Genomic DNA, 57,671 nt, shown 5'->3' with positions numbered 1-57,671 from the left:
TTCCACCGCAACAACATAAACAAGATTTTATAACCTACGGTTTGAAAAGCCGAAGACTCTAGTCATCCCCCCTGCTGGCGGCGGGCATCAATCACATCCGGCAGTTGATTGAGCTTGGCTAACACCCGGCCCAGCACCTGCAAGTTGTAGATCTCCATTTCCATATCGATGGTGGCCAGTTGCTGTTTGGTGTCGCTGCGGCTGGAGACGCCCAGCACGTTGACTTTTTCATTCGCCAAAATGGTGGTGATATCCCGCAGTAACCCACTACGATCGTTAGCGATGACCCTCACCACCAGCGAATAGCCGCTGGAGTAGCTTTCTCCCCACACGGCCTCGACGATACGCTCCGGCGCATTACTGCGCAGATCGTCCAGTTGCTCGCAGTCAGCCCGGTGAATGGATATTCCGCGGCCGCGGGTAATAAATCCGGTGATTTCATCCCCCGGGATCGGTTGGCAGCAACGGGCGATGTGATGCATCAGGTTGCCGACGCCTTCAACCACAACCCGGCCGTTATCTTTGCTACGCGTAGCCGGCGGCTGGGATTTCTGCGTCAGTTGACGCAACGCTTCGCGATCCTGCTCTTCGGCGCTGGGCTGCTTAAGCTGCGATTGCAGGAAATTCACCATCTGATTGAGGCGAATATCCCCGCCGCCGATCGCCGCCAGCAACTCATCCAGCGAATTCACGTTATAACGCGGCAGCAACAGTTTCTCGGCGGCTTTCAGGCCGATCCCCAAATGCTCCAGCTCATCGTCCAGAATCTGACGGCCGGCCAGAATGTTCTTGTCGCGATCCTGCTTACGGAACCAGTTGTGAATTTTTGAACGCCCGCGGCTGGTGGTGATGTAACCCAGGTTAGGGTTCAGCCAGTCACGGCTCGGGTTGGGCTGCTTCTGGGTGATCACTTCGATCTGATCGCCCATCTGCAACTGATAGGTGAACGGGACAATCCGCCCGCCGATTTTCGCGCCGATGCAACGGTGACCGATATCGCTGTGAATGTGGTAGGCGAAATCCAGCGGCGTCGAGCCAGCGGGCAGATCGATCACATCCCCTTTCGGCGTAAACACGTACACGCGATCGTCAAATACCTGGCTGCGAACTTCATCCAGCACATCGTCCGAATCCGCCATTTCTTCCTGCCAGGCGATCAGCTTACGCAGCCAGGCAATCCGCCCCTCATAGCCGGTACGGCCGCCGGCGACCGTGCCTTCTTTATATTTCCAGTGCGCCGCCACGCCCAGTTCGGCATCTTCATGCATCTGCCGGGTACGGATCTGAATTTCAAGCGTTTTGCCTCTTGGCCCCAGCACTACCGTATGAATGGACTGGTAGCCGTTCGGTTTCGGATTGGCGACATAGTCATCGAACTCGTCCGGCAGATGACGATAATGGGTATGCACGATACCCAGCGCGCCGTAGCAATCCTGCAAACGCTCCACCACAATCCGCACCGCGCGCACGTCAAACAGTTCATCGAACGACAGCGATTTTTTCTGCATCTTGCGCCAGATACTGTAGATATGCTTAGGACGGCCGTAAATTTCCGCCTGCACACCCTCTTCTTTCATTGCGACGCGCAGCGTTTTGACAAAGTCATCGATATACTGTTCGCGATCGATACGGCGCTCATGCAGCAGCGTTGCAATACGCTTGTACTCTTCAGGGTGCAGGTAGCGGAAGCAAAAGTCTTCCAGTTCCCATTTGAGCTGCCCGATACCCAGCCGATTGGCTAACGGCGCATAAATATTGGTACATTCTTTCGCCGCCAGCACCCGCTCTTCTTCCGGGGCGTCTTTCACTTCCCGCAGATGAGCGATGCGCTCCGCCAGCTTGATAACCACGCAGCGGAAATCTTCCACCATGGCCAGCAGCATACGACGGATGTTATCGACCTGCTCAGAGGCGACGGAATCATTCTGCGTGGCCTTTAGCTGACGAATCGCATCCATGTCGCGCACGCCGTGCACCAGTTCAGCGATGCTTTTGCCGAAGGTTTCCGCCAATGTGGTTTCATCCACCACATCGGCATTGGCTAATGGAAACAGCAGCGCCGCGCGCATGCTGTCGTTGTCCATGCTCAGCGTGGACAGGATTTCCACCATTTCGATACCGCGCCACAACAGCAACATGGCGTCAGGATGATCTTGGGTCTGCCGTTCACAGTAACGCCAGGTTTCGGCTAAACGTTCACATGACTGCTGACTGGTTATGCCAAGCGAAGCAATCCACGCATCGGGTACAAACTCGCCAGCCGTATTCAAATGCGCACTTCTTACCGCAACCATAATTTCTCCCTACCTTACCGCCCCATCGGAATCGCGCAAAAACAGCGCCATCGACTCCAGATGGCCGGTATGTGGAAACATATCCAGCATAGTAACATTCGCCAGCCGATAACCGGCGGCGAGCAGGATTTTACTGTCGCGCGCCAGCGTGGCGGGGTTACAGGAAACATAAACCACCCGCTGCGGGGCCAGTTTGACAATCTGCGTCATCACCCCTGCGGCGCCAGCGCGTGCCGGATCCAACAATATCTTATCAAAACCTTGGGCGGCCCACGGCTGCGCGGCGACATCATCTTCAAGATTTTGGTGAAAAAATGTGACATTGGCGAGTGAATTGCGCCGGGCGTTCTCTCGCCCTTTTTCCACCAACGCCATCACACCTTCGACGCCAACCACGCTCGCCGCGCGCTGTGCCAGCGGGAGGGTAAAATTGCCCATCCCGCAGAACAGATCCAGGATTCGGTCCTGTGGCTGAACATCCAGCCAGATCAGCGCCTGGCTGACCATTTGCTGATTAACCGCATCATTGACCTGAATAAAATCCCGCGGACTGAATGCCAACGTTAGCCCGGCAACATGGTATACCGGCTCTTCGCCGGACAGGCAGGTCAGGGCTCCCGCCTCGGGCGCCAGATAAACCGACACTCCCTGTCGCTGCGCAAAATCACCTAACGCCTGACAGTCGCTCTGACTCAACGGATCCAGATGGCGCAGGACCAGCAGCGGGCCGTTATCCGCCTGCACCAGTTCCACATGCCCTAATCGTTTTACCGCCTGCAAGCGGCTCAGGCAGTCACGCAACGGCGTCAGCAGTTTTTCCAGTTCCGGCCGCAATATCGGACAGGCCCGGACATCGACCAGATCGTGCGAACCCGCCTGACGATACCCCATCAACAGGCGTTGCTGTTTCGCCTGATAGTATAACGCAAGCCGCGCCCGCCGCCGGTAGGCATAAGACGGCCCGGCAATCGGCGCGACAGGCGATGACGCCGCCCCGGTTTCCCGCGCCATCAGGCGTACCAGCGCCGATGCCTTACTCTGCTGTTGCAGCGCGCTATCGGCATGCTGTTGTTGGCACCCGCCGCACACATTGAAATGCGGACATCGTGGTTCAACCCGCTGCGGGCTGCGCGTCAGTAAACGTATAAGTTTAGCATGAGCAAACTGACGCTTTTCTTCCGTCAACTGAACGTCGGCTCGTTCCCCCGGCAGCACGCCGCCGACAAAAATCGTCTTGCCCTGATGACGCGCCACGCCCTGACCGAAAGGGTCAAGGCTGTCCGCCGTCACGGTTAGCATTCGCCGGGTCGCCACGCGCCGGTTTGGAGAGTAGAATTGCGCCATAATTTACGATCGTTTTATCAATACAATAATTTTTAAGCTTAATTCTCCCACATTGGACCCTTATGACCAAACACAGTCTGCGTGCGCGCATGTTGATACTGATTTTGGCGCCGACGTTGATGATCGGTCTGCTGATCAGTACCTTTTTTGTCATTCACCGCTATAACCAATTGCAGGCGCAATTGGTTGACGCAGGGACCAGTATTATTGAACCACTGGCGATCAATAGCGCTTACGCCATTGCCAAACACCAGCAGGACACGATTCAAACGCTGATCAATACGCTTCACCGCCAACATTCCAATATCGTCAGAACCATCAGCGTTTTTGATAATAAAAATCAGCTGACCGTGACGACCAATAATCGTCAGAACACGTTATTGCAACACCTGACCCGCGAGGCGACCGCTAACAACAGGTTGTCTTTGCACCATACCGAGAACTCGCTGATCCTGTATATGCCGATTTTGGCTGACAACGAGCTTATTGATGACGACTTAACGCCGCCGCTGCCGGGCGCTATGGCGTCGGTTGGCTATCTTGCCGTTGAGTTGGATACCAACGCCATCAAACTCCAGCAATATCAGGAAATTTTTATCGCCGGCTTACTGTTGCTGCTGTGTATGGGCGTTTCCATTCTGTTCGCCTATCGTCTGATGCGGGACGTCACCGCGCCGATTCGCAATATGGTCGAAACGGTCGATCGAATCCGGCGCGGACAACTGGATAGCCGGGTTGAAGGTTATATGCTGGGTGAGCTGAATATGCTGAAAAACGGCATTAACTCGATGGCGATGTCGTTGACCGCCTACCACGAGGAGATGCAGCAAAATATCGATCAGGCGACCTACGATCTGCGGGAAACGCTGGAACAAATGGAGATCCAGAACGTCGAACTGGATCTTGCCAAAAAACGGGCGCAGGAAGCCGCGCGGATCAAATCCGAGTTTTTGGCTAATATATCGCACGAGTTAAGAACGCCGCTGAACGGCGTCATAGGCTTTACCCGCCAGACCCTGAAAACCTCGCTGAATCCGACCCAGACCGATTATCTGCTGACCATAGAGCGCTCCGCCAATAACCTGCTGAACATCATTAATGATGTGCTGGACTTCTCTAAACTGGAGGCGGGCAAGCTGGTATTGGAAAACATTCCCTTCTCATTACATAACACGCTGGACGAAGTGGTGATGCTGCTGGCCCATACCGCGCATGAAAAAGGGCTGGAGCTCACGCTCGATATTCAGCATGACGTCCCGGAGCAATTTATCGGCGATCCGCTGCGTATTCAGCAAATCATCACCAATCTGTTGGGTAATGCCATTAAGTTTACCGAACAGGGCAATATTGATATACGGGTGGAAAAACGCCGCCGGGAAAACCATCAGGTTCAGTTGGAAATCCAGATTCGCGATACCGGCATCGGCATTGCCGAACGCCAGCAGTCGCAGCTGTTTCAGGCATTCCGTCAGGCCGACACCAGTATTTCGCGACGTCATGGCGGAACCGGACTGGGGTTGGTTATCACTCAGCGACTGGTCAAAGAAATGGGCGGCGATATCAGCTTCCATAGTCAGTTAAATAAGGGATCGACGTTCTGGCTGCATATCAACCTGTCGTTGAACCCCCATGCCGCGCCCGCCAATAACACAGACAGAATGCAGGACGGCAAGCATCTGGCGTATATCGAATCCAATCCGGCGGCGGCGCAGGCCACGCTGGATATCCTCAGTCAGACGCTATTTACCGTAAGCTACAGCCCGACGTTGGAACAGCTCCCTGAAGGATCTTTCGATATCCTGCTGTTAGGCATTCCCGTGCATTACCGCAACACCTTGTTCGACTATACGCCCAGATTACGCGACGTCTGTCGGCGCGCGCCCTGCGTGATCCTGGCGCTGCCCAGTCTTGCTCAAATGGATGCGGAACAGCTGAAAATGTTCGGCGTTCACGCCTGCCTGAGCAAGCCGATCTCCGCGCCCCGTCTGTTGCCGCTACTGCAAAACAGTTCGCTTTTCCCGTTGTCGTTTCTGCCGGAAAATATCATGGCGCTTCAGCCGCCGTCACCCGCCCCGGCACGCCTGCCGCTAAGGGTGATGGCCGTGGATGACAATCCGGCCAATCTGAAACTGATCGGCACCCTGCTGGAAGAACAGGTGGAAAACATCATTCTGTGCGAAAACGGCATGGACGCCATTGCTCAGGCCAGAGAGCACGATATCGATATCGTGCTCATGGATATTCAGATGCCGGAGATGGACGGCATTCGCGCCAGCGAATTAATCCGCCAACTCCCCCATCATGCCCAAACGCCGATTATTGCCGTTACCGCCCATAGCCTGAGCAATGAACGCGAGCAGCTATTACAGGCCGGTATGGATGATTATCTGGCAAAACCGATTGACGAGCAGATGCTGAAAAAAGTGCTGTTCCGGTATTCTCCCGCCAAAGGCGTCATTGCCCCGCCGGATAAACGCGACGATAGCCAACCGTCTCTGGACTGGACGCTGGCGCAGCGGCAGGCGGCCAATAAACCGGAGCTGGCCCGGGAACTGTTGCAGATGCTGTTGGACTTTCTGCCAGAGGTACGTCAACAGGTTGCAGACCTGCTGAAAGGCCAGCCCAACGACGACATCGTCGCGCTGATCCACAAGCTGCATGGCAGTTGCAGCTACAGCGGCGTACCGCGATTGAAACAAATCTGCTGTTATCTGGAACAACAGCTGCGCCAAGGGGTCGATGCCAAGGCGCTGGAACCGGAGTGGCTGGAACTGCTGGACGAAATCGACAACGTCAACGAGGCGGCGCGGTCGCAGCTAACAAGCGCCCCCTCAGGATGAACGCCGGAGCAGACGCATTCCGCCGCCATTGAACACGCATCGCGGCGCGGAATAAATCGTTACGATAAATCTTTCGACAGCTTAATCGTCGCCGCAATATTACGCGCCGTCATACGCACATTCTCTGCGGCATTATCCAGGGCTTCTTCCAATGAACAGATGTTGTAAAGGACGCTGAACACGGCATCCAGACCATGCTCATGCACAATCCCGACATCAGCGGTCAGGCTGCCGGCGATACCGATCACCGGTTTATGGTGGCGTTTGGCTACCCGGGCAACGCCAATCGGCACCTTGCCATGGATCGTCTGGCTATCAATACGGCCTTCGCCGGTAATCACCAGAGACGCATCCCGAACCAGTTCATCCAGCCCCAGCGCTTCGGTGACGATCTCAATCCCCTGCCGCAATTCAGCGCCGCAAAAAGCCTGTAGCGCGGCGCCCATTCCGCCGGCGGCGCCTGCGCCGGGAACATGCTCGACATCCATATCCAAATCGTTACGGATGACAGCGGCGTAATGCTTCAGCGCATTGTCCAACTGTTCGATCATCGCGTCTGTCGCCCCTTTTTGCGGGCCAAAAACCGCGGACGCGCCCTGTTTGCCGGTCAGTGGATTGGTGACGTCGCAGGCCACTTCAAAGCGACAGTCTTTAATACGCGGATCCAACTCGCCGATATCAATACTCGCCAGCTTGTCGAGCTGTCCGCCGCCATACCCGATCTGTTCGCCGGATGCGTCAAGCAGCTTCGCCCCCAGCGCCTGAACCATGCCCGCGCCGCCGTCATTGGTCGCGCTGCCGCCAATGCCGATGATGCAATGTTTCACGCCATGATCCAACGCGCAGCGAATCAACTCGCCCGTACCATAGCTGGTGGTCAGTAGCGGGTTACGCTGTTGCGCGGGAACCCGTTCTAATCCACTGGCGGCGGCCATCTCGATGAACGCCGTTTTTTCATCGCCAGACAGACCAAAAAATGCCTCGACACTATCGCCTAACGGATCGGTAACCTTAACCTTGACAATCTCTCCGTGCGTTGCCGCCACCATGGCTTCAACGGTGCCTTCGCCGCCATCCGCAACCGGCAATTTGACATAGCAGGCATCAGGAAAGATCTCACGAAACCCTGCTTCAATTTGCGCAGCAACTTCTTGTGCAGATAGGCTTTCTTTATAAGAATCCGGTGCGATAACTATTTTCATAAGCGATCCGATTTCATAAACGTTCCGATTTCATCAATAATCCGCGCAGTTGAATCGGCGTTTATCAGCATGATTACCCCGATATCCAGACCGGCATACAACCGCGTATGCCGATCCGACAACGCTCACATAGGCCTTATCGCGTAACTTCAATCTTAGCCAGTTTCTCGTAATAGCAGGCCAATGCGCTGTGATCGGCCGATCCCAGATCGTCCGCTTTCAGCGCCTGCATCATTTCCATCACCGCGGCGGTCAGCGGCAACTGCGCGCCCACGCCGTGCGACGTATCCAGTGCGTTCGCCAAATCTTTAATATGCAAATCAATGCGGAAACCCGGTTTAAAGTTGCGATCCAGAACCATCGGCGCTTTGGCTTCCAGCACGGTGCTTCCCGCCAGGCCGCCGCGAATCGCCTGAAACACTAAATCAGGATTAACGCCGGCTTTCGTCGCCAATACCAGTGCTTCCGACATCGCCGCGATGTTCAGCGCCACAATCACCTGGTTCGCCAGCTTAGTGACGTTACCGGCGCCGATATCACCGGTATGCACGACAGAACCGGCCATCGCCTTGAGGATCTCAAAACAGCGATCGAACAGCGATTTGTCGCCGCCGACCATAACCGACAGCGTGCCATCGATCGCTTTCGGCTCGCCGCCGCTGACCGGGGCATCCAGCATGGCGATCTCTTTTTCCGCCAACGCCGCCGCAATTTCGCGGCTGGCCAGCGGCGCGATCGAACTCATATCCACCACGATGCTGCCGGCGCGCGCGCCTTCAATAACGCCGTTTTCGCCCAGCACCACCTCTTTTACATGCGGAGAGTTGGGCAACATGGTAATAATGATGTCGCATTGCGCCGCCACTGATTTCGGCGTTTCCGCCGCCGTCGCGCCGGCAGCAACCACTTCGGCCACCGCTTCCAGATTTCTGTCCATCACGACTAATGAGTAACCCGCTTTCAGCAGATTTTTACTCATCGGTTTTCCCATGATGCCGAGTCCAATAAAACCAATTTTCATCGTTGTAACCTCATTGTCTGATGTAATTAACACTCGCGATTAACCGTGGGATCACGGTTTAAACTTGTCGCACAACGCCTGCGTGGCGCCGCGGAAAACACCCAAATCGCTGCCGACGGCAACGAAAGTCGCCCCCCACTCCATGTATCGCCGGGCATCGGCCTCAGCCGGCGCCAGGATACCGCTGGGTTTGCCGTGTGCGGCGGCACGGTCGAAGATATGACGAATGACGCGCTGAACCTCCGGGTGGTTGGGTTGCCCCAAATACCCCAGCGCGGCGGAGAGATCGCCTGGCCCGACGAAAATACCGTCCACCCCGTCAACCACCGCGATGGCATCCAGATTGTCGACCCCTTGCTGGCTCTCTATCTGCACCATGACGGTAATGTTGTCGTTAATGGTGGCGAAGTAATTAGGCTCTGTTCCATACCTATTACTGCGATGGGCAACAGAGACGCCGCGGATACCGGCGGGCGGATAACGCGTAGACGCGACGGCCCTGACCGCCTCTTCTTCCGTTTCCACAAACGGGATCAGGAAATTATTGAAACCGATATCCAGCAAACGTTTGATGATCACCGGCTCATTGCATGGCGGACGGACAACCGGCGCGCTGTTGCTGCCTTTCAATGCCATCAACTGCGGAATAAACGTGGTGATATCGTTGGGCGCGTGTTCGCCATCCAGAACCAGCCAGTCAAATCCGGCCAGCCCCAGCACTTCGGTTGAAATCGGGTTGCCCAGCGCGCACCAGCAACCAATCACGGTTTTCCCCTGACGTAAATCCTGACGAAAACGGTTAGGTAATAGCGTATTACTCATAATAACCTTCTGTTTAATTCGTATTGCGACAGCCAATAAATGACGGAAACAATCATCAGTTATCAGCTTTTCTTTAATTCCATACGTTTGATTTCACCCACAACCAGCAAATAGCACAGCATTGCCATTATTGCGGAGATACCGACAAAAAGCAGAGCACTGTTAAAAGAGTGTAATTCTTTGACTAAATAACCAATAACCAGTGGCGTAACAATAGATGCTACATTGCCAAACACATTAAATACGCCGCCGCACAGGCCGACAATTTCTTTAGGCGCGGTATCGGAAATCACCGGCCAGCCTAACGCGCCGAATCCTTTACCAAAGAAAGCCAGCGCCATCAATGACACAACCAGCACATTACTGTCGGTGTAATTACAAAGAATAATGCTGGATGCCAGCAACATACCTAATACGATGGGAATTTTACGCGCCGCGGTTAACGAAAAACCTCGTTTTAACAACGCATCGGATACCACGCCGCCCAATACCCCGCCGATAAAACCGCACAGCGCCGGAATGGCGGCGATCAGACCGACTTTCAAAATAGACATTCCCTTTTCCTGCACCAGATAAATAGGGAACCAGGTCAGGAAGAACCAGGTAATACTATTAATAAAGTATTGTCCGAGAAATACCCCCAGCATCATACGATTGGAGAGAAGCTGTTTTATATAGTCCCATTTAGGGCCATCGCTATTTTTACTGTCGCCTTTCTTGTGATCCATATCAACAACAGCGCCGCCTTTAGAAATATATTCAAATTCCTGCGGGCTGATGCCAGGGTGATCGGTTGGATTATGGATAAATTTCACCCATACAATGGTTAAAACGAATCCCAATCCCCCCATGACCAAAAAGACGTGTTCCCAACCCCATTGGTAAGTTAACCAACCCAGGATGGGAGAGAAAATCGCCAGAGAGAAATACTGCGCGGAATTGAAAATAGCTGATGCGGTGCCGCGTTCTTTGGTGGGAAACCAGGCGGCTGTGATGCGGGCATTCGCAGGGAAGGACGGCGCTTCAGAAAAACCTAACATGAAACGCAGCGCAAACAGCGTAATGGGGGCCCAGATTAAGGGAACCCAATCGACGAATCCTTGCAGGAAAGTGAACAATGACCAGAAAAAGATACTGTAGGCGTAAACTTTTTTTGAACCAAAGCGATCCAGCAACCAACCCCCGGGGATTTGCATCACCAGGTATGACCAGCCAAATGCGGAAAAAATATACCCCATATGCACCGCATCCAACTGTAATTCCGCCGCTACGGCCGAACCGGCTATCGATAATGTTGCACGATCCGCATAGTTTATGGCGGTAACGGTAAATATAATTAACAATATGATGTAACGGACATAGGTTTTCTTTTTATTTATAAGGACGGCATCGGAATTCATAAACACCCCTTCTCTATCGTTATTAGTATGTTAACTCAAACACGCTAAAGTGATATTTTTCATTGATAATTTGAGTTATTTTAATTTTCAGACGCAAATCATGTTAAATAAAAACATTCATTAGCAGATTTCGCCACGAGCATGACAATTCGCAATCAGTATAAAAATGACGCCACAGAATAGCATTGTTAAAATGCACAATAATTCATGAGAAATTAGCGTTATTTCTTGCGTTATGCACATGAAGTTGCGATTAATATCACACTATTCTTTTCCATCCATAGTGGCGGCATATAAAAAGTGAGTGAGATCACAGAGAGTAGGCAATTCGCCTGATTATTCCATATTATAACCGGCGAAGATTATTCAATTGCACAATGCGGCGCGATACAATAATCAGATATCATGTTGGTAAAACGTGGATTACCCATACTAAAAAGACGAGAATTTCCTGGTTTTCTGAATAAATATTAACTGGAGACATTATGTCACAGAACAAACAGAATTCCGTGCAGGCATTTTACATTAAAGTCCATGATGACGATAATGTTGCAATCATTGTTAATGACAATGGCTTACGCGCCGGCACCCAATTTGATACTGGATTAACATTAATTGAGCATATCCCTCAGGGGCACAAAGTCGCCCTGGTCAATATTGCCAAATCCGGCCCCATTATTCGCTATGGCGAAATCATCGGTTATGCCTTAAGGGATATCCCTCAGGGCAGTTGGATTGATGAATCGCTGGTGGAATTACCCCAAGCCCCGGCGCTGGAAACCTTGCCGTTGGCCACCAAAGTCCCGGCCGATCTCCCCCCGCTGGAGGGGTATACGTTTGAGGGTTATCGCAATGCGGACGGCAGCGTCGGCACGAAAAACCTGCTCGGCATTACCACCAGCGTACATTGCGTCGCCGGTGTGGTTGACTATGTGGTTAAAATCATCGAACGGGATTTACTGCCTCGCTATCCGAACGTCGACGGCGTCGTAGCGCTTAATCATCTCTATGGCTGCGGCGTCGCCATCAATGCCCCGGCGGCGGTAGTGCCGATACGCACCATCCATAATCTGGCGCGAAATCCCAACTTTGGCGGCGAAGTGCTGGTTGTCGGCCTGGGTTGTGAAAAATTACAGCCGGAACGCCTGTTGGAAGGCACGCCGGATGTACAAGCTATCTCGCTGGATGACAGCAGCATTGTACGTTTGCAGGATGAGCATCACGTCGGCTTTAAGTCAATGGTGGATGATATTCTGACCATGGCCGATCGGCATCTGCAACAGTTGAACAAACGTCGGCGTGAAACCTGTCCCGCCTCCGAGCTGGTGGTTGGTATGCAATGCGGCGGCAGCGACGCCTTTTCCGGCGTGACGGCGAACCCGGCGGTCGGCTATGCATCCGATCTGCTGGTACGTTGCGGCGCCACCGTGATGTTTTCAGAAGTGACCGAAGTGCGTGACGCCATTCATTTGCTGACGCCGCGGGCCATTAACCAAGAGGTCGGCAAACGGCTGCTGGAAGAGATGGCCTGGTACGACAGCTACCTTGATAACGGCCAGACTGACCGCAGCGCCAATCCCTCGCCCGGCAACAAAAAGGGCGGCCTGGCCAACGTGGTGGAAAAAGCGCTGGGCTCTATTGCAAAATCAGGCACCAGCGCCATTGTCGAAGTGCTGTCGCCGGGGCAGCGCCCCACCAGACGCGGCCTGATTTATGCGGCAACGCCGGCCAGCGACTTTGTTTGCGGTACGCAGCAACTGGCTTCCGGCATCACCGTACAGGTATTTACCACCGGTCGCGGCACACCCTATGGCTTACTGGCCGTTCCCGTCATCAAAATGGCGACCCGCACGGTGCTGGCAAATCGCTGGTACGATCTTATGGATATTGACGCCGGAACCATCGCGACAGGCGATGCGACGATTGAAGACGTTGGCTGGCAACTTTTCCACTTCATTCTGGACATCGCCAGCGGCAGGAAGAAAACCTGGTCCGACCAATGGGGGCTTCACAACCAATTGGCCGTCTTTAACCCGGCGCCGGTAACCTGATTGACGTCTTACTGTTGCTATGGCCAGAATCGATTCTGGCCATTCTATTTATTAAGTAAAAAACTGGTTTTTGACTGGAGATCAATTTAATAAATACCTCCCTTTAAAAACACGGGCCGAAAAGTAGAAAGAAACCACAATCAGCAACATTCCATACCAGAAACTTAAATAACCGCCCAATAAAATTTAACAAAACCAATGTATTTGACTATCCGGGTAAATATCATTATTTACCGTTTTGTTGAATAGGTTTATCATTTAAAACCACCGCCTTGAATAATCATCTCCCACCAATGATTTATTTATAATAAAATGAATCAATTGACAGCAGGAACCTCATCATCATAAATTCATACAAGCTGATAACCGGGTAATTGTATTCGGTAAATGATTCTCAAAAAGAAAAGCTTATCGTTTATTATTACTTATCCAATAAAAGCCAATAGCATATGGCCCCCAAAAAAAATCAGCGTATCTAATTGAATACATTAACAGCAATAAAAGTTACCGGGGTTTCTGATGAGATTAAATACACCTGTCACACAGCAGGAGTATCTGTTAGACATGGACACGACATTAATGTCCACAACAGATGTTCACAGCCATATCACTTATGCCAACTCCGCATTCATCAACGTCAGCGGTTTTTCCGAGGATGAATTAATTCATCAACCGCACAATATTGTACGCCACCCGGATATGCCCGTTGAAGCCTTTGCCGATATGTGGTTTACCTTACAACAAGGCGACAGTTGGACCGGACTGGTAAAAAACAGACGTAACAACGGCGATCATTACTGGGTGCGCGCCAACGTCACGCCGGTGTACCATCAAAATCAACTCACCGGTTATATTTCCGTGCGTAATACGCCAAGCGCCGATGAAATTAAAGCCGCGGAGCCGCTGTATGAAGCAGTGAGGAAAAAGCAGGCCGGGAGCCGGCGGTTTTACAAAGGATTGGTGATTCGAACCGGCCTATTTTCCCCGCTGTCGATATTACAGAAACTGCCCGTTCGCTGGCGCTTGCGCCTGGCAATCCTGATGGCGGGAATTGTTCCCCTATTACTTTCTCTCGGCGGCATCAGCCCGCTTTGGCTGCTTATCCTTACGCTCCCCTTAATCTTTCTGCTTGATCGCTTTCTACAACGGCAGATTGCCCAGCCGCTGAACATGATCCTGAAACAGGCGCAACATATCGTTTCCGGTCGGAAAGGAAAGTCGGTACACCTGAACCGGGTTGATGAAATCGGCCTGCTGCTGCGGGCCATCAACCAGTTCGGACTCAACCTGCATTCTCTGGTCGATGATGTCGGTACGCAAGTTCAGGGCATGACCGACGTCAGTCACAGGCTGGCCGAAAACAATCTCGCGCTGAATACCCGCACCGAGGAAACTTCCGCCAACCTACAGCAGACCGCCGCGGCCATTGAGCAAATTACCGCCGCGGTTCAGCAAAGCTCTGAAACCGCCGGCCAGGCAACGCAACTGGCGGAAACCGCCAGCCGCACCGCCGTAAAAGGCGGGGAGATCATGAAGGAAACCATCGACATGATGGATTCCATTTCCGAAGCCAGTAATAAAATTGTCGATATTATCGGCGTAATCGACAGCATTGCCTTCCAGACCAACATACTCGCCTTGAATGCCGCCGTTGAAGCGGCCCGCGCCGGCGTTCAGGGCAAAGGATTTGCCGTCGTGGCGGCCGAAGTCCGCAATCTGGCGCAGCATTCCGCTTCTGCCGCGAAAGAGATCAAAACGCTGATTGACGCCAACGTGGCAAGCGTCAAATCAGGCGGCCATATGGTGGAAAATGCAGGCAAACATATCAGCGATATTGTGCATGAAGTGCAGCACGTTTCCGCCATGATCAAAGAGATCAGCCATGCCACCCGCGAACAAACCTCCGCGCTGGGGTTAATCAACACCTCCATTGCGCAGATTGAAGAAATGACGCAACGAAATACGGATATGGTCGCACAGTCAACGGAAGCGGCGGAAAGGCTGAATCATCAGGCTATGCGCCTAAATAGCGCCATTAATGTTTATGGAAGTTAATCCGCATAAGACACATTTAGTTACATATGACATAACTAACTTAACAGTATAGTTGGCTTTTAATATCAAAATTCTTTCAAGGAAAAAGAATAACAGGACGATAATAAATGAGCACAACTTTGTTTGTGCACATTTATCAGGAGGAAAAATGTCAGGTATAAGCGCAATTTCATCGGTGAGTAGTTCATCGACCAGCAGTGAAAACTACACGCAAAAAATAAATAAATTAACTCAACAACTTGAAAAACTGACAGAGAAATTGACAAATGTATTAAACTCTTCCGGTAGCGCAGAAGAGATTGAAACAGAGAGTCAAATGCTACAGGCACAAATTGAAGCCATTCAGGCGCAGATAGCCCAGCTTGAGGCTGCTCAAGCCCAACAAGACGTACAAGCACAGCAAACCGTAGATGAAACAAATACCACAAGCACCAGTACTGGCATTAAAGCCGACGGCGTTAATCGCCCGACGGAAGAAAACCAGATTAATGTTTACATCTAAATTCGAACGATAAACAAGGCATGAGGTAACAATCATGCCTTATTATTTTTTTTCAACGGCTTAACCAGCCCTTGCAGACCTTCTATCTTGATCGCCAACGTCATTTGCATCAGTTCCCCCAGTCGCCCGTTGGGAAACTCCCCTTTACGGGCAAACCACAGCAGATACTCTTCCGGCAAATCGATCAGCGCACGCCCCTGATATTTACCAAACGGCATCGGCATATTGGCGATCTCAATCAGATCTTCTTTTTCCACCGGCTCACTCTCCCAGCAAACGTATCATTTCAGCTTCATCGATAACCGGAATGCCCAGTTCCCGCGCTTTTGCCAGCTTGGAGCCTGCCGCTTCGCCGACAATCACCATATCCGTTTTTTTCGATACGCTGCCGCTGACCTTCGCACCCAGCGCCGTCAGCCGATCTTTGGCTTCATCGCGGGAGAGAATGCTCAGTGACCCGGTCAGCACCAGCGTCTTGCCGGCAAACGGACTGTCGATCTCTTCCGCTTTCACCACCCGCGGTTCAGGCCAGTGAATATTGATGCCGTCAGGCGCGGTCAACTCGCGGATCACCTTCCGGTTATGCTCTTCCTCAAGAAAGTGACGCACATGGGCGGCGACCACCTTGCCCACGTCAGGCACCTCCAGCAGCGACGCTTCGTCCGCGGCGAATAGCGCCTCAAGCGAGCCGAAATGCGCGGCAAGGTTGGCGGCGGTCGCTTCCCCGACATCTCGGATCCCCAATGCATACAGGAATCGCGCCAGCGTGGTGCTTTTGGCCTTCTCCAGGGCGCCAACCAGATTCTGCGCCGATTTCGGCCCCATTCGATCGAGGCCGGTCAATATACCGGCGCTCAGCCGGAAAAGGTCGGCGGGGGTTTCGACGTACTCTTTTTCCACCAGCTGGTCGATGATTTTGTCGCCCATGCCATCCACATCCAGCGCCCGGCGGGAAACAAAGTGCTTTAGCGCCTCTTTGCGCTGCGCCCCGCAAATCAGACCGCCGGTGCAGCGCGTAACGACCTCGCCTTCAACGCGCTCCACATCAGCCCCGCACACCGGGCAGACCACAGGGAACACAATCGGCCGGGTGTTTTCCGGCCGCTCCGACGCCACCACGCCGACAATCTGCGGAATCACATCGCCGGCGCGGCGGACAATCACCCGATCGCCAATCTGTAAGCCAAGACGTTCAATTTCATCCGCGTTATGCAACGTCGCATTGCTGACCATCACCCCCGCCACCGGCACCGGTTCCAAACGCGCCACCGGCGTAATCGCGCCGGTACGACCAACCTGAAACTCAACGTCGCGAACCCAGGTTAGCTGCTCCTGCGCCGGAAATTTAAACGCCACCGCCCAGCGCGGCGCGCGGGCGACAAACCCCAGACGCTCCTGCAAAGCCAAATCATCCACCTTGATGACCACGCCATCAATATCAAAACCCAGCGAGCCGCGCTCCTGTTCGATACGGCGGTAAAAATCGAGCACTTCATGGCTGCCGGTGCAGAGTTTGATGCGATCGCTGACCGGTAATCCCCACTGTCTGAACCGCATCAGTCGCTGCCAGTGACTGTCTGGCAGCGAGCCGCCCTCCAGCAGGCCGACGCCATAGCAAAAAAAGGTCAGCGGGCGTTTAGCGGTGATACGGGGATCGAGCTGTCGCAGCGAACCTGCCGCCGCATTGCGCGGATTGGCGAAAACTTTACCGCCGGTGCGTCGCGCTTCGTCGTTCAGTTTTTCGAAACCGTCATGTTTCATAAACACTTCGCCACGGACTTCCAGACGGCGCGGAATGTTCTCTCCCTTAAGACTCAACGGGATCGCGCCGATGGTGCGGATATTGCTGGTAATGTTCTCGCCGGTGGCGCCGTCGCCGCGCGTCGCCGCGCGCACCAGCACGCCCTCTTCGTACAGCAGGCTGACGGCCAGGCCGTCTAGCTTCAGCTCACAGCAAAAAGTCAGATCTTGCGCATTTTTTAGCCGATCGCCGATGCGTTTATTAAACGCCAGATAGCTGTCTTCATCAAATACGTTATCCAGCGACAGCATCGGCACTTCATGACGCACCTGTTCGAACGCCGCCAGCGGCGCCGCCCCGACGCGTTGCGTCGGGGAATCCGCCGTCACCAGTTGGGGATAGGTCTCTTCCAGACTTTTCAGCTCACGCATCAGCCGATCGTATTCAACATCCGGAATTTCCGGCGCGTCCTCCACGTGATACTGGTATTCATGATGACGCAATAAGGTGCGCAGTTCCGCCACCCGTGAGGTTGCCTCACGTACTTCGGTTGGCTCTTGATTCAATGGATTCATACCTGTTTCAGTCGTTTATTCAGCCTGCCCGGCCTTAATCGTATTAATAATATTGGTTGTGGAGCAGCCGTCTTCAAAATTCAGCACTTTGACTTCGCCGCCGTTGGCCCACACTTCTTCGCTGCCGGCGATTTCATGCGGCTGATAATCGCCGCCTTTTACCAGAATATCCGGCAACACCTCGGCAATCAGGCGCTGCGGCGTATCTTCTTCAAACGGCACCACCCAGTCGACGGCTTCCAGCGCCCCCAGCACAATCATGCGCTGCGCTAACGGATTAACCGGCCGGGTCGGCCCTTTCAGGCGCTTGGTTGAAGCATCGCTGTTCACCGCCACAATCAGGCGATCGCCAAGCTTACGGGCATTCGAAAGATAGGAAACATGCCCGGCATGCAGAATATCGAAACAGCCGTTGGTCATAACGATTTTTTCGCCGCGCTGGCGCGCCAGCGCCACCGCTTCTTTCAACTGCGCTTCGCTCATCACGCCAAACCCGGTGTCAGAGCGGCCGCGAATGGCGTTTTCCAGTTCGATCGGCGTTACCGTCGATGTCCCCAGCTTTCCCACCACCACGCCAGCGGCGGCGTTGGCCAGAAAACAGGCTTCTTCCAGCGAATTGCCGGCGGCCAGCGCCGCCGCCAGTACGCCGATAACCGTATCGCCGGCCCCGGTCACGTCATACACTTCCTGCGCCTGCGTCGGTAAATTCAACGGCGCCTTACCCGGTTGCAACAGCGTCATTCCCTGCTCGGAGCGGGTAATCAACAGAGCGGATAGCGCATAATCGGCCACCAGTTGCATACCGCGGGACACCAGCTCATCTTCATTTTTGCAGCGCCCGGCGACGGCCTCGAACTCCGACAGGTTGGGCGTCAGCAGGGTCGCGCCGTGATAGCGGGAAAAATCCGTCCCTTTGGGATCGATCAATACCGGCACGCCCGCCGCTTTCGCCGTCTGGATCATGGTTTGTACGTGGGTAAGCGCCCCTTTCGCGTAATCGGACAGTACCAACGCGCCAATATTCGGCAACGCCTGCTGGATACGCTCGACCATCGGCTGTGGATCGACGCCTTCAAAGCCCTCTTCAAAATCCAGCCGGATCAGTTGCTGGTTGCGGGATAACACCCGCAACTTAGTAATCGTCGGGTGCGTCGGCACCGAAACGAAATCGCACTTCACATTGACTTCGTTAAGTTTGGCGCTCAGGGCGCGGGCGGCGTCATCGATCCCGGTCAGGCCGACCAGCCGCGAACCCGCCCCCAGAGAGGCGATATTCATCGCCACGTTCGCCGCACCGCCCGGGCGTTCCTCAATCGTGTCCACCTTGACCACCGGCACCGGCGCCTCCGGTGAAATACGGCTGGTTGGCCCATACCAGTAACGATCCAGCATGACATCCCCAACCACTAACACCCCCGCACGGCGGAAATCAGGCAGCGTAACTTTCATTCCATACTCCAGGCTTATTTCGCATAATGCGCGCAATAATATCACAGGCCGGATTATTGCTATTAAAAAGCGCATTCCAGTTGAACGGAATGCGAGGCTTCTCTCAACCCAACCACCGGTTCCAGCTCAGCAGAACCTGCTGACGTTCAGCGGTAAACTTGTCCTGACTCACCCGGCCGGATATCTCCTGCAACGCCAGATGATGCAGCTCATTGCGCAGCGTGACGTAAGCCAGCTTGAGAGCGTCGGCCTCGCTTTCCTCCATCACGCCGTACTGCGCCATCATCTCCAGTATCCGCACGTTATCCGACCAGCGAGTCAGGCGCGCTTCTTGTGAAGCATAGCGCAGCACCAGATACTGGACGATAAACTCAATATCGGTGATCCCGCCGGCGTCGGTTTTCAGATCGAACAGCGCTTTGTCTTTGTTCGCCAAATGCTGCCGCATTTTCTCACGCATTTCGCGCACCTCGGTTTTCAACTGCTCCGCATCGCGTTCGCGGCAGAGAATGGCGCGGCGAATGGCCTCAAACTGCCGCTGTACCCCGCTCTCGCCGTACACCATGCGCGCCCGCACCAGCGCCTGATGTTCCCAGGTCCAGGCTTCGTTACGCTGATAGTCGTCAAAGGCCTCCACGGTGCTGACCAGCATCCCAGCCGCCCCCGACGGGCGTAAGCGCGCATCCACCTCATACAAAATGCCCGATGAGGTGCGGGTGCTGAACAGATGCATCACCCGCTGGGCCAGCCGCAGGTAAAACTGGCGGCCGTCGATGCTGCGCTCGCCGTCCGTCATCACATCGGGCGGACAATCCAGCAGGAAAACCAGATCCAGATCGGAGCCGTAGCCCAACTCCCAACCGCCCAGCTTGCCGTAGGCGATGACCGCAAAACCACGGCCCTCGCGCTGCTGCAAATGCGCCGGCTGACCGTAACGGGCGACCATCAACCCCCAGGCCTGCTGCACCACCGCCGCAATAATCGCTTCGGCCAGATAGGTTAAGTGATCGCTCACTTTCATTACCGGCAAGACGCCGGCGATGTCCCCGGCGGCGATACGCAACAGTTGCGCCTGCTTGAACTGGCGCACCGCTTCCAGTTGCTGCTCCTCATCCTCTTCCGGCACCCGCATCAGGTACTGACGCAGTTCATCGGCATAGGCTTCCGGCGCGGTCGGCTGATACAAAGTGGAGGAGTCGAGCAGTTCGTCAAGCAGCAACGGATAACGCGCCAGCTGACCGGCCACCATCGGCGAAGCCGCACACAGCCGAACCAGTTGCGCCAGCGCCGGCCGCGATTCCAGCAGCAGTTCCAGGTAGGTGGTGCGGGTCACAATACCCAACAGCAGCGGCGTCAGGCGCGATAAAAGGGTATCGGCGTCCTGTCGGGCGCACACCTCCGCCAGTAGATTAGGCATCAATTGATCGAGCACGTCACGCCCCCGCGGACCGATAGTGCGTTTCGCCACATCCTGATGAAAGTCAACGACCGTACGCAGCAACTTCTCCCGCACGGCTTCCGTCAGATGCGGCGTCAACAACGCCAGATCGGCCTCATCCAGCCGGTCATGCCACAGACTACAGTAGCTGCCGTGTTCGGGAATATCGTCGCCGTCCGGCGCATCATCGCCGATCAAATCATCAAACACGCGGCGTACCGACAACGTGTGTTGCAATAGCGCCTGTTGCAATCTTGCCCAGTCGTCAAATCCCATGCCCCAGGCCAGCCGCTGCTGGTTCAGTTCATCGTCGGGCAAGGTTTGCGTTTGCTCATCGGCAATCGCCTGTAAAAGATTTTCCAGGCGGCGCAGAAAGCGGTATGCCTCAGCAAGTTCGATAACCTGGGGCGGCGCCAGTAATCCCAGCGCCCCGATATGATGCAGCGCGGGCAGCAGCGATCTCTCTTGTAGTCCCGGCTCGCGGCCGCCGCGTATAAGTTGGAAAACCTGGGTGATAAATTCGATTTCACGAATGCCGCCGGCGCCCAACTTGATATTGTTGCGTAAATCCCGCCGCCGGACTTCCCGGGCAATCATGCCCTTCATGTTGCGCAGCGACTGAATCACGCTGAAATCAATATAGCGGCGGAAAACAAAGGGCCGCAGAGTCCTGCGCAGTTCCTGGCTGTAGCTATCGTCCATCCCCCCCAGCAGGCGGGCTTTTACCATTGCATAGCGTTCCCAGTCCCTTCCCTGCTCCTGATAATAATCCTCCATGGCGGCGAAGCTCAGCACCAGCGGGCCGCTGTCGCCAAACGGGCGCAAACGCATATCGACGCGATACACAAAGCCATCGACCGTGGGCTGATCCAGCACTTTAATCAGCCGCTGGCCCAAACGGGTAAAAAACTGCGCATTATCCAGCTCGCGCCGCCCGCCCTGCGTCTGACCGCTCTCCGGGTAGACGAAAATCAGGTCAATATCAGAGGAAAAATTCAGTTCGCCGCCGCCCAGCTTCCCCATTCCCAGAATCAACAGCGGTTGGGCTGTTCCCTGCGCATTGACCGGCGTGCCCCACTCCCGGCAGCAAGCCTGATACAACCAGTCGCGCGCGGCGATAATCAACGTTTCCGCCAGTTCGCTCAGCTGTCGCAACGTCTGTTCCGTGGTGCTGGTCCGCAATGTCTGCGACCAGGCGATCCTCACCAATAGCCGACGGCGAAATTGCCGCAGCGCTTTCATTAGCGCCGTTTCGTCCTCAATCCCAATCAACGCCGTGTTCAGCCAGTCGGGATAATGTCGCCACTCTTCCGGCTGCGGCGGTTGCCGGTGAAGCTCCCGCCGCCAGTCGGGATAACGCGTCAGCGCATCACTGACAAAATCGCTTAACGCCAATACGGCAACATCGCTCTCGGCTACGGGATCGACGTCGGCGATGGTTTCCCGCATACGCAATAAAACCTGCTGAGACTGCTCCGCCAATAAGGGAGGTAAAGACGACAAAGGACGTATCGACATGGGGATCCTTGATCTGCCACCCGCCGTCAACGGCGGGTGAACGCGGTTAACGATTAATTCCCGGCGCTGTGCAACCAGAACGGCGGCTGGGCCAACGCCTGTTTACGGCAACTTTCCAGATAGGGGGACGGCGTGTGATCGACGGCCAATTGCTCAATAGCCTGAATTAGCGCCCGCCAGCGTCCGATATACGCGTCTACCTGTTCGGTCGGATAAGCGCCGGATAACAGCTGAAAGGCGCAAATATTGCGCTGTAAACGGGGCAGTTGCTGCGTGTATTGCACTTCGCTCAGGGTATTGTTGAATGTGCTTCTCAGATCGGCGGAACTGCGGCCCAGCATGATATCGGCAAAGCGTTTATAAGAACCTTGTAACTTGATGCGATCTTTATTATCCATATAGTCACGCCATCCCGCTTCAATCAACCAGGAAGTAAGCACCAGCTTACTTTGCAGATACTCCACGCGGTAGCAAAGGGTTTCCGCCTCCCCCGGCCCTTCAACCATGGCCTCCAGATTGGCGAGCGCGGCGCGGAAAATCGTGGTCACCTTACGCGACACCACGCCGCCGACCAAAACCAACATCTCGCGCATCAACGCGCCAGCCTGGGGCAGCGCGTTGCGGGCATCGGCATTGCCGCCCACCCAAAGCTCTTCATGGTATTGCCAATGACTCAGCGCGAACTCCAGCGCGGCGCCTATCGCCTGATCGATATTGGTTTTAGGCTCCAGCCTCAGGATGCCGACAGGCCGACATTCGCGCGGCGGGTTGCCTTTCGCCAGATGATATCCGCGGGCGGCTTTGCTGAGGCTACCCTGACGCAGGCCCCCAAATCCGGCAATCTCCCGCGCCAGCTCCAGCAGATCCGAAGGATGTCCCAGCTTAAGCTCCATCTCCAGCTCACACAGCGGCTCATTGAGATCGCCGGCGCGGATTTCACCACGATCGAGGGCAACTTCAATCACGCTTTGATGATAAGTGACCACCCACTTTTCACGGGTAAAATCCGTGCTGAACAGCGGCTTGAGCGACCGCTGGAGCGCGGCGACATCGCAGTTTTCAGGCCAGATATCCGCGGGTAACAACCCCAGATCCAACTCCGCTTTTTCCAGCGCCAGATTATATTCCGGATGCTGATGCAGCCCGCCGACCACTTTACCGGCGGTTTTCGCCGTCATTTCATAGCGCTCATTCTCACCGCGGATCCGCAGACCGATGCCATTTCGACGCAGAAAGTTATCCGCCGTCTCATAGTAGATACTGGTCAGCCGCTGCGCACGCAGATGTTCGGAGTAGCTGTACTCGCTCTGCCAGTCCGTTAACTGTTTGAGCAGCGAATCAACACCGCCAGGATGAACAATAAATTTCAGTTCAATTTCTTCACTCATAACATTTATTACCTGGGTTAAGCGCCTATCACGCCAGTAAATAACATTTTACTTCACCTTGCCACTTTTGCGGCACGCGCCATGTCCAGGCGGTCAGCACCCGCACCGTTATCCGACCGGCCTCGCGCCAGGGTCTAAAGTCAGATCGGCAAAACTATCGCGGTCAACAAACACCCGCAACCAGACCGGGAAATCGGCCGTCAGGCCAAGAGTAAGATAGTTCTCATTCAGGTTTAATCGTTGCCTCGTCAGACTTAAGCCTCTACTATCATCCCATAACTCACGCAACACGATGATCTTATGCAGAAATTATGCCTGATTTTTTTTACCTTAATGACCTTCATTTTAAGCGCGACGGTTCACGCCGAAGAAAAACGCTACGTTTCCGATGAGTTACTGACCTATATCCATAGCGGACCAGGTAACCAATACCGTATCGTCGGCACGCTGAACGCCGGCGATCAAGTGACGGTGCTCAGCATTAATCAGGGCGCGGGCTATGCGCAAATCCGCGATGACAAAAACCGCACCAGTTGGATCCCGCTCGATCAGCTCAGCGAGACGCCAAGCCTGCGCACCCGCGTTCCCGAATTAGAAAGTCAGGTGAGTGATCTGACGGCAAAACTGAACAACATCGATCAAACCTGGAACCAGCGTACGGCGGACATGCAGCAGAAAGTTGCCGCCAGCGATGAGATTATCAACGGCTTACGCAACGAAAATCAGGAATTAAAGAATCAGCTTATCGTGGCGCAGAAGAAAGTCAGCGCCGCCAACGTCCAGCTTGACGACAAACAGCGCACCATCATTCTGCAATGGTTTATGTACGGCGGCGGGGTTGCCGGCGTCGGGCTATTGCTGGGCCTGTTGCTGCCGCATCTTATCCCGCGCAGAAAGAAAAATGACCGTTGGATGGGTTAAAACCGATGCCTGCCTATCGCAGGCATTTTTATACCCGGGTCATAATGTGAACCAAAGATGTTAAGATGTAATAAATATCACTTATGCCTATTCGGGAGTCCTGACGTTGAATATTTACCTTGTCGGCGGTGCTATACGGGACAGCCTGCTTGATTTGCCCGTCACCGAGAAGGACTGGGTGGTTGTCGGCGCCACGCCGCAACAAATGCTGGCGCTGGGCTATCAGCAGGTAGGCAAAGACTTTCCGGTCTTTTTGCATCCGGTCAGCCGCGATGAGTATGCGCTGGCGCGCACCGAACGAAAGTCAGGTAATGGTTATACCGGTTTTGTCTGTCATGCGGAACCCGACGTGACGCTGGAGCAGGATTTACTCCGCCGGGATCTGACCATTAACGCTATCGCCCGTACCGAGCAGGGCGAGTTGATCGATCCCTATCACGGACGCCGCGATCTGGAAAATCGCCTTCTGCGCCATGTTTCCGCCGCTTTCAGTGAAGATCCGCTTAGAGTACTGCGCGTGGCGCGTTTCGCAGCCCGTTTCGCCTATCTGGGTTTCCAGATTGCGGAAGAAACCCTGGCGCTGATGCAAAAAATGACCGGCGAGGGAGAACTGGCTTATCTGACGCCGGAACGTGTGTGGAAAGAAACCGAGAAGGCGCTGGCCACCCGCGATCCCCAGGTCTATTTCCAGGTGCTCAGAGACTGCGGCGCGCTGGCGGTATTGTTTCCTGAAATCGACAAACTTTACGGCGTGCCTGCGCCGGCAAAATGGCATCCGGAAATTGATACCGGCATCCATACATTGATGACGCTGGCGATTGCCGCCCGCCTCAGCCCGGATATCGACGTGCGTTTCGCCACCCTGTGCCACGATCTTGGCAAAGGGCTGACGCCGCCGGAATTGTGGCCCCGCCATCACGGTCATGGTCCGGCGGGCGTGAAGCTGGTGGAGGCGTTGTGTCAGCGTTTGCGCGTGCCCAATCACATCAGGGATCTGGCGAAACTGGTCGCGGAATATCACGATCTGGTGCATACGGTGCAGCTATTACAGCCCAAAACCTTGCTGAAGCTGTTTGACGCCCTTGACGTCTGGCGCAAACCACAGCGGCTGGAGCAGTTGGCCATCACCAGTGAAGCCGACGCCCGCGGGCGCACCGGCTTTGAAGAAACCGCGTATCCACAAGGAGACTACCTGCGCGAAGCATTTCGCGTGGCCAGCGCCATCACCAGCGCCGCCGTCGTCGCCGACGGCTATCAGGGCATCGAGATCCGCAACGAACTCAGCCGCCGCCGTAGCAAGGCGCTGGAACAGTGGAAAGCGCAACAGCCGGGCAATTCTCCGCCGGCGCTATAAGCCGAAAAGCAAAAAGCCACGCCGCCGCGTGGCTTTTTCTTTTATACCGTCAGGTCAGATTTACAGAAACACCATATAAACCACCGCCGCGACGATGAAGCGGTAAATCGCGAAAGGAACGAAAGAAATACGTTTGATGACCTGCAAAAAGGTTTTAATGGCGATCAGCGCCACCACAAAGGCCGTTACAAAACCGACGGAGAACATCGGCAGATCGGACAGCGACAGAAAATGCCAGCTCTTATAGAGATCCAGCACCGTGGCGCCCATCATCATGGGAACCGCCAGAATAAAGGAGAACTCCGAGGCGGCATAACGGCTGACGCCCATCAGCATCCCGCCGGAAATCGTCGCGCCCGAGCGGGAAAACCCCGGCCACAGCGCCAAACATTGGAAGCAACCGATCATAAACGCCTGACGATGGCTAATATCATCCAGCCCGACCGCTCGCGGCTGTTTTGGCTTCAACCATTCCGCCGCCAGCAGCAGGAAACCGCCGACCACCAACGCATACATCACATTTTTGGGTTCAAACAACGATTTGATGACATCGTGAAAAACCAGACCGAGCACCACCGCCGGAATCATCGCCAACAGAATGTGGCTTAGTTTTAAGCGTCCGGCACCAACCCCTTCATGCGGAACCTGACCAAAATGAATACCGATAAGTCCAAACAGGCGACGCCAGAACATCACCACCACCGCCAGAATAGAGCCTAGCTGAATAATGACCTCAAACGTCTTGGCTTTTTCATCCGCAAACCCCAGCCAGTGACCGACAATAATCATGTGACCGGTAGAGGAAACGGGTAAAAACTCGGTCAACCCCTCAACCACACCCAGAATAAATGCGATGAACAATGAATGCAGGTCCGTCATCTAAAATCCTTTGCCTCTTGTTATTAAAAATAAAAAGCCTAGACCATAAATAAACGCCGGGAGCGTTTTTCAACGTCGCGAAGCGACGGCCCGTAAGAGTGGCAAGCAGGGATAACCCGCCATAAAAAAACGCCGGGAGCGTTTTTCAACGTCGCGAAGCGACGGCCCGTAAGGGTGGCGGGCAGGGATAGCCCGCCATAAAAAAGCGGCTGCGCCGCTTAGCGAGCCGCCCTACACGTCTTATCAACGCCCTAGCTTACTGTTTAGTCGCCGGTAAATCAGTATTCACGCCGTTAAATCAGATTTATCGCGTCCCGCGCTCAATCACCACACCGACCTGACGCGCCTGCGCCACCGCGCCCGGCTTACTGACCTTTATGCGTAACCAGGGGATGGGAAAACGCTGCATAAGCATCTGCGCCACGTCTTCCGCAACCCGTTCAACCAGAGCAAAACGCTGCCCGGCCACCAGTGCAATCACCGCTTCGCTGACATCGGCATAGCTTAAACAGTCGTTAACATCATCGCTGGCCGCAGCCTGACGGTTATCCCAGCCCATTTCGATATCGAACACCAGCTTCTGCCCGATGGTCTGTTCCCAATCGTAAACACCAATGGTGGTAATTACGCTAAGTTCCTCAATAAATACGATATCCATCACGCCGTTCTCTGTTTTTGTCGTTGTCGGATACCACTTCCGACGGAATATGCGTATTATCCACAGATGCGAACAGTAAAACGACCCTTATTAAACGGAACCGCGTTATGAGTGCAACCGCGCTTGGTATGATAATAATCGCGTATCTGTGTGGCTCGATTTCCAGTGCGATTCTGGTCTGCCGGATCGCCAGGCTGCCAGACCCTCGCGAACATGGTTCAGGAAATCCTGGCGCCACCAACGTACTGCGTATCGGCGGGAAATCCGCCGCCGCCACGGTATTGGTCTTCGATGTCCTGAAAGGAATGCTGCCTGTCTGGGCGGCTTACGCGCTGGGCATTCCCCCGCTGTACCTCGGTCTGACCGCCATTGCCGCCTGCCTCGGTCATATCTACCCGGTTTTTTTTCATTTTCGCGGCGGCAAAGGCGTCGCCACCGCCCTCGGGGCCATTGCGCCAATCGGCTGGGATCTTACCGGTCTGATGACCGGCACCTGGCTACTTACCGTGCTGCTGAGCGGTTACTCGTCGCTGGGTGCCATCATCAGCGCGCTTATCGCGCCGTTCTATGTCTGGTGGTTTAAACCGCAGTTTACTTTCCCGGTCGCCATGCTGTCCTGCTTGATACTGGTGCGCCATCACGACAATATTCAGCGTCTGTGGCGCGGGCAGGAAGACAAAATCTGGAATAAACTGCGCAAGAAAAAAGATACCACCGCGAGTAGAGACTGATGCCCGACGACGCGGTATCAGAATGCGTCGGACAAGTCTGACAACGCGCTCGCGGCCCTACCCTCTCCCCTAAAAATCGGCGACTTTCTCTGTGAGTTGGCTATAATGACCGCCACGCTATTTCAGGTTTGAGAAGAGAAGGAAACCGACATGAGTCTGAACAATGTCCCGGCTGGTAAAGATCTCCCGGAAGATATCTACGTAGTAATTGAAATCCCCGCTAACGCCGATCCGATCAAATACGAGATTGATAAGGATACGGGCGAGCTGTTTGTAGACCGTTTCATGTCTACCGCCATGTTCTACCCATGCAACTATGGCTACATCAACCATACGCTGTCGCTGGACGGCGATCCGGTCGACGTTTTAGTGCCAACCCCTTATCCGTTACAGCCTGGCTCCGTCATTCGTTGCCGTCCGGTCGGCGTCCTGAAAATGACCGATGAAGCCGGTGAGGATGCGAAACTGGTTGCCGTACCGCACAGCAAGCTGACAAAAGAATACGACCACATTAAAGACGTCGACGATCTGCCGGAACTGCTGCGCGCGCAAATCGGCCATTTCTTTGAACATTACAAAGATCTGGAAAAAGGCAAATGGGTTAAAGTGGAAGGCTGGGATAACGCCGAAGCCGCCAAAGCGGAAATCGTCGCCTCTTTCGAACGCGCCAAGAAATAAGACACGCAGACACATGAAAAACACCGCGTAAAGCGGTGTTCAGACCGTAGATAAACCTATCACCCTTTATCGAACGGTGATAATGGAATGGAAGAGTAAAGCGTCCGCGCCAGGGATGGCGCGGTTCGAGCTTACAGGGACGTACTTGCAGCGTCTTTACGATCCATCCATTATCGCCGCTCACCAGACTTTGTCAGCAAACTCAACACCGCATAAAGCGGTGTTTTTCATGGATCACATAGAAAAGCGCGCCGACCGGTTATGCCTCTTCATTGCGTTTTAGCCAATCCCCGCTGGTGATACGCGGCAACCCTTCCACCGAGTGATTGTAAAAATAGATCCAGGCGTTCCCCAGAGGGGTGGCAATCAGCTCACGCTGGTATTCGTGACCGTCCCGCTTGAGCGCATCCAACTCCGTCAGTATTGACGAACTGATGCGGTACACCTCGCAATAAATCTCTCCGTCACCAGGCACCACCGCCGGATAATGGCCGAGATCGTACAACTCAAAGCCCTTGAGCTGACAATCCCCCAACCATTGAGCATTGGTCATCCAGTGACTATTCCCCTGTTTGCGCCGTAAACTTCCGTAGACAATAATTCGCATCGCTAAAACTCAAACTGATAGAGCACATCTAATGCCTGATCGATACCAGACACCGCTTCCAAGTATAGTTTCGGCATTAAACGGTAACGCAGCGTCAACGTCGCCAAAGAATCAAATATGCCAACACCGTATTTAACTTGCAGGCCAGGAAGGACGTAACCGCTGACAACCACCTGAGAATCGTCGCCAGCGCCCTGTGTATCCAGAGCTAAATTACTTACGCCAAACGCCTCGCCGATTTTACCCACAACTTGACCACTTTGTGCAACCCCTAAACCAATAAGCATCGACGTCATCGCCGCACTATCGGCGCCGCTGCTCTCAAGCCCTTCGCCCCGGAGCAGATATGACAGGGCTTCCTGCTGCGACATGGCCGGGTCGGAGAAAACCTCAAGCTTAGGCGCGCTCGCCATCCCGGTGACGCGGACGCCTGCGGTCACGTCATCCGCCGTATTGTCGGGATTACGCACCGCCTCAATATTGAGCAGAGGCTGATCCGGCGGGCCAGAGAACAGTAACTGCCCTTTCTGGACGATAAGATCCTGTCCATAAGCCTTGAAACGGCCGGAAGGAATATCGATCTGCCCATTCAACCCCAGCCCGCGTTCATCCTGCACCATTTTCAGGTCGCCCTGCAAACGCGCTTTGAGTCCATAGGCATCCAGCCGCACATCATTGCCGATACGGATGGTCAGGTTGCTATTGATCGGTATTGAGGCGGAAGCCTGCTCCAGCGGCTGACGCTGTTCATCCAACATCACCTCGTCCGACGAAACCGCCACCGCGCTTTCAGGCAGTTCATTAACCACAATCCGCGCCCAGGGAATACTGACCGAGCCATTCAACGCGAACAACTGCGGCGTGGCCTCGAACACAATGTCGGGCGAAACATCCAGACGCGCCATCGGCGGCACCGTCACCCGGATCCGCTGCCCTTTGGCGGCAATACGCGCCCGCCAGGCATCAGGTTGCGCCCAGTCCGCATTCCCGCCCAACGTCAACTGCCCGTTATCCGTTCGCAGGAAACCCTGCAAGGTTGAGGACATGCCGTTGAAACTCACGGCCAGCCGCCCGGTGGTCAGATCGATCGGCATCCAACTGCCGTCGACATCCAATCGATCCAGCACCATTTGGCCGAAGATCTGCGGCCGTTGCGCATTCCCCGCCAAACGCAAATTGGCGTTCAGTATCCCGGCTACTTTCTCCCCTTTCTGCAACACCGGGTTGAGAAACGCCAGAGAGAGATTACTGATGGCAATATTGCCGCTGAGATTACGTCTGACCTGCGGATCGGTAATCTGCACATCGCCGCTGAAACGGCCGTTATCCTGAATGGCGATGAGCCAGCCAAGCTGGGCGCGGCCGCGGTCGATCCCGGCGTTCAGGGTTAAGGTGTCGAACGCCACGGGCAGCGTTTTACCCTGGACATTTTGCCGGACATTGACGCCGTCGCCCACTAGCGTCACTTTCGCCTGCGGTAAACTTTGCCCGGCCTGCCAGCTAACGTCAGCGCCGCCGGTGAAGGTTCCCGCCAGCGCCGTATCCTCACTCAGGAAGGGTTTGAGCATGGCTAAGTCAAAGCGATTTAACCGGATACTCGCTTGACCGCTCGGCCCGGCTTCAATCGGTTGAGGGACGCAAAGCTCGGCATGAGGATTGCGCCAGCAATGCGTGCCGATAGTGATTTTTTGCTGAGCATTCAGGTAATCCAGCGCCACGGCCTGCGTCAAACGCCACTCGCCGACCGGCGTGTCAAAGCGGGTATTGTTCAGCGTACCGCGCCAGCGCTGTTCCTGACGATCGAAGCTGCCGGACAGCGCCAATTGCCCGGATACCGGTTCGCCTTCCATCGTCAAACGCAGCTGATGCTGCTTCTCATTGCCGTCGGCATTCAGCGTCAGTAAAGCGATATTCAGACTCTCCTGACGCAGTTGCTCAAGCCGCACCCGAAGCTGCCCCTGAATCTGTTGCTCAGAGCGTACGTCCGCCTCAACGTTGATGCGGCTGATTGACATGGCCTGCCAGCGCAGTCCCGATGCCGTGATATCCGCCAGAATTTGCGGTTCGCGCAGGTTGCCGCGCAATTTCAGCGTACCGTTCGCGCGCCCCGCCAGACCGGGCAACATGCCGGTAAGCGACGGCGCATTGATATCGGCATCCAATTGCCACTTATCGCTCAACTCGCCTTTAACATTCAGTTGATTAGGCCCGAGCGCCAGATTAAGCCCGGGGATTTGCCACTGACCGGCCGCATTTCCCCGCAGTTCGCCGCGGGCGGTCAGCTTATTCTGCTTCACGTTGCCGTCCAGACGCAGTTCCGGCACCTGTAGCTGCCAACTGCCGCCGTACACGCTGCCGCGCGTCGTCACCTTGCCGTCCACTTTCGCCGGCCAGTCGGGCCACTGCCTCGCCGTATTGATGCCGCTCAATATTAGTTCGCTGCGCCAACTGATGGCCTTACTCCAGTCCACCACGGCGCTCAGATCCGCATTGCCTTGCAGGACGGATAAACGCAGTCGGGCCAGATTAAATTGCTGCTCGTTGCCTTTGCCGTCCAGCAACAGCGTCGCCGGCGGCAAGTCCGCGCCACGAATATCGCTGCGCAGCGAGACGGCGTAATCCGTCGCCTTACCGCTCACCCGCAAGCGCAGATCGTTTGCCTGATATTGCGCTTCCCCCGTCAACGGCCAGCGCACCTGCTCGGTTTGCAGCGTCAGTTCCAGCGGCAGCCCCGCCTGCGCCAGTTCAGTCTGCACATTTAACTGCGCCCGCTGCGGGCCGGACAAATTAAGCGCCACATTCAATTGCTCGCGCAGACCGCCGTCAACGGTCAGCTTCAACGTTTCGCCTTTCAGCGGATCAACATTCAGCACGCCATTTGCCGTCAGGGAGACCGGCCAGCTATCGCTGAGCGTCGCCTCGCCGCGAACGTTCAGCCCACCCTGTGGCGATTGCACGACAAATTGGCTCAGACGCAGGCGCTGATTTTGTGTTGACGCCTGAATCCGCAGATCGGAAATCAGGATGTCCTGATCGCCCGTCAGCCGCAGTTGTTCACCGTGAATTTCGGTAATATTCAGATCCAGCGGCAACGTGAACTGCGGCAAATCGGGTAATAACGGTTTGGCGAACAGCGCCGCCAACCGCTCGCCGAGCGGTTGTTCAGGCAACGCGTCGTCCTGCTGAGCGGAGCCGGCCAGGGTTTCCGCGGCGGACCGATCGGCCGGCGTTTCCGAACGCGGTTTAGGAACTGATAAGGTCTTATCAATCTGAATCGTTTGCGACGCGCCGTTTTCAACCGATTGACGAACGTCGGCTGCCGTCTCTTTCACCACCGCCGCGACTTCCGCCGCCGTAACTTTTCCATCTTCAAGCACGTCGACGGGCGTTTTCGGCAATGCCACCAGTAACGCGCTGATTTTGGTCGGCAGCAGCGTCAGCTTTCGCCCTTCCCATTGCATGCCGGTACGGAATTCAGCCAGGGAAATTGCCGTGTCATCCACGGTGACCCGCAGGTTATTCAGGGTCAGTTGACGCAAAGCGATCGGAAACGGCGCGGACAACTCGGTCAGCGGCTCGCTGGACGGCGGCGCTTCGTCCGCCGCCGGCAGTGATGCGGTGTCCACCGCCACATCAACATTTCGCGCCGACAAATCGTTGACGCAAAGCTGGCTGCGTCGCAAACAGCCAGGCGCCAGCGACAGGTGAAACTCGCCCGCCTTAACCGTTACCCCCGGCATCTGATAGCTGACGTTCCTCAGCGTCAGATCACGCCAGCCGCCGCTGACGCTGGCGATATCCAGCCCCGGCACCACGCGTGTCGCGCCGTTCAGCAGCAGGTGCAACCCCGGCGTGGTTCCCACCAGCAGCACCACCGCCGTCAGTAATAACAACAGGAAAGCGATCGCGCCAATGCCGATTTTTTTCATCAGGTTCGCGTTTTTCAACAACATCATAGTTCCGGCCCCAACGCGATATAGAATTGCACGTTATTTTTTTCTGCATCGCCAATCGGCATAGCAAGATCAAACTTCACCGGGCCAATCGGGGATGCCCAGCGAACGCCCACCCCCGCCCCGGTTTTAAAGTCATCCTGTTTGATATCGTTGACCGCCTCACCCGAATCCACGAACACGGCCCCCCACCATTTTCCACTCACGTTGTACTGATATTCCAGCGATCCGGTGACCAGTTTAGACGCCCCGGTCAATTTCCCTTCGCTGTCGCGCGGCGATATCGATTTGTACTTGTAACCGCGGATGCTGCGATCGCCCCCGGCGAAGAAACGCAAGGAAGGAGGAACGCGTGAGAAACTGTTGGTTTCAATCCATCCCAGATTGCCGCGGGCGACAAACCGGTGCTTCTCCTCAAGCGTGCGGATCCAGACGTTTTGCGCCTGGAAAACCGCAAAATCAATATCCGACCCCCATAGGGTATCGGAAACATCAATCGAGTAGCGCTGGCTGTCGCCCCATACCGGCATCAGCCCGCCGCGCTGGCGGGTGCGGTTAATACTTACGCCGGGATAGAGCAACATGGTGGTGTCCGTCACGCTGCCTTGAGTAAAGTGATCGAGACTCCAACGCAGGTTGATGGCCCGCTGCCAACCGCTGGACAAATCCCAGTAGCGCGCCACGTTCAGCGTGGTGGAGTCGGATTGGGTATCATTGAGGTCTTCGCGCTTGAATCCCCCCTGCAACAGGTAATACTGCTCTAACGGGTTCTTCAGCAACGGGATTTTGTAACTCAGATCGAGCGACTGCTCCGGTGCGGACACGCTGAGGCTGCTTTCCAGACTGTGTCCGCGAGAATTCAGCCAGGGTTTATTCCAGGTCGTTTTAAAACGCGGCCCCACGTCAGTGGCGTAACCAACCCCGGTTTCTATTCTGTTGCGGGTTCGGGGCGTTACCACCGCATCCAGCGGCAGGATCTTGTTTTCCTTCGACTGGCTGAAATCCGGCGAGACCACCACTGAGTTGAACCAGCCCGTGGCCGACAGACGGCGGTTTAACTCGCCGAGATTTTCACTGCTGTAGGGATCGCCGCTATGAAAGGGCACCAGATTTTGCAGGTAATCATCACGGATTTGCGCGCCCTGGAATTTAACCTCGCCAAAACGGTAGCGTTCGCCGCTGTCGAAATCGATGTCCCAAAATGCCTGACGCGCTTCCTGCATGACGCCTAACCGGCTCTGCAAAAAATGGGCGTCGAAATAGCCTTTACGCAGCGACAGACTATTCAGCGAATTTTTAAAACTGTCGTAATCACCGTGGTTCAGCACCGTACCGATCTGCGGGCTATCATCCCGCACCCGTTGCTGAAAATCCGCGTCTTCGCGGGCGCCGCCGCGCAGAACCACGTTCACATCGGCGATTTTCACCGGTTCGCCGGGCGTCACGCTGGCAATCAGAACCGGGCGTCCGCCGTTTACCGCCGGACGGAATTCAAAGGCAATCTGCGGGTCATAATAGCCCAGCGCGCGTAATCCCTGACGAATCGCATCGTCTACGCGCGATCGGAAGCGGCCATCGGCATTGACTTCATCGACGGCAATGGTGGATAAACGCGCCCGCACATTCTTTTGCAGTGCGCCTTCCAATCCAACGACCTGTAAACGCACATTGGCGGCAAAACTCTCAACCGGAAATAGCAGTACGCACAATAATCCCAAGGCACGGCAACGTGGCGCACAAAAGCCTGAAAGGCTGTTTTTTTGTCCTGTAAAAATAGTCACTTAGCTCCCTGATAACCTCGTTCTGTCATATTAAATCCATCGCGTTGCTTTTATATCCCCATCGTTATATAACCGCGCCTCATACAACCGGGGTTCCAAACCAGCGGGAAATATTACTATTTTCCTTTAAATATAGATTTTAACCTGTAAATTCTAAAATGCCGCGTCGCGGATACACATAACCTTAACATTAAACAAGAGTGAGTTATCAAGACAGGCTGAAACTTCTCGGTTATGCTCTACATTCAATCATTCGCCAATCACCTGACTTTCACCGTCATTCCCGGGAGTAGACAAATTGGTACACAATGTTGATAAAACGCAGCGGATCAAACAGTCCGACGCCTTGGTCGGGCGCATCACGCCGATGCCGGTCGCCAGACTGCATGCCGTTAGCGAACACTCCATGACGCATGTGCCGGACAACATGGAGGTGGCGCTCTTTGCGATGGGATGTTTCTGGGGGGCAGAACGTCTTTTCTGGCAGCAACCCGGCGTCTACAGCACCGCCGCAGGCTATACCGGCGGCTATACGCCCAACCCCACTTACCGTGAGGTGTGCAGCGGGAAAACCGGCCATGCCGAAGCGGTACGCGTCGTTTTTGATCCCCAGACGATCGATTACGCCCAACTGTTGCGGCTTTTCTGGGAAAATCACGATCCCGCCCAGGGGATGCGTCAGGGCGGCGATATCGGCACCCAGTATCGCTCTGGTATTTATCCCCTCACGCCGCAGCAGGAGCAAGAAGCACAAGATAGCTACCGGCGCTTCCAGCAGGCGATGATCGACAGCGGCGATAACCGGACAATCAGCACCGAAATCGTCCCTGCCGGCCCGTTCTATTTCGCCGAGGATGAACACCAGCAATACCTGCATAAAAATCCGGGCGGCTACTGTGGCTTAGGCGGCATTGGCGTCTGCCTCCCTCCCCTGCGTTAAGATCTGGCGGTAATTTCACCGCTCCTGTTATAATGCCCCGCTATATCCAATAAATTTCAACGCGCGGAAAGGCGGCAGCCGAGTGACAAATTCGTCGGCGACGAATTTGTCCGGCCAACGCATCCGCGACTTGAAAGATGACGGGTATATTAAAAATAATTTGGGCCAACGCCTGGCCCTGTTAACGGCTTGTTGTGCGTTATCTGAGATGATTTGCCTTTCTGAGGATCGCCTTCCCCCATTGCGGGCCAAAGCGAGAATACTATGTTAAACAGTCTACTACTTATTATTGCCCTTATTGCCATCAGCGCATTTTTTGCACTTTCCGAAATATCACTGGCCGCGTCCCGTAAAATAAAACTTAAGCTGATGGCCGACGAAGGAAACCTCAATGCCGATATGGTATTAAAATTCCAGGAAACGCCGGGGATTTTCTTTACCGTCATTCAGATTGGCGTCAATGCGGTCGCCATTCTGGCAGGGATTATCGGCGATGCCGCCTTTTCTCCCACCTTCGCCCTGGTGTTTGAACAGTTCATGTCGCCGGAATCGGCCGACAAAGTCAGCTTCATCTGCTCTTTCGTGCTGGTGACCAGCCTGTTTATTCTATTTGGCGATCTCACGCCGAAACGCATTGGGATGATCGCGCCGGAGGCCGTCGCTATCCGCATTATCAACCCCATGCGCTTCTGTCTTTTTGTTTTTCGCCCGCTGGTGTGGGTGTTTAACGGTCTGGCGAACGTGATTTTCCGGCTGCTTAAGTTGCCGATGGTGCGCAAGGATGACATCACCTCTGACGATATTTACGCCGTGGTGGAAGCGGGCGCGCTGGCGGGGGTGTTGCGTAAGCAGGAGCATGAGCTGATCGAAAACGTATTCGAGCTGGAGTCGCGCACGGTTCCCTCCTCCATGACATCGCGTGAAAGCGTGGTTTTTTTTGATCTGCATGAACAGGAAGCGCAAATCAAAGAGAAAATCGCCCAGCAGCCGCACTCCAAATTCCTGGTTTGCGATGGTCACATCGATCAGATTATCGGCTATGTCGACTCAAAAGATCTGCTGATCCGGGTGTTGGGAAACCAAAGCCTTGAGTTGCACAGCGGCGTGCAAATCCGCCCTGCGCTGATCGTGCCCGATACGCTGACGCTGTCTGAAGCACTGGAAAGTTTTAAAACCGCCGGAGAGGACTTTGCGGTTATTCTAAACGAATATGCGCTGGTGGTCGGTATTATTACCCTTAACGATGTCATGACCACCTTGATGGGTGATTTAGTCGGTCAGGGGCAGGAAGAACAGATCGTCGCCCGTGATGAAAATTCCTGGTTAATCGAGGGCGGTACGCCGATAGAGGATGTGATGCGGGCGTTGTGTATCGACGATTTCCCTCATTCCGGAAACTATGAAACCATCGGCGGCTTTATGATGTACACCCTGCGCAAGATCCCGAAACGCACCGATTTTGTGCGCTTTTCCGGATTCAAATTTGAAGTGGTGGATATCGACAGCTATAAGATCGACCAGTTGCTGGTGACCCGTCTGGAAGACAAATCCGTCGCCGGCATTGCCAAAAAAGATGAGAAAAAATAATTTTAGGCGAAAATAAGCCAGCGCCATACCTCGGTATGGCGCTGGCAAGTTGAGTCGGAATACTATCCAACCCAACATCCTCTTCTATCGATGATGAATGCCGTAAAACATCGGTTCGGCATATCCGCTTGCGCTGTCAGCCCATTTCGGCCTGTAGCCTGATAACCTGACGATTAACTTCAGACATCACCAGCAGATGCTGTCTGTCTTGCGTCTTTGGCAATACAATTTTGCCGTAATCGAACTCAAAAGTCCCAACGCCTTTAATATACAATCGCCCACGAAACAGCGTTTTCACATACTTGGCGACCTTCATCGGGTTGTAACGTTCGAAGATCCTCATCGTTTTACTCTCCTCCCGTTTTATTTTTCTACGCGCTTTCCATGACCAACGCGGCCAGAGACTCAACGCGCTAATGAGATAACGGATACTGATAGATTAGTACAATAAAACGATATTTAGTTCCCTATTCGGCAGGATTCTTCACTGCTTTTACACTCTTTTACAGATGAGTGTTTATGCAATCTGCTTTCCATCAGTATAAACATTCAAAAAGTAGGTATTTGCGCGCTGCCCCCCATCGCATGACGGACTAGCCGGGCAGCCGACGAATAGACGCGGCGTAGGACGTGCAGCAGGCTGTCTGCCTGCTGCATCGGTTACTGAAAGAGAAAGAAAGGGAAGCTCAGAATAGCGATACGCGAAAACCGGGATTCAGGAACGACTCCCGCGGCGTGTAAGACAGCGGTTTCCCCTGCCAGTCATGAACCTGTGCGCCGGCCGCCGCCGCAACCGCATGTCCGGCCGCCGTATCCCACACGTTGGTTGGCCCAAAACGAGGATAAAGCTGGGCCTTGCCTTCCGCTACCAGACAAAATTTCAGCGACGACCCGATAGCGACCGTTTGATGTTCCCCCAACTGACTGAGATAGTCTTTCAGTTCTTGATCCGCGTGCGAACGGCTCACCACCACCAGCGGCGGACGCGCATCATGCACATTGATCTGCCGGCGTTCCCCGTTCTCTTCTTTCCATGCTTTCCCCCCGGCGGCGGCATACATCACGCCGGTCACCGGAACATACACCACGCCCAGCACCGCCTGACCGTTTTCAATCAGCGCGATATTCACCGTAAACTCCCCATTACGGCCGAGGAACTCTTTGGTGCCGTCCAGCGGATCGACCAACCAATAGCGTTGCCAGTGCCGGCGTTCCGACCACGGCGGAGGAGCCTCTTCGGACAGCAACGGAATATCCGGAAACGTCGCCGCCAGTCCTGCCTTGATCACCTGATGTGCCGCCAGATCGGCGGCCGTCACCGGCGAATCATCTTTCTTATGGGCGACCTCAATAGGCTGGCGCCCCTCATAGACCTGCATAATGGCGGCACCAGCATCGCGGGCCAATTGGCAAATGTGTTCTAGCATTTTCTACCTCGTCGTTACCGGTTATGTAGTGGAACGGATAACCATCGCGTCACACCTGCTTCATCCTTATCATTATACAACGATGCAACAATCGACCATTATTGGCGTCATTCTAGGCCAGCATCACATTTTGTGATGATAATTCACCCTGAATTCATCATTATATGAGATATAGCCCGCACAATATATTTTCTCCAAGGAGCTGAGTCATGAAGCCTTCGCTGGCATTAAGCCTGCTTGCTACGCTGATCGCCACCACAGCCCACGCCGCTATCGTGGATTTGCGGGTGATGGAAACCACCGATCTGCACAGTAATATGATGGATTTCGATTACTACAAAGATACGCCAACCGATAAATTTGGTCTGGTGCGTACCGCCAGCCTGATTCATGCCGCCCGCCAACAGGCGACGAACAGTGTACTGGTGGATAACGGCGATCTTATCCAGGGAAGTCCCTTAGGGGATTACATGGCGGACAAGGGGTTGACCGACGGTGAAATCCACCCGGTCTATCAGGCGCTCAATACGCTTGATTACTCCGTGGGCAACATTGGCAATCACGAGTTCAACTATGGCCTGGATTACCTGCATCGGGCGCTGGCAGGGGCAAAATTCCCCTATGTGAACGCCAACGTGCTGGACGCCAAAACCGGCAAACCGCTGTTCACGCCTTATCGGATAGAAGAGAAGCCGGTCATCGATCGCCAGGGTAAATCCCATCTCTTACGCATCGGCTACATTGGTTTCGTTCCACCGCAGATCCTAGTGTGGGACAAGGCGAATCTGGCCGGTCATGTCACGGTTGAGGATATCACCGAAAGCGCCAAAAAATGGGTGCCGGAAATGCGCAAACAGGGCGCCGATCTGGTGATCGCCATTCCTCACTCCGGCCTCTCCGCGGAACCTTACAAAGCCATGGCGGAAAACTCCGTCTACTATCTCAGCCAAATTCCAGGCATTGATGCCATCATGTTCGGCCACGCTCATGCCGTTTTCCCCAGTAAAGACTTTGCGGCGATTAAAGGCGCGGACATCACGCAAGGCACGCTCAACGGCATTCCCGCGGTGATGCCGGGCCAATGGGGCGATCATCTCGGCGTGGTGGATCTGGTATTAAATAACCACAGCGGCGTATGGCGCGTCGAGCAGGCGAAAGCGGAAGCCAGACCAATTTACGACAAGGCGCAAAAAAAATCGCTGGCCGCGGAAGATCGAAAGCTGGTCGATGTGTTGTCTGACGCCCACCGGGATACCCGCGAGTTCGTCGGCAAGCCGATTGGTCAATCAGCCGATAATATGTACAGCTATCTTTCGCTGATCCAGGACGATCCGACGGTGCAGATCGTCAACAATGCCCAGCGCGCTTATGTTGAACACTTTATTGAGGGCGATCCCGATCTGGCCGATTTGCCGGTGCTTTCCGCCGCCGCGCCGTTTAAAGCCGGCGGACGTAAAAACGACCCGGCCAGTTACGTGGAAGTGGAAAAAGGCCGGTTAACCTTCCGTAATGCCGCCGATCTTTACCTTTATCCCAACACGCTGGTGGTGGTTAAAGTCAGCGGTAAAGCGGTTCGGGAGTGGCTGGAATGCTCGGCGGGACAGTTTAACCAGATCGATATCCGCAATAACCAACCCCAGCAATTACTCAACTGGGAAGGTTTCCGTACCTATAATTTTGATGTTATCGACGGCGTGGATTATCAGATTGATGTCACCCAGCCCGCACGTTATGACGGCGAATGCGCCTTAATCAACGACAAGGCGCAGCGCATCAAAAACTTGACGTTTGGCGGTAAAGCCATCGATCCCGATGCCACGTTCCTCATTGCCACCAACAACTATCGCGCTTATGGCGAGAAGTTCGCCGGCACCGGGGAAAAATACGTCGCCTTTGCCTCGCCGGATGAAAACCGCGCCGTACTGACGGCTTATATCAGCGCGGAAACCAAAAAGTCGGGGGCGGTCAACCCACAGGCGGACAATAACTGGCGACTGGCGCCTATCAGCAGCGATACGCCGCTGGATATCCGCTTTGAAACCTCGCCATCCGCTAAGGCGGCGGCGTTTATTAACCAAAAAGCCCAATACCCGATGACGGCCCTCGGCAATGACGACGCCGGGTTTGCCGTTTATCGTCTCGATCTGCAGAACAAGCCGTGATACCGGCTTGCTCCCCGCCCGGTTAAAAAGAGAGTCGGGAGGGGCGACAACCCATGATTTTATCGGCAGCCTCAACCACGCCCATTGCGGGACGTGGTTGTTATTGGCGGGTTATCGGTGATCAAATAACGGCTCCGGGCGCATTTTAATCATCATCCCGGTCATCGTCCCAATCATCCCGGTCACGCTTTTTATGCCATCGGGGGCCGCGATCGTCTCGGTAATGCTCACGATACGCGCGGCGATCGTCGAAGTGCCGCGGGCCGCGTTGATGTTCGCGCCACCAGCCTACATCACGCCAGCGCCAGCCATCCCAATAGTGACCATGCCGATTACGTTCGCCACGATAAGCGCCACGGTGTTCACGCCACCAGCGTTCGCTTCGCCAGTCATAGCCATCCCAGTAATAACCGCGGCGATCGCGATCGCCGATATTCAGCGTCACGCCAGGCAGTATATCGATACTGATGCTGTCGGCTTGCGCCGCGGGCGTCATGGCGAACATCCCAACCAACAGGGTACTGACTAACAGTGGCTTAAACATAGGGTTACTCCTTCCTTAGCCGCTACTGCGGATAGGCGAAGATATACGGGGAATGATGCGCATCCACTATCAGACAACCGCCCATTTTCCTTGCTTTACGCTTCTTAACGATTTACTGACACACCGTCGACAAACAGGGTTAACGCACTGCCTTGGCGTATCGTATTTGCCAAGACAGCGCCGAATAATGGACTCACCGCGTTTAAGCGTACTAAATAATGAAACCGCAGCCGGATACTGACAAAATAAACCCGTTATTGAATGTTGAAGTGAAAAATTTCTTTATCCCTTATCCAGTGCATTCCATTAACAATAATGATTTCTTATCGCTATTAACGTTGCCGACGCCAATAAAATAATAGTGATATTTTATAAATAATCAGACCTTAGCAGTATGTCTTTTTTGCTTATTCATCTGCACAAAATTCGTGCAGGCCTGTTCAGTAACAGTGCGACGGCATATGTTTTTACTCTATGATTTATATTGGAAAATTAACCATTGACAACACTTTGATTTACTTTTTATAGTAGATTTCACTCTCCGCAAGACCGCCAATGATGTCGGTTTGTGGTGAAGGCAATAGAGCCCATGCAAGGTCTTCAGACTATGCAGGGCTCTTTTTTTTTGCTTCTTTCCAGACCAACACCAGGGGTATTTATGTCCAGAATAAAAGGTAATTACGCCGCTCTGACACTTGCGATCGCTTCCGCATTTGCAGTGACCTTTTCAGGTGTGGCGTCCGCAGCAGATGAACCGATAAAGATTGGCTTATTGGAAGATGCTTCCGGTAATTTTGCTCTTCCGGTTATTCCCAAGATCCATGCCACCGAATTAGCTATCGAAGAAATCAATGCCCAGGGCGGTATTCTCGGACGCCCGGTTGAATTGATAAAATATGATACGCAATCCGATAATACCCGCTTCCAGCAAATGGCCCGCCGTTTAATCAGAACAGATAAAGTCGATGTTATTTTCGGCGCGTTCTCCAGCGCGTCGCGTGAAGCCATCCGCCCAATCATGGATCGGGAAAAACAACTCTACTGGTATAACAACCAGTATGAAGGCGGGGTTTGCGATACCAACGTTTTCGTTACCGGCGCCGTGCCTGAACAGCAATTTTCCACGCTAATTCCCTGGATGATGGAAAAATACGGCAAAAAGGTTTACACCATCGCCGCCGACTATAATTTCGGCCAGATTTCAGCGGAATGGGTGCGGAAGATTGTTGAAGAGAACGGCGGCACCATGGTCGGTGAAGAGTTTATTCCGCTCAGCGTATCCCAGTTCGGGCAAACCATTCAGAATATCCAGCAGGCCAAACCCGACTTTGTCATGACGCTACTGGTGGGCACCAATCAGTCTTCCTATTACGAGCAGCAGGCGGCGGCAAAACTCAATCTGCCGATGGCCAGCTCCGTCAATGTGGCTCAGGCCTACGAGCATAAACGCTTTAAGGCGCCCGCCTTGAAAGATATGTACATTACCGCGAATTATATGGAAGAAGTGGATACGCCGGCGAGTAATGACTTTAAGCAGCGTTTCCGCGCCAAATTTCCTAACGAACCTTACATCAATCAGGAAGCCGCCAACGCTTATGACGCCGTTTACCTGTACAAACTCGCGGTCGAGCGCGCCAACAGCGCCGATCAGGTCGCGGTGCGTCAGGCGCTGGAAAGCGGGGATATCTGTACCGACGGCCCGTCCGGCAAGGTCTGTATCGATCCTAAAAGCCATCATCTGAGCCACACCATCTATCTGGCCCATGTCAAAGAAGATCACTCCGTCGAGATCCCCAAAGTCTGGCCTGACATCAAACCTTACTGGCTGGGCGAGGCGGGCTGTAATCTGCCGGTGAAACCGGACACCAGCCAGTATACGCCGTCTAATCCGCCCAAAGCATAACCTGGCGGCTTACGGTCGGGGAAGCGCCAGCCAAACGGCGCCTCCCTGATGTTATCCCTTTCTGACGGTGTCGCGCAGGGCACTAAGGATTTTCAGCAGATGCTCTCCTTTCTTTATTCGGTGATTTATCAGTTCGGAGACAACTTTGCCTATCTGGTGCTCGCCGCGCTGGGTCTGGCGGTGATCTTCGGCATGATGGGGGTGATTAATCTGGCGCATGGTGAATTCATCATGTGCGGCGCCTACGTCACGATCTCACTGAACAAATCCGGCCTGCCGCTGCCGCTTGCGATGCTGGCCGGTTCATTGGCCGCCGCTTTCGCCGGCGGGGTCATCGAGCGGCTGGTGGTGCGCCACCTTTACCACCGGCTGTATGACTCGGTGGTGGCGACCTGGGCGATCAGTCTGATCGTGCAGCAAAGTATGCTGCTGCTGGCTGGGCCGTCTTTGGAAGGGCTGTCCACGCCTTTTGGATCCTTTATGCTGGGAGGATACTCTTTCGCCACTTATCGGGCGCTGTTGCCGCTTTTCGCCATCGCCATTCTGCTGCTGTTGTACTGGCTGTTTTTTCATACCAATTATGGCGTCTGCGCCCGTGCAACTATCCAGAATGCCCGCATGGCGGCTTGTCTGGGGCTGGAAACCGACCGCCTCTATACCCAGACATTCGCGCTGGGCGCCGGATTGGCCGGGCTGGCGGGCGCCATATACGCCCCGACGCTCACCGCCGTCCCCACCATGGGCAGCAGCTTTATCGTGCAGGCTTTTGTTTCCGTGGTAGTTGGCGGCGCCAATGTGCTGGTTGGCACCATTCCCGCCGCCATGACCCTGGGGGCTATCCAGACCGGGCTGAACGCCTGGTATGGGCAACTGGCCGGACAAATCGGTCTGCTGGTTACCGCCATGTTGGTCATTCGCCTGCTGCCTAACGGGGTTGGCAGCTTGTTTACCCGTAACCGCTAGGAGCCGACCGTGACCTCATCATCCATCCATGTATCGATTGCCCCGTCCAGGAAGCGTCAAATCGTCCCCTGGACGGCGGGGCTTGTCCTGCTGTTGGCCCTGTTATTGCCGCTGGGCGTCGACAGCGGCACGATCGGCGATTTCGCTTACTTCCTGCTGTGGACGTTCTGCGCCATCGGGCTGGCCGCCATGTGGGGCCACGGCGGGATCCTGTCCTTCGGTCAGACGGCCTTTTTCGGCCTGGCGGGTTATGCCTACGGCGTATTCACGCTGAATTTCGGCGATGGCGTGCTGTCCACCTGGTCGGGATTTCTACTGGCGCTGCTGCTGGCGGCAGCCGTCGCCGCCGCGCTCGGTTACATGATGTTTTATGGCGGCGTGACCGGTATTTTCATCGGCATTGTCACCCTCTCTTTTACGCTGGTGCTGGAAACCTTTATGTCACAGACCGCCGGCCCGCAGTGGACTATCGGCAGCGCCCGGCTGAACGGATTTAACGGTATGTCCGGCATGCCGCCGCTCTCGTTGCCGGGCTTTGACGGCGAACGGCTGATTCTGGAAGGCAATGCGTTTTATTATCTGATTATCGTGCTGCTGGCGCTGGCCTACTGGGGCGTACGGCGGTTATTACGCTCCGGCTTCGGCCTGACGCTGGCCTCTATCCGCGAAAATCCCCGCCGGGCAGAGATGCTGGGCATTGATATCCGCCGCTATCAGCTACTGATTTTCGTGCTGGGCGGCATGTTGTCGGGGCTGTCCGGCGTGTTGTATACCCTGTGGGGATCTTATATCACCCCGTCTTCCATGGGGCTGACCGCCGCCGCCATGCCGGTTATCTGGGTCGCCACCGCCGGACGTAAAAATATCTTCGGCACTATCGTCATCACCGCCCTGCTGGTCTGGCTATCCCAATGGCTGGCCGTTTACGGCAGCGAGTACGCCATGATCCTGCTGGGCGCCATTCTGCTGTTTGTCGTTCTGGCCGCTCCCAACGGCATCCTGCCCTGGCTGGGCGACAGAATACGCCGGATCATTCCGTCCGAGCGCAACACGGAGGGCTCCTGATGACACAGGACATCATTCTGGAAACTCAGGGGCTGGGTAAGCGCTTCGGCGGCGCGCAGGTCATCAATCAGGTTGATATGCAGATCCGTCGGGGAGAAATCCGCTGCGTCATCGGCCCCAACGGGGCAGGCAAAAGCACCTTTTTCAAACTGCTGACCGGCGAGCACGCGCCGAGCAGCGGAGAAATCCGCTTTTTCGGCCAGCGTCTTAACGCCCTGCCGCCGTTTCAGCGTATTCGCATGGGCATGAGCATCAAGTTTCAGATCCCGGGCATCTTTCCCGATCTGAGCGTAGAGCAGCATCTGCGATTGTCCCTGCGTCACCTGCGGCCGGAAGCGCGCCACCAGCCGGCGAGCATGGATGAATTGCTGCACCGTTTCAATCTGACCGACGAGTATCGCCAACGGGCCGGCAACCTGTCGCATGGGAAAAAACAGTGGCTTGAAATCGCCATGGCCGTTTCGCTGCAACCCGAGTTGCTGATGCTGGATGAACCCGTCGCCGGATTGTCGGTGGAAGAAACCTATCTGACCGGCGAATTGATTAAACAGATGCGCCAGGACGGCCTGACGCTGATGGTGGTGGAACACGATATGACCTTTGTTCGGCAGATTGCATCCAGAGTGACGGTACTACACGGGGGACAGGTCTTTGCCGACGGCGCGGCCGACGCGGTACTGGCCCGGGATGACGTAACGGATATCTATTTGGGGAAAGCCGGATGAGTAATGACGTATTAATGCAGGTGAATGACATTACCGGCGGCTACGGCGGCGGGCTAGTGCTGAACGGCGCCACGCTTCAGCTATACAGCGCCGAAGTGCTGGGCGTGATCGGCCGCAACGGCGTGGGAAAAACCACGCTGATGCGTTCGCTGATTGGCATGGTTCCCGTTAATCAAGGCCATATCCTGCTGGGCGAGACGGAGATCACCCATGCCACGCCGCAACGCCGCGCCCGGTTGGGCATCGGCTATGTTCCGCAGGGGCGTGAAGTGTTCTCCGGCCTGACCGTGGCGGAGAACTTGCAGGTCGGCATGCAATTCGTGCGCGAGCACCGGGAATTCGCCAGCGATCTGCTGGAAAGGGTACTGGACTACTTCCCCATCCTGCGCCAACGGCTAAAGCAAAAAGCGGGCACCATGAGCGGCGGCGAACAGCAACAGTTGGCCATCGCCAGGGCGCTGGTCGGCTCGCCGAAAGTGCTGCTGCTGGACGAACCGTCGGAAGGCGTACAGCCCTCCATCGTCAATATTATTGCCGATACGCTGGTGCGCATTGCCCGCGAGCTAAGGGTCGCGGTGATCCTGGTCGAGCAGGATATCGCCATGATCCAGCGTGCCGCCCAACGTTGCTGCGTGATGGATAAAGGGCGGGTGATCGACACCCTGAACCAGAAGCAGTTGTCCGATGATCTCTTGATGCGCCGCTATCTGGCGCTGTGACCTTTACCGGTGCCGCACTGGTGGCGCCGCTCTCATTTTTCGCGGAGGAATAGACAATGAAAAAATGGCTGGACGACTCCATCATGACCAAACGCGGTGTGGGCGCGCAGCGTCAACCGGTTACGCATCATCTGACCGAAGAGAGGCAGCAGGAATTTCACTACACCATCGGCCCCTACTCCACCCCCGTGTTGACCATAGAGCCGGGCGATCGGGTGATTGTCGATACCCGTGACGCCTTTGAAGGCGCCATTCAGTCCGAACAGGACATCCCCAGCCAACTGCTGAAAATGCCGTTTCTCAACCCGCAAAACGGCCCGATTATGGTCAATGGCGCGGAAAAAGGCGACGTGCTGGCCGTGTACATCGAATCCATGCAGCCCAGAGGCGAGGATCCGCACGGCATTTGCGCCATGATCCCGCATTTTGGCGGACTAACCGGAACCGATCTGACGGCGATGCTCAACGATCCGTTACCGGAAAAGGTCCGCCGGATCAAACTGGACAATGAAAAAGTCTACTGGAGCAAGCGTCACACGCTGCCTTACAAACCCCATATCGGCACCCTGAGCGTGTCGCCGGAAATCGACTCCATCAACTCCCTGACGCCGGATAATCACGGCGGCAATATGGATGTGCCGGATATCGGCCCCGGCAGCATCACCTACCTGCCGGTACGCTCGCCGGGAGGACGGCTGTTCATCGGCGATGCCCATGCCTGTCAGGGGGACGGTGAAATCTGCGGAACCGCGGTGGAATATCCGTCAGTCACCACCATCAAGGTGGATTTGATCAAGAACTGGCAGATCAGCTGGCCGCGTATGGAAAACGACACCGCCATCATGAGTATTGGCAGCGCCAGACCCTTGGAAGACGCCACCCGCATCGCCTATCGGGATCTCATCTACTGGCTGGTTGAAGATTTTGGCTTCGAGCAGTGGGACGCCTATATGCTGCTCAGCCAGTGCGGAAAAGTCAGGCTGGGTAATATGGTGGACCCGAAATACACCGTAGGCGCGATGCTGAACAAAACGCTGCTGGCGCATTAATTACTTCCGGTATTCCGGCGAATACGCGCCGGGATAAGTCCCGTTATCAACATTAAGCGAGTCAATATGGGGTCGGCCACACCAATAAAAATCGGTTTACTCTACTCGTCCAGCGGCGTTACCGCCGCGCAGGAGCAATCGCAACTGCGCGGGGCAACCCTGGCAATCGAAGAAATCAATCAGAGCGGCGGCATCAACGGTCGCCCGTTACAGGCCATTCATCTTGATCCGCATTCCGATAATGCGCGCTTTCGGACGCTGACGGAGCAGTTGATCATCGAACACCATGTCAATGTGATCTTCGGCGGCTATACTTCCAGCAGCCGCAAAGCCATGTCCCCGATCGTGGAAAAATACCAGCGGCTGCTGTTTTATTCCCAGCTATACGAAGGGTTTGAATTCTCCGAGAACATCTTTTACGGCGGCGCCGCCCCCAACCAGAACTGCGTCCAGTTGGAAGATTATCTCACCAGTCATTTCGGCGCCCGAGTCTATATGATCGGTTCCCGTTACGTTTTTCCTTACGAATGCAACCGCAACATGCAGGAATTACTGTTGCAACGGGATGACGGCGCCGTTATCGGTGAACGCTATCTTGACCTCAATGCGCCCTATGAGGCTTTTCTGCCGGTACTGGAAGAGATCCGTAAAAAACAACCGGATTTTATCTTCAGCACGGTCATCGGCCAGACCGTTCCCTACCTTTATCGCGCCTATCATGAGGTCGGGCTTGATCCCGGGCGGACGCCGATCGGTAGTCTGAATACCTCGGAAACCGAAATCGCCATGATGGGCGCCGAACTGGCGGTAGGGCATTTCACGTCCTCGCCCTACTTCCAGAGCCTGCAAACCCGGGCCAATCTTGCCGCGCTGGACAAGTTTCACCAGATGTTCGGCCCGAATCTGACAACCGATATGAACTGGGAAGCAACCTACAGCCAGGTGCACCTGTTCGCCAACGCCGTAAGGGAATGCGGCAGCGACACGATCCCGCGATTGTCATCCGCTCTGCGGGGCAGCGAATTCGATTCGCCGCAGGGGCGAATCAGGATTGATCCGCTAAATCAGCATACCGGGCTTTATCCCCGTATCGGACAGGTCAACGACGCGGGGCAATTCACCATCGTACGAGAATCCCGTCGCATCGTGGCGCCCGATCCCTATATGACCAATCAGGTTCAGGGAGACTGGGTGACCAAACTGACAAAAGTGGAGTATCCCAATGCGCCGTAATGACTCCCGCGACAGCACCACCGCCCTGCTCCTCAGCCGGGGGATCCGTTGCGTGGTGCTGCATCCCGATGATGAAGATGGTGAAACGCTGACCCGACATCTCCGTCGCATGGGATTCAAGGTCAAGGCGTTTTGGCCGATACCGGAGCAGCTTCCCGCCGACACCGATCTCATTTTCTTTGCCCTCCAGTCAGATCAACCCGAACCGGATGTGCCGTGGCTGGATCACGCCCGGCACGCGCTGATCTCGATCATCGCCTATGAAAACCCGACGTTCATCGATCAGGCGCTGAGCATGGGGGCCGGCGCGACGATTACCACCCCGATCCGCGCCTCCGGTCTGCTCTCTTCGATGGTTATGGCGCTGCACCACCGGCAACAGCGTCAACGCATGATGGAACGCATTGAACGACTGGAAAAAAAGATGCTGGGACTCAGGCAGGTCAGCGAGGCCAAGGCAATCCTGATGCGCATACACGGCATCAGCGAGGAGCGGGCCTACGAGATACTGCGTCATCAGGCGATGGATAAACGTATCACGGTAGAGGAGATGTCCAGCGTGCTCATTCAGGCCAATGATATTTTTTCCCTCACCGCGCCGGTCAAAAAACTTCCGGGATAAGTTTTTGACGCCGCCCCTGGCGACGGCCCATCCGGGTGGCGGCCAGGGATGGCGCGCCACAAAAAAGCCGAGCGATCGATATTCGTTACGCATTGATTTTTATGCTGCGACGCCAATCCGGCTCACCGTCGCGGCGCCATTAACCGTTAGTGAGGATTCGCCATGTCAACACCTCCTTTTCTTGCTGCCGCCATCCAGTTTGAGCCGGTGATGTTCGCCAAACAAGCCAACATCGCCCGTCTGCTGGATCTAGTGGAACAAGCCGCCCGTCAGGGGGCCAAACTGATCACCACGCCAGAGATGGCGACAACCGGCTATTGCTGGTATGACCGCCAGGAAATTGCCGCCCAGGTGGAAACCGTGCCCGGCGAAACATCGGCGCGTTTTAGCGAGCTGGCGCAGCGCTATCAATGTTATATCGTGCTGGGTATGCCGGAGGTGGATGCTCAAACCCAACTGTATTACAACAGCGCGCTGCTGATCGGCCCGCAAGGGGTGATTGGCCGCCACCGCAAAAGTCATCCCTATATTTCCGAACCCAAGTGGGCGGCGGCGGGGGACGTCGGGCACCAGGTTTTTGAGACGCCGCTCGGCAAGATCGGCATGCTGATCTGCATGGACATCCATTTCCCCGAAACCGCCAGGCTGCTGGCGCTGGACGGCGCGGATATCATCTGTCACATCAGCAATTGGCTGGCGGAACGCACGCCCGCCCCTTACTGGATCAGCCGCGCCATGGAAAATGGCTGCTATCTGCTGGAAAGCAACCGCTGGGGACTGGAACGCGGTGTGCAATTCAGCGGCGGCAGCGCCATTATTGCTCCGGACGGGACGCTGATTGACGTGGTGGATAACGGCGACGGCATTGCCTATGGCGAGATTGATATCCGGCTAAGCCGCCAGCGTCAGGTTTTGGGTGAACCGGTTTTCACTCAGCGCCGACCGCAGGATTATCATGCGCTGCTTAGCGACAGCTTTCTGTGGAATCCCGCCGACTTCTTCGGCCTGTACGGCCACCATCCCTTGCCGGCGGGGAAATCAAGCCGTATTACCGTCTGTCAGTTTGCCCCCACCGATCGCCTTGAGGACAACCTCGCCCGGATCGTGGCGCTGGCGCGGGAGGCCGTCAGCCAACAACACAGCGAACTGGTGGTTTTTCCTGAAATGGCGCTGACAGGATACGCCGCACCGGAAACGCACGCCCAAACGCTGGATGCGCCAGCGCTACAGTCGCTGATCCGCTTAGCGATGACGCTACGGGTTTATCTGGTCGTCGGCATGGCTGAACAGCAGGAACAGAAATACTACAACACCCAGGTGTTGCTGGGGCCGGAAGGCATGATCGGCCACTACCGGCAGATGCATCTGCCACTTGCCCATCAGGCATGGGCGATCCCCGGCGAACAGTGGCGGGTATTTGATACGGCGGTAGGCCGGATAGGCCTGCTGTTGGGACACGATGCGCTGTTTCCCGAGTCCGCCCGTATTCTCGCGTTGCTGGGCTGCGACATCGTGGCCTGTTCCGCTGCGCTCAGCGACGGTTTCGTCAGCGGTCACGCCGGTAGCCGGGTTCCCCAGAGTTACCCGATTCCGGTAGGCGCCGATCCCCTGCATTGGCATTTGTTCCGCACCCGGGCCGGTGAAAACAACCTGTATCTGGCCTTTGCCAACAGCGTGGATAGCGCGCATCGGCATGGCGGATACAGCGGGGTCTTCGGGCCGGAAACCTTCACGTTTCCCCGGCACGAACAGGTGCTATGGCAGGAATCGGGCATTGCTACGCTGACCATCGATACCGCTTCGCCAGCCGGTAGTCCGACGCCGACAAATGCGGTCAGGCGCAAGGATCTGGTGGCAATGCGCCAGGTACATCATTACCGGCCAATGCTGATTGACCACCGCTAATCCGCGATCTTGCGAGGCGCTCCCCGAGCGCCTCATTCAACGTAACGCCCAGGCAACTCAGACGAGGCGTACCGGCGACTCATTAAACATAATCATCAGACATGCCGCTTACCCGTAAGTTTTCGCCGGATGTAACGCTTTATTGCCATTTTCATAAAGGAAAAATATTAGTTTTTTTTAACATATAGCTAATACTTGCAAGTGGAGAATGTCATTACACGCGGGGGAAACAATGCTCAGCCGCTATACGATAGGTGATTATTTACTGGATCGTCTTGCTCAAGCCGGGATCAACCATCTTTTCGGCGTACCGGGCGATTACAATCTGCAATTTCTCGATCGCGTTCTTAACCATAAGCATATCACCTGGGTTGGATGCGCCAACGAACTGAACGCAGCTTATGCCGCCGACGGATATGCGCGATGCAAACCCGCCGCGGCCCTGCTGACCACCTTTGGCGTCGGCGAACTCAGCGCGATTAATGGCATTGCCGGCAGTTACGCGGAATACGTACCGGTTATTCATATCGCTTTCGCGCCCGATCTCCTATCGCAGCATAAAGGTGAATTGCTACACCATACATTGGGAGATGGCGAGTTCGGCCACTTTCTGCGCATGGCGCAGGAAGTCACCGCCGCATCCGCCAGTCTTACCCTCACCAACGCAACCACGGAAATCGACCGGGTGGTTGGAGAAGCGCTCCGCCAACATCGCCCGGTTTACTTATTACTCCCGCTGGATGTGGCTTCCGCGCCAACCGAAAATCGCCCGTATCCCTTGCCGATGCCAGAACCCGAATGTTCCGACGAATCTCTGCAAGCCTTCACGAATGCGGCTACAGAGATGCTCAGCACGGCCAATTCACTCTCGCTGCTGGCGGATTTTCTTGCGGAACGTTTCGGCGCCGCAAAACCGTTGCAACGCTGGCTGGATGGTATGACTTTCCCACACTCAACCTTACTGATGGGTAAAAGCACCCTGAACGAACAGCATCCCTGCTTCACCGGCACCTATGCCGGTCGCGCCAGCGGTGAAAAAATAAGATCGCTGATTGAGGATGCGGATGTGATCGTCTGTGTCGGCGTGCGTTTTACCGATACCATTACCGCCGGATTCAGCCAGCGGATCCCCACGGAAAAAAGTATTGATATTCAGCCGGCTGTCGCCCGAGTGGGACATAAAACCTTTTCCAATATCCCTATGCTGACCGCGATAGAAGCCTTAATGAAGATAACCTCGGCGCTTTCATCTCGCTGGCGACATCCGGCGATGACGCCACCGGCGCTCCCGGCTTCGGATAACAAGGATAAACTCGAACAACGTGAGTTCTGGCAACAAATTCAGGGGTTCCTTCGTCCCGGCGATATTATCGTCGCCGAACAGGGAACCGCCTGCTTCGGCGCCGCCGCGCTGACTTTGCCGCAAGGTTGCCAATTTATCACGCAGACATTGTGGGGATCTATCGGCTATACATTACCCGCCGCTTTCGGCGCGCAAATGGCCGCCCCGGAACGGCGAGTCGTGCTGCTGATCGGCGACGGTTCGCTCCAGCTCACGGCGCAGGAACTTGGCTCCATCATCCGCAACGATCTTAAGATGGCGATCTTTGTACTCAATAATCAGGGGTATACCATCGAACGAGCGGTACACGGCCCGCAGCAACGCTATAATGACATCGCGGCCTGGAACTGGACGCTACTGCCTGCCGCGCTGGGCGGCAACGATAACATCCTCTCCCGGCAAACAACATCGCCGGCGCAACTGGCTCAGACGCTGCATGATATAAACAAAACCCCCCGCCTGTCGCTGGTTGAGGTCATTTTGCCTAAAATGGACATGCCGGAATTGCTACAGGCCGTGTCCCGCTCGCTTGAACAGCGCAACAGCGTCCATTAATCGTGGCGGTTCTTTTTCTGCTTGATGACAAAAAGGCGCTCAGCGGCGCCTTTGCTTTTATCTTATTAAGCTTACAGAATTTCCAACAGCTCAACTTCAAAAATCAAGGCGCTGAACGGCGGGATCGACGCGCCGGCGCCCCGTTCGCCGTAAGCCAGATCGTGCGGAATATACAGCTCCCATTTGGAGCCGACCGGCATCAGGGTTAAAGCCTCAATCCAGCCGGGGATCACGCCATTAACCGGAAACTCAGCGGGTTGACCGCGCGCCACCGAACTATCAAACACGCTGCCGTCAATCAGCCGGCCGGTGTAATGAACGCGCACGCGATCCTGACGGGCGGGAATCGCCCCTTCGCCTTGCGTCAGTACTCGGAACTGCAAACCTGACTCTGTGCTGCTCACACCTTCTTTTTGAGCATTTTCAGCCAGGAACTGCTGCCCTTCAACGGCCAATGTCTGCTGGCGCTCACGGCGCACGGCGTCCGCACGCTCGTGAACATCACGCAGCGCCCGGTGAACCACATCCACAGGTACGGCCGGCGCATTGCCTTCCAGCGCATCACGCAAACCGGCAACCAGCGCTTCAGGGATCAAACCTTCAAGACCAGACTCCTGTAATTGTTGACCGACCTGTAAACCGATGCCGTAACTTGCCTGCGCTTCCACGCTATCAAAAGAAGGGGTTGTCATGGATGTTCCTTTTAAACTGTAAAAAACCGAAAGCGCAGCATAACAGCGCCAGAGATTAGGGTAAAATCCTGAGTGCGGATCAAGAACTTTTATCTTTCGATAAGCGGCATAGTCCGGGCTGGCTGACCTATACTATAAAATCAGAGAATTCTGTACTGCCGTTACCTTAAGCATCAAAGAGTTAGCTGGTCATGATCCGTTTGTTACCGATATACTAAAGCGTATTTCTATTATTATAGCGTCGCAAGAGAGGTCACCATGGGCAGAATTGCGCCCAGGAAGCGGAAAGTTACCTGGGGTTATCAAGCGTTATTACGCCTCTGCCAGCGTTTTGTTCATCGGCCCCCAGCGCTATCCGGCGATGAGGGGGAGAATCGTCCATTGCCATCATCATCCGGCCAGCGGATTAAAGCCGCGTTCAACAAAGTCTGGCATCTGCCTGACGGTTACCGTTGGATGGAGCCGCTTCCTCTCTTCCATCGCCGCTGGATCCTGGTGGCTATCGGCGTCTTACTGCTGACGCTGCTGTGGCCTTACAGTCCGCCCCCGGTACAATCCCCGCAACCGCTGCCTGTCGCCAGTGAGCAACCCGCGCCGATGCAGGCGGAAATTATTGACAACAGGCCGCCGGCAGAGCAACCGCCCGCCATCCCGCCCGCGCCTCCAGTTCAACCTGAGCCGCAGAATACGGAAATTCCCTGGCGCAACTATGAAGTTGCCTCCGGCCAGACATTGGCGCAGCTGTTTCGCGATAACAATCTACCGGTCGGCGACGTTTTCGCCATGGCCCAGGTGGAAGGCGATGATAAACCGCTCAGCAATCTGCGAGTGGGTCAGGAAGTCAAATTGCAGTTGAATACGCAAGGCGCAGTGGCGGTGCTGGAAATAGAAACCACGGATAATCAGGTTGTCAGATTCACCCGTAACGCCGATGGGGCGTTTACCCGCACCCGCTGATGTTTATCGTTTCGTTTTAGCCGCCGCAGAAATGCAAAACGCCGGCACAAGGCCGGCGTTTCACGCGTTAACTAAAGTGTTAATAACGACTAGCGTTAATTACGCTTCAGCAACGACAACGACATTCAGCGTAGCGAACACATCGCTGTGTACCTGGAAGCTCACTTCGTGCTCACCCAAAGTACGCAGAACGCCGTTCGGTAAACGAACTTCGCTCTTCGCGATCTCGACACCCGCAGCCGTTACCGCATCAGCGATATCGCGAGTACCGATGGAACCGAACAGTTTACCTTCGTCGCCTGCTTTAGACGCGATGGTGACGCTGGTCAGTTCAGCGATCTTGGCGGCGCGAGCTTCAGCAGCGGCCAGAACCTCAGCCAGTTTGGCTTCCAGTTCGGCACGGCGTGCTTCGAAGAACTCAACGTTTTTCTTGGTTGCCGGCACGGCTTTGCCCTGCGGAACCAGGAAGTTACGGGCATAACCCGCTTTAACGTTTACCTGATCGCCCAGGCTACCCAGGTTTGCTACTTTATCAAGCAGAATAACTTGCATTACCTTATCCTCTCAAAGTCTTGTTAATAGACAGCGGCCGATTACTGATGACGATCGGTGTACGGCAACAAAGACAAGTAACGCGCACGCTTGATAGCGCGAGCCAGCTGACGCTGGTATTTTGCACGAGTACCGGTGATACGGCTCGGAACAATCTTGCCGCTTTCAGTGATGTAGTTTTTCAGCGTAGCGATGTCTTTATAGTCGATCTCTACAACGCCTTCCGCGGTGAAACGGCAGAACTTGCGACGACGGAAATAACGTGCCATTTGGCTAGTCTCCAGAATCTATCAATTCAATCTGCTCGGCATGTAACACCACTTTACTCAGGCCATTGCGCCCTTGATGGCAGCTAATAAACCCGTGCACCGTGAGTTGCGTGCCGACCGTTATACTGTGGGTAAATGCTTGTGACGTTGGTCCACTGACAATCACGGGCATACGACACCATGCTTGCCGGCTAAATCCGGCTTCCTCCTGCGTTGATCGGTGCTCAAGCACAAACTGGCAGTGAGGAATACCCGAAGGACTGACTTTACGAATGGGGGTCTTGCACACCGTGCCCGACAACACCAGACGATTGGCCGTCACCACGACAATTACTCTTCAGAATCCCCAGCATCCGCATCATCGCCGGCATCGGCGAAATCTTCACGACGCTCACGGCGTTCGTCTTTCGCTTTAACCATCGGAGATGCTTCGGTTACCGCGTGTTTAACGCGCATAATCATGCTACGGATAACGGCGTCGTTGAAGCGGAAGTTTGTTTCCAGCTCATCGATCACTTCCTGCGGCGCTTCAACGTTCAGCAGAACGTAATGCGCTTTGTGCAGTTTGTTGATCGGGTAAGCCAGTTGACGGCGGCCCCAGTCTTCCAGACGATGAATCGTGCCTTCTGCACCAGTGATAGCACCGGTGTAGCGCTCGATCATGCCCGGAACCTGTTCGCTTTGGTCAGGATGAACCATAAAAACGATTTCGTAATGACGCATCGAATTGCTCCTTACGGATTATTCAGCCTCCTGTCAGGGTCAACCGCGGCCCATGGAAGCAAGGAACGTGTATGTGTGTGCGGCTGAAAAAATGACGCGTAAGTATAGTGCCCCGCCGCGGCAATAGCAAGATGGCGTTTGGCTTAGCAACGCGGTTGTAAACGAAGCGGGTCAGTCAGTAGTAGACGAACCCGCCAATATTATTAATAAAGATAAGTTATTCGCTTAATTAAAAGACATAATTTATTCTCATTAAAATAATCGGTAACGCTTAACGCCAGCGCCAATAAAAACATATTAATTAGCTATTTAATTATTAATTTATAATGTATTTTTACTGCTCAACGACTCTTTACAAGCCATATTTTTGCAGATAACATCCTGGTTTCAGAATAAGGATATTTTTAGAAACGCTCATTAAAACGGACTTTAACATGGCGAATTTAATTTACGCTTCAATTAACGGCAATAAACAGGGGCTGATTTCTTCCGGCTGCGGTAGCCTGCCATCAATCGGTAATAAATATCAGCAAGG

47 protein-coding genes (1 of these 47 only partly in view) are annotated in these 57,671 nt (G+C 54.8%); 23 read left to right on the top strand and 24 right to left on the bottom strand.

What is annotated here, in order from left to right; all coding sequences use genetic code 11:
* Window positions 1-62: 62 nt before the first annotated feature.
* Both relA and rlmD read right to left on the bottom strand, forming a co-directional pair.
* A complete protein-coding gene (gene relA, locus HOY33_RS16395) occupies window positions 63-2,294 on the bottom strand; it encodes a GTP diphosphokinase (protein WP_172291213.1) in 2,232 nt (743 codons plus the stop codon).
* Window positions 2,295-2,303: 9 nt separating this feature from the next.
* Window positions 2,304-3,638: a 23S rRNA (uracil(1939)-C(5))-methyltransferase RlmD gene (gene rlmD, locus HOY33_RS16390; RefSeq protein WP_172291212.1), complete on the bottom strand. Its 1,335-nt coding sequence runs from the start codon at window positions 3,636-3,638 to the stop codon at window positions 2,304-2,306.
* A 62-nt stretch (window positions 3,639-3,700) separates the two neighbouring features.
* On the opposite strand from rlmD, the gene barA reads away from it, so the two are divergent.
* Window positions 3,701-6,478 (top strand): two-component sensor histidine kinase BarA, encoded by a 2,778-nt coding sequence (gene barA, locus HOY33_RS16385; RefSeq protein WP_172291211.1) that lies wholly within the window; start codon window positions 3,701-3,703, stop codon window positions 6,476-6,478.
* Window positions 6,479-6,537: 59 nt separating this feature from the next.
* Here barA and HOY33_RS16380 read toward each other — a convergent pair whose 3' ends face one another.
* The 4 genes from HOY33_RS16380 to HOY33_RS16365 form a co-directional block, all read right to left on the bottom strand.
* Window positions 6,538-7,680, bottom strand: a complete 1,143-nt coding sequence (locus HOY33_RS16380; protein ID WP_172291210.1) for a glycerate kinase — start codon at window positions 7,678-7,680, stop codon at window positions 6,538-6,540.
* 136 nt (window positions 7,681-7,816) lie between these two features.
* A complete protein-coding gene (garR, locus tag HOY33_RS16375) occupies window positions 7,817-8,728 on the bottom strand; it encodes a 2-hydroxy-3-oxopropionate reductase (protein ID WP_330528040.1) in 912 nt (303 codons plus the stop codon).
* A gap of 24 nt (window positions 8,729-8,752) precedes the next feature.
* Entirely contained in the window at window positions 8,753-9,523 is a 771-nt protein-coding gene (gene garL / locus HOY33_RS16370) for a 2-dehydro-3-deoxyglucarate aldolase (RefSeq protein ID WP_172291208.1), read from the bottom strand.
* A gap of 62 nt (window positions 9,524-9,585) precedes the next feature.
* Window positions 9,586-10,923 (bottom strand): MFS transporter, encoded by a 1,338-nt coding sequence (locus tag HOY33_RS16365; RefSeq protein ID WP_172291207.1) that lies wholly within the window; start codon window positions 10,921-10,923, stop codon window positions 9,586-9,588.
* A gap of 485 nt (window positions 10,924-11,408) precedes the next feature.
* On the opposite strand from HOY33_RS16365, the gene garD reads away from it, so the two are divergent.
* From garD to HOY33_RS16350, 3 genes are all read left to right on the top strand, one after another.
* Window positions 11,409-12,974, top strand: coding sequence for a galactarate dehydratase (garD, locus tag HOY33_RS16360; RefSeq protein ID WP_172291206.1), 1,566 nt, complete (start codon window positions 11,409-11,411; stop codon window positions 12,972-12,974).
* 519 nt (window positions 12,975-13,493) lie between these two features.
* Window positions 13,494-15,029: a PAS domain-containing methyl-accepting chemotaxis protein gene (locus HOY33_RS16355; protein WP_172291205.1), complete on the top strand. Its 1,536-nt coding sequence runs from the start codon at window positions 13,494-13,496 to the stop codon at window positions 15,027-15,029.
* A gap of 148 nt (window positions 15,030-15,177) precedes the next feature.
* Window positions 15,178-15,531: a FlxA-like family protein gene (locus tag HOY33_RS16350; RefSeq protein ID WP_172291204.1), complete on the top strand. Its 354-nt coding sequence runs from the start codon at window positions 15,178-15,180 to the stop codon at window positions 15,529-15,531.
* Window positions 15,532-15,563: 32 nt separating this feature from the next.
* Here the strand turns inward: HOY33_RS16350 and HOY33_RS16345 are convergent, their stop codons facing one another.
* From HOY33_RS16345 to HOY33_RS16325, 5 genes are all read right to left on the bottom strand, one after another.
* Window positions 15,564-15,788: a DUF3820 family protein gene (locus HOY33_RS16345; protein WP_172291203.1), complete on the bottom strand. Its 225-nt coding sequence runs from the start codon at window positions 15,786-15,788 to the stop codon at window positions 15,564-15,566.
* 4 nt (window positions 15,789-15,792) lie between these two features.
* Window positions 15,793-17,847 carry an NAD-dependent DNA ligase LigA gene (gene ligA / locus HOY33_RS16340; protein ID WP_172291202.1) on the bottom strand — a complete coding sequence of 685 codons (2,055 nt, stop codon included), beginning with the start codon at window positions 17,845-17,847 and terminating at the stop codon, window positions 15,793-15,795.
* A gap of 15 nt (window positions 17,848-17,862) precedes the next feature.
* Window positions 17,863-19,296: a bifunctional D-glycero-beta-D-manno-heptose-7-phosphate kinase/D-glycero-beta-D-manno-heptose 1-phosphate adenylyltransferase HldE gene (gene hldE, locus HOY33_RS16335; RefSeq protein ID WP_172291201.1), complete on the bottom strand. Its 1,434-nt coding sequence runs from the start codon at window positions 19,294-19,296 to the stop codon at window positions 17,863-17,865.
* A 103-nt stretch (window positions 19,297-19,399) separates the two neighbouring features.
* A complete protein-coding gene (glnE, locus tag HOY33_RS16330; protein WP_172291200.1) occupies window positions 19,400-22,252 on the bottom strand; it encodes a bifunctional [glutamate--ammonia ligase]-adenylyl-L-tyrosine phosphorylase/[glutamate--ammonia-ligase] adenylyltransferase in 2,853 nt (950 codons plus the stop codon).
* A gap of 53 nt (window positions 22,253-22,305) precedes the next feature.
* The gene (locus HOY33_RS16325) at window positions 22,306-23,640 is read right to left on the bottom strand and encodes an inorganic triphosphatase (protein ID WP_172291199.1); all 1,335 of its coding nucleotides are present in this window, start codon (window positions 23,638-23,640) and stop codon (window positions 22,306-22,308) included.
* A gap of 300 nt (window positions 23,641-23,940) precedes the next feature.
* Between HOY33_RS16325 and HOY33_RS16320 the strand changes: the two genes are divergently transcribed.
* On the top strand, window positions 23,941-24,561 hold the full coding sequence (locus HOY33_RS16320; protein WP_172291198.1) for a TIGR04211 family SH3 domain-containing protein: 621 nt from the start codon (window positions 23,941-23,943) through the stop codon (window positions 24,559-24,561).
* Between the two features lie 106 nt (window positions 24,562-24,667).
* A complete protein-coding gene (locus HOY33_RS16315) occupies window positions 24,668-25,915 on the top strand; it encodes a multifunctional CCA addition/repair protein (protein ID WP_172291197.1) in 1,248 nt (415 codons plus the stop codon).
* 60 nt (window positions 25,916-25,975) lie between these two features.
* Here HOY33_RS16315 and bacA read toward each other — a convergent pair whose 3' ends face one another.
* Both bacA and folB read right to left on the bottom strand, forming a co-directional pair.
* On the bottom strand, window positions 25,976-26,794 hold the full coding sequence (gene bacA / locus HOY33_RS16310) for an undecaprenyl-diphosphate phosphatase (RefSeq protein ID WP_172291196.1): 819 nt from the start codon (window positions 26,792-26,794) through the stop codon (window positions 25,976-25,978).
* Between the two features lie 304 nt (window positions 26,795-27,098).
* Window positions 27,099-27,452 (bottom strand): bifunctional dihydroneopterin aldolase/7,8-dihydroneopterin epimerase, encoded by a 354-nt coding sequence (folB, locus tag HOY33_RS16305; RefSeq protein WP_172291195.1) that lies wholly within the window; start codon window positions 27,450-27,452, stop codon window positions 27,099-27,101.
* A gap of 107 nt (window positions 27,453-27,559) precedes the next feature.
* Between folB and plsY the strand changes: the two genes are divergently transcribed.
* Both plsY and ppa read left to right on the top strand, forming a co-directional pair.
* A complete protein-coding gene (gene plsY / locus HOY33_RS16300) occupies window positions 27,560-28,183 on the top strand; it encodes a glycerol-3-phosphate 1-O-acyltransferase PlsY (protein ID WP_172291194.1) in 624 nt (207 codons plus the stop codon).
* A 150-nt stretch (window positions 28,184-28,333) separates the two neighbouring features.
* Window positions 28,334-28,861: an inorganic diphosphatase gene (gene ppa / locus HOY33_RS16295; protein ID WP_172291193.1), complete on the top strand. Its 528-nt coding sequence runs from the start codon at window positions 28,334-28,336 to the stop codon at window positions 28,859-28,861.
* 259 nt (window positions 28,862-29,120) lie between these two features.
* Here ppa and HOY33_RS16290 read toward each other — a convergent pair whose 3' ends face one another.
* The 3 genes from HOY33_RS16290 to HOY33_RS16280 are packed head-to-tail and all read right to left on the bottom strand — an operon-like array spanning window position 29,121 to window position 35,196.
* On the bottom strand, window positions 29,121-29,468 hold the full coding sequence (locus tag HOY33_RS16290; RefSeq protein WP_172291192.1) for a gamma-glutamylcyclotransferase: 348 nt from the start codon (window positions 29,466-29,468) through the stop codon (window positions 29,121-29,123).
* A 2-nt stretch (window positions 29,469-29,470) separates the two neighbouring features.
* Window positions 29,471-33,421 (bottom strand): translocation/assembly module TamB domain-containing protein, encoded by a 3,951-nt coding sequence (locus tag HOY33_RS16285; RefSeq protein ID WP_216660539.1) that lies wholly within the window; start codon window positions 33,419-33,421, stop codon window positions 29,471-29,473.
* A complete protein-coding gene (locus HOY33_RS16280; RefSeq protein WP_371734389.1) occupies window positions 33,421-35,196 on the bottom strand; it encodes an autotransporter assembly complex family protein in 1,776 nt (591 codons plus the stop codon). Before HOY33_RS16280 ends, HOY33_RS16285 begins: the two co-directional genes overlap by 1 nt.
* A gap of 304 nt (window positions 35,197-35,500) precedes the next feature.
* Between HOY33_RS16280 and msrA the strand changes: the two genes are divergently transcribed.
* Entirely contained in the window at window positions 35,501-36,142 is a 642-nt protein-coding gene (gene msrA / locus HOY33_RS16275) for a peptide-methionine (S)-S-oxide reductase MsrA (protein WP_172291190.1), read from the top strand.
* Window positions 36,143-36,406: 264 nt separating this feature from the next.
* Window positions 36,407-37,729 (top strand): hemolysin family protein, encoded by a 1,323-nt coding sequence (locus HOY33_RS16270; RefSeq protein WP_172291189.1) that lies wholly within the window; start codon window positions 36,407-36,409, stop codon window positions 37,727-37,729.
* A 136-nt stretch (window positions 37,730-37,865) separates the two neighbouring features.
* Here HOY33_RS16270 and HOY33_RS16265 read toward each other — a convergent pair whose 3' ends face one another.
* The gene (locus HOY33_RS16265; RefSeq protein ID WP_172291188.1) at window positions 37,866-38,072 is read right to left on the bottom strand and encodes a DUF1107 domain-containing protein; all 207 of its coding nucleotides are present in this window, start codon (window positions 38,070-38,072) and stop codon (window positions 37,866-37,868) included.
* Window positions 38,073-38,415: 343 nt separating this feature from the next.
* Window positions 38,416-39,156 (bottom strand): 3'(2'),5'-bisphosphate nucleotidase CysQ, encoded by a 741-nt coding sequence (gene cysQ, locus HOY33_RS16260; RefSeq protein WP_172291187.1) that lies wholly within the window; start codon window positions 39,154-39,156, stop codon window positions 38,416-38,418.
* A gap of 209 nt (window positions 39,157-39,365) precedes the next feature.
* Here cysQ and HOY33_RS16255 point away from each other — a divergent pair, with 209 nt between their 5' ends.
* Window positions 39,366-41,318: a bifunctional 2',3'-cyclic-nucleotide 2'-phosphodiesterase/3'-nucleotidase gene (locus HOY33_RS16255; protein WP_172291186.1), complete on the top strand. Its 1,953-nt coding sequence runs from the start codon at window positions 39,366-39,368 to the stop codon at window positions 41,316-41,318.
* Between the two features lie 145 nt (window positions 41,319-41,463).
* Here the strand turns inward: HOY33_RS16255 and HOY33_RS16250 are convergent, their stop codons facing one another.
* Window positions 41,464-41,862, bottom strand: coding sequence for a DUF2502 domain-containing protein (locus tag HOY33_RS16250; protein WP_172291185.1), 399 nt, complete (start codon window positions 41,860-41,862; stop codon window positions 41,464-41,466).
* 658 nt (window positions 41,863-42,520) lie between these two features.
* Here HOY33_RS16250 and HOY33_RS16245 point away from each other — a divergent pair.
* The 10 genes from HOY33_RS16245 to HOY33_RS16200 all read left to right on the top strand — a co-directional run bounded on the left by HOY33_RS16245 (window position 42,521) and on the right by HOY33_RS16200 (window position 53,943).
* Window positions 42,521-43,765, top strand: a complete 1,245-nt coding sequence (locus HOY33_RS16245; RefSeq protein WP_172291184.1) for an urea ABC transporter substrate-binding protein — start codon at window positions 42,521-42,523, stop codon at window positions 43,763-43,765.
* A 99-nt stretch (window positions 43,766-43,864) separates the two neighbouring features.
* Complete coding sequence (locus HOY33_RS16240) at window positions 43,865-44,728, top strand: branched-chain amino acid ABC transporter permease (RefSeq protein WP_172291248.1); 864 nt, start codon at window positions 43,865-43,867, stop codon at window positions 44,726-44,728.
* A 36-nt stretch (window positions 44,729-44,764) separates the two neighbouring features.
* Window positions 44,765-45,793 carry a branched-chain amino acid ABC transporter permease gene (locus HOY33_RS16235; protein WP_370541772.1) on the top strand — a complete coding sequence of 343 codons (1,029 nt, stop codon included), beginning with the start codon at window positions 44,765-44,767 and terminating at the stop codon, window positions 45,791-45,793.
* Window positions 45,793-46,518, top strand: a complete 726-nt coding sequence (locus HOY33_RS16230; RefSeq protein ID WP_172291182.1) for an ABC transporter ATP-binding protein — start codon at window positions 45,793-45,795, stop codon at window positions 46,516-46,518. Before HOY33_RS16235 ends, HOY33_RS16230 begins: the two co-directional genes overlap by 1 nt.
* Window positions 46,515-47,237, top strand: a complete 723-nt coding sequence (locus tag HOY33_RS16225; RefSeq protein WP_172291181.1) for an ABC transporter ATP-binding protein — start codon at window positions 46,515-46,517, stop codon at window positions 47,235-47,237. Before HOY33_RS16230 ends, HOY33_RS16225 begins: the two co-directional genes overlap by 4 nt.
* A gap of 56 nt (window positions 47,238-47,293) precedes the next feature.
* Window positions 47,294-48,286, top strand: coding sequence for an acetamidase/formamidase family protein (locus HOY33_RS16220; protein WP_172291180.1), 993 nt, complete (start codon window positions 47,294-47,296; stop codon window positions 48,284-48,286).
* Between the two features lie 66 nt (window positions 48,287-48,352).
* Window positions 48,353-49,519: a transporter substrate-binding domain-containing protein gene (locus HOY33_RS16215; protein WP_172291179.1), complete on the top strand. Its 1,167-nt coding sequence runs from the start codon at window positions 48,353-48,355 to the stop codon at window positions 49,517-49,519.
* Window positions 49,509-50,141 (top strand): ANTAR domain-containing response regulator, encoded by a 633-nt coding sequence (locus HOY33_RS16210; protein WP_172291178.1) that lies wholly within the window; start codon window positions 49,509-49,511, stop codon window positions 50,139-50,141. Before HOY33_RS16215 ends, HOY33_RS16210 begins: the two co-directional genes overlap by 11 nt.
* 162 nt (window positions 50,142-50,303) lie before the next feature.
* Complete coding sequence (locus HOY33_RS16205; protein WP_172291177.1) at window positions 50,304-52,046, top strand: nitrilase-related carbon-nitrogen hydrolase; 1,743 nt, start codon at window positions 50,304-50,306, stop codon at window positions 52,044-52,046.
* Between the two features lie 232 nt (window positions 52,047-52,278).
* Window positions 52,279-53,943: an alpha-keto acid decarboxylase family protein gene (locus HOY33_RS16200; RefSeq protein WP_172291176.1), complete on the top strand. Its 1,665-nt coding sequence runs from the start codon at window positions 52,279-52,281 to the stop codon at window positions 53,941-53,943.
* Between the two features lie 71 nt (window positions 53,944-54,014).
* Here the strand turns inward: HOY33_RS16200 and fklB are convergent, their stop codons facing one another.
* On the bottom strand, window positions 54,015-54,635 hold the full coding sequence (fklB, locus tag HOY33_RS16195) for an FKBP-type peptidyl-prolyl cis-trans isomerase (RefSeq protein ID WP_172291175.1): 621 nt from the start codon (window positions 54,633-54,635) through the stop codon (window positions 54,015-54,017).
* A 258-nt stretch (window positions 54,636-54,893) separates the two neighbouring features.
* Here fklB and HOY33_RS16190 point away from each other — a divergent pair, with 258 nt between their 5' ends.
* Entirely contained in the window at window positions 54,894-55,592 is a 699-nt protein-coding gene (locus tag HOY33_RS16190) for a LysM-like peptidoglycan-binding domain-containing protein (protein ID WP_172291174.1), read from the top strand.
* Window positions 55,593-55,691: 99 nt separating this feature from the next.
* On the opposite strand, the gene rplI is transcribed toward HOY33_RS16190, so the two are convergent.
* Genes rplI through rpsF form a run of 4 tightly spaced genes read right to left on the bottom strand, consistent with a single transcriptional unit; the run spans window position 55,692 to window position 57,136 of the window.
* A complete protein-coding gene (gene rplI / locus HOY33_RS16185) occupies window positions 55,692-56,144 on the bottom strand; it encodes a 50S ribosomal protein L9 (RefSeq protein ID WP_172291173.1) in 453 nt (150 codons plus the stop codon).
* 41 nt (window positions 56,145-56,185) lie between these two features.
* Complete coding sequence (gene rpsR, locus HOY33_RS16180; RefSeq protein WP_005974788.1) at window positions 56,186-56,413, bottom strand: 30S ribosomal protein S18; 228 nt, start codon at window positions 56,411-56,413, stop codon at window positions 56,186-56,188.
* 4 nt (window positions 56,414-56,417) lie between these two features.
* Entirely contained in the window at window positions 56,418-56,738 is a 321-nt protein-coding gene (gene priB, locus HOY33_RS16175; RefSeq protein ID WP_172291172.1) for a primosomal replication protein N, read from the bottom strand.
* A gap of 5 nt (window positions 56,739-56,743) precedes the next feature.
* A complete protein-coding gene (gene rpsF, locus HOY33_RS16170) occupies window positions 56,744-57,136 on the bottom strand; it encodes a 30S ribosomal protein S6 (protein ID WP_172291171.1) in 393 nt (130 codons plus the stop codon).
* Between the two features lie 434 nt (window positions 57,137-57,570).
* Between rpsF and HOY33_RS16165 the strand changes: the two genes are divergently transcribed.
* Window positions 57,571-57,671: the beginning of an Hcp family type VI secretion system effector gene (locus HOY33_RS16165; protein WP_172291170.1), read on the top strand. Its footprint extends 364 nt past the window's final position; 101 of the gene's 465 nt are visible here — the first part of the coding sequence; the start codon lies at window positions 57,571-57,573; its stop codon lies off the right edge, out of view.

It is taken from the genome of Brenneria sp. hezel4-2-4, assembly GCF_013155275.1.
In the GTDB taxonomy this organism is placed as follows: Bacteria; Pseudomonadota; Gammaproteobacteria; order Enterobacterales; family Enterobacteriaceae; genus Brenneria.
Note: the sequence above shows the minus strand (reverse complement) of the source record. Positions and strands in the feature narration are given on the sequence as shown.

Bases quoted from the DNA above. Each gene is read 5' to 3' on its own strand.
- fklB (WP_172291175.1), bottom strand. From the start codon at position 54,635: ATGACAACCCCTTCTTTTGATAGCGTGGAAGCGCAGGCAAGTTACGGC.
- rplI (WP_172291173.1), bottom strand. From the start codon at position 56,144: ATGCAAGTTATTCTGCTTGATAAAGTAGCAAACCTGGGTAGCCTGGGC.
- HOY33_RS16290 (WP_172291192.1), bottom strand. From the start codon at position 29,468: ATGCGAATTATTGTCTACGGAAGTTTACGGCGCAAACAGGGGAATAGT.
- HOY33_RS16320 (WP_172291198.1), top strand. From the start codon at position 23,941: ATGCAGAAATTATGCCTGATTTTTTTTACCTTAATGACCTTCATTTTA.
- HOY33_RS16380 (WP_172291210.1), bottom strand. From the start codon at position 7,680: ATGAAAATAGTTATCGCACCGGATTCTTATAAAGAAAGCCTATCTGCA.
- HOY33_RS16265 (WP_172291188.1), bottom strand. From the start codon at position 38,072: ATGAGGATCTTCGAACGTTACAACCCGATGAAGGTCGCCAAGTATGTG.
- HOY33_RS16200 (WP_172291176.1), top strand. From the start codon at position 52,279: ATGCTCAGCCGCTATACGATAGGTGATTATTTACTGGATCGTCTTGCT.
- HOY33_RS16325 (WP_172291199.1), bottom strand. From the start codon at position 23,640: ATGAGTGAAGAAATTGAACTGAAATTTATTGTTCATCCTGGCGGTGTT.
- HOY33_RS16365 (WP_172291207.1), bottom strand. From the start codon at position 10,923: ATGAATTCCGATGCCGTCCTTATAAATAAAAAGAAAACCTATGTCCGT.
- HOY33_RS16230 (WP_172291182.1), top strand. From the start codon at position 45,793: ATGACACAGGACATCATTCTGGAAACTCAGGGGCTGGGTAAGCGCTTC.
- plsY (WP_172291194.1), top strand. From the start codon at position 27,560: ATGAGTGCAACCGCGCTTGGTATGATAATAATCGCGTATCTGTGTGGC.
- HOY33_RS16255 (WP_172291186.1), top strand. From the start codon at position 39,366: ATGAAGCCTTCGCTGGCATTAAGCCTGCTTGCTACGCTGATCGCCACC.
- HOY33_RS16245 (WP_172291184.1), top strand. From the start codon at position 42,521: ATGTCCAGAATAAAAGGTAATTACGCCGCTCTGACACTTGCGATCGCT.
- bacA (WP_172291196.1), bottom strand. From the start codon at position 26,794: ATGACGGACCTGCATTCATTGTTCATCGCATTTATTCTGGGTGTGGTT.
- HOY33_RS16250 (WP_172291185.1), bottom strand. From the start codon at position 41,862: ATGTTTAAGCCACTGTTAGTCAGTACCCTGTTGGTTGGGATGTTCGCC.
- hldE (WP_172291201.1), bottom strand. From the start codon at position 19,296: ATGAAAGTTACGCTGCCTGATTTCCGCCGTGCGGGGGTGTTAGTGGTT.
- HOY33_RS16240 (WP_172291248.1), top strand. From the start codon at position 43,865: ATGCTCTCCTTTCTTTATTCGGTGATTTATCAGTTCGGAGACAACTTT.
- rlmD (WP_172291212.1), bottom strand. From the start codon at position 3,638: ATGGCGCAATTCTACTCTCCAAACCGGCGCGTGGCGACCCGGCGAATG.
- HOY33_RS16205 (WP_172291177.1), top strand. From the start codon at position 50,304: ATGTCAACACCTCCTTTTCTTGCTGCCGCCATCCAGTTTGAGCCGGTG.
- relA (WP_172291213.1), bottom strand. From the start codon at position 2,294: ATGGTTGCGGTAAGAAGTGCGCATTTGAATACGGCTGGCGAGTTTGTA.
- HOY33_RS16285 (WP_216660539.1), bottom strand. From the start codon at position 33,421: ATGTTGTTGAAAAACGCGAACCTGATGAAAAAAATCGGCATTGGCGCG.
- HOY33_RS16190 (WP_172291174.1), top strand. From the start codon at position 54,894: ATGGGCAGAATTGCGCCCAGGAAGCGGAAAGTTACCTGGGGTTATCAA.
- HOY33_RS16350 (WP_172291204.1), top strand. From the start codon at position 15,178: ATGTCAGGTATAAGCGCAATTTCATCGGTGAGTAGTTCATCGACCAGC.
- HOY33_RS16210 (WP_172291178.1), top strand. From the start codon at position 49,509: ATGCGCCGTAATGACTCCCGCGACAGCACCACCGCCCTGCTCCTCAGC.
- rpsF (WP_172291171.1), bottom strand. From the start codon at position 57,136: ATGCGTCATTACGAAATCGTTTTTATGGTTCATCCTGACCAAAGCGAA.
- HOY33_RS16215 (WP_172291179.1), top strand. From the start codon at position 48,353: ATGGGGTCGGCCACACCAATAAAAATCGGTTTACTCTACTCGTCCAGC.
- ppa (WP_172291193.1), top strand. From the start codon at position 28,334: ATGAGTCTGAACAATGTCCCGGCTGGTAAAGATCTCCCGGAAGATATC.
- HOY33_RS16355 (WP_172291205.1), top strand. From the start codon at position 13,494: ATGAGATTAAATACACCTGTCACACAGCAGGAGTATCTGTTAGACATG.
- folB (WP_172291195.1), bottom strand. From the start codon at position 27,452: ATGGATATCGTATTTATTGAGGAACTTAGCGTAATTACCACCATTGGT.
- cysQ (WP_172291187.1), bottom strand. From the start codon at position 39,156: ATGCTAGAACACATTTGCCAATTGGCCCGCGATGCTGGTGCCGCCATT.
- rpsR (WP_005974788.1), bottom strand. From the start codon at position 56,413: ATGGCACGTTATTTCCGTCGTCGCAAGTTCTGCCGTTTCACCGCGGAA.
- glnE (WP_172291200.1), bottom strand. From the start codon at position 22,252: ATGTCGATACGTCCTTTGTCGTCTTTACCTCCCTTATTGGCGGAGCAG.
- HOY33_RS16220 (WP_172291180.1), top strand. From the start codon at position 47,294: ATGAAAAAATGGCTGGACGACTCCATCATGACCAAACGCGGTGTGGGC.
- garD (WP_172291206.1), top strand. From the start codon at position 11,409: ATGTCACAGAACAAACAGAATTCCGTGCAGGCATTTTACATTAAAGTC.
- garL (WP_172291208.1), bottom strand. From the start codon at position 9,523: ATGAGTAATACGCTATTACCTAACCGTTTTCGTCAGGATTTACGTCAG.
- ligA (WP_172291202.1), bottom strand. From the start codon at position 17,847: ATGAATCCATTGAATCAAGAGCCAACCGAAGTACGTGAGGCAACCTCA.
- HOY33_RS16225 (WP_172291181.1), top strand. From the start codon at position 46,515: ATGAGTAATGACGTATTAATGCAGGTGAATGACATTACCGGCGGCTAC.
- barA (WP_172291211.1), top strand. From the start codon at position 3,701: ATGACCAAACACAGTCTGCGTGCGCGCATGTTGATACTGATTTTGGCG.
- HOY33_RS16270 (WP_172291189.1), top strand. From the start codon at position 36,407: ATGTTAAACAGTCTACTACTTATTATTGCCCTTATTGCCATCAGCGCA.